Source organism: Pseudomonas sp. GW823-FHT05G12 (assembly GCF_058795575.1).
This window is the reverse complement of the sequence record NZ_CM179501.1, coordinates 228,357-285,341: the sequence shown is the minus strand read 5'-3', so window position 1 is coordinate 285,341 and position 56,985 is coordinate 228,357. Positions and strand designations below refer to the sequence as shown.

The window sequence follows — 56,985 nt, the reverse complement described above, 5'->3', positions numbered from 1 at the left end:
ACCTCGACCGCGCCCGCGACGACAGCACTGCCGACAACGTGGCCGCCGCCTCCATTGCCGTGGCCGAAGCACGCGCCATCAGTACCGAAATTTCCCTCACCGCCGGTACCACCCTGTTCGAACTGGGCGGCAGCCAGGCAACATTGGCCGAACACAACCTCGACCGCCACTGGCGCAACGCTCGCGTGCACACCCTGCACGACCCGGTGCGCTGGAAGTACCACGCCATCGGCAACTACTACCTCAACGATGCCAACCCGCCACGCCGGGGGACCATCTGATGGCCAAGCAGATTCTGCTCAATGCCTTCAACATGAACTGCATCGGGCACATCAACCACGGTCTGTGGACCCACCCACGGGACACTTCAACCCAGTACAAGACCCTGGACTACTGGACCAACCTGGCACGCCTGCTGGAACGCGGTCTGTTCGACGGGCTTTTCATTGCCGACATCGTCGGTACCTACGACATCTACGGCCAGTCACTGGACGTCACCCTCAAGGAGTCGATCCAGCTGCCAGTCAACGACCCGCTGCTGCTGGTGTCCGCCATGGCTGCGGTCACCCGTCACCTGGGTTTTGGCCTTACCGCCAACCTCACCTACGAGGCGCCGTACCTGTTCGCCCGGCGCCTTTCCACACTCGACCACCTGAGCAATGGCCGGGTGGGCTGGAACATTGTCACCGGCTACCTCGACAGCGCTGCCCGGGCCATGGGCCTGGCGCAGCAACCGGAGCATGATCGCCGCTACGACCAGGCCGATGAATACCTGCAGGTGTTGTACAAGCTGCTGGAAGGCAGCTGGGCCGATGACGCAGTGGTCGCCGACCGCGAGCATCGCGTCTATGCTACGCCCGACAAGGTGCGCAAGGTTCAGCACCAGGGCGAGTTCTACAAGGTCGAAGGCTACCACCTGTGCGAGCCCTCACCGCAGCGCACCCCGGTGCTTTTCCAGGCCGGCAGCTCGCCGCGTGGCCTGGCCTTCGCCGGCAACCATGCCGAATGCGTGTTCATCAGTGGCCAGGACAAGGCAGCCACCCGCGCCCAGGTCGACAAGGTTCGCGCGGCCGCCCAGGCCGCCGGCCGCGACCCGCAGGCGGTCAAGGTGTTCATGGGCATCACGGTGATCGTTGCGGCCACCGAGCAACTGGCCCAGGCCAAACATGCCGAGTACCTGCGCCACGCCAGCGCCGAAGCGGGCGTCGCGCACTTCGCCGCGTCCACTGGCATCGACTTCGCCGCCTATGAATTGGACGAACCCATTGCCTTCAACCAGGGCAACGCCATCCAGTCAGCCACGCGCCAGTTGCAGGACAACGCCTGGACCCGCCGGCGCCTGTTGCAACAGCACGCCTTGGGCGGCCGCTACGTAACCCTGGTCGGCGCGCCTGAACAGGTGGCCGAGCAGTTGATCGCGTGGATCGATGAAACCGGCCTGGACGGTTTCAACCTGACCCGCACCGTCACCCCGGAGAGCTTCGAGGACTTCATCGAGCTGGTCATCCCGCAACTTCAGCAGCGTGGCCGCTACAAGACTGCCTACACCGAAGGCACCCTGCGCGAAAAACTGTTCCAGGCCGACCACCCGCACTTACCCGCCGACCACCCTGGCTCGGCTTACCGCTTTACCCCTACCCCGACTGGAGCCCTGCACCATGCTTGAGAAACTGTTCCGGCCCGTCGCGGCCATTGCCATCACCCTCGGCCTGTGCGCCGGTACCCTTGCTGCCGAGCCGTTGAAGATCGGCACCACCTCGGCCTTTGCCATTCCGCTGGAAGCCGCGGTTGAAGAAGCCCACAAGCAAGGCCTGGAAGTGAAGCTGATCGAGTTCAGCGACTGGATTGCGCCCAATGTCAGCCTCAACAGCGGCGACATCGACGCGAACTACTTCCAGCACATCCCTTTCCTGGAAAACGCCAAGGCTGCTGCAGGCTTCAACCTCGTGCCTTACGCCCCGGGCATCATCAACAACGTTGGCCTGTACTCGAAAAAGTACAAAAGCTTTGCCGAGCTGCCTGAAGGCGCCAGCGTGGCCATCGCCAACGACCCGATCAACAGCGGCCGTGGCCTGCTGCTGCTGGCCAAGGCCGGGTTGATCACCCTGAAGCCAGGCGTGGGCTACAAGGCCACCGAGGATGACATCGTCGCCAACCCTAAAAAGCTGAAGATCCTTCAGGTGGAGGCGGTGCAACTGGTACGTGCCTACGACGACGCCGACCTGGTGCAGGGTTACCCGGCCTACATCCGCCTGGCCAACACCTTCGATGCCACCTCGGCGTTGCTGTTCGACGGGCTGGAAAACAAGGAATACGTGATCCAGTTCGTCATTCGCCCGCAAAGCAAGGACGATCCACGCCTGGCCAAGTTCGTCGACATCTACCAGCATTCGCCAGCGGTGCGCGCTGCGTTGAACAAAGCTCACGGCAAGCTCTACCAAGCCGGCTGGGAAGGCTGAAATGAGCCAGGCCAGCGCGCTCAGGGCGCCTACACCCCAAGCACTGCCGCCAATGGCCAGGGAACAGGCCCTGCGCCCCGAGGTCAATGAAGCCCACGTGCGCTTCATCGGCCTGGGCAAGACCTACCCGGGCCAGGCGCAACCGGCGTTGCAAGGCATCGACTTGAACATCCGCCATGGCGAGATCTTCGGCATCATCGGCCGCAGCGGCGCCGGTAAGTCATCACTGCTGCGCACCATCAATCGCCTGGAGCAACCCAGCCAGGGCCGCGTATTGATCGACCAGGTGGATATCGCGCTTTTCGATGAGGACCACCTTGTGGCCCTGCGCCGGCGCATCGGCATGATCTTCCAGCACTTCAACCTGATGTCGGCCAAGACCGTGTGGCAGAACGTCGAATTGCCTTTGAAAGTCGCCGGCGTGCCCAAGGCCGAGCGCCAGCGCAGAGTGCGCGAATTGCTGGAACTGGTCGGCCTGCAGGAAAAACATCACGTGTACCCGGCGCAACTGTCCGGCGGGCAGAAACAGCGCGTGGGCATTGCCCGGGCACTGGTGCACAGCCCCGAGATCCTACTGTGCGACGAGGCCACCTCGGCGCTGGACCCGGAAACCACCGCCTCGATCCTGGAGCTGCTGCGCGATATCAACCAGCGCCTGGGGCTGACCATCGTGCTGATCACCCACGAAATGGCGGTGATTCGCGACATCTGCCACCGGGTAGTGGTGCTGGAACGCGGCGCAGTGGTCGAGCAGGGCGAGGTCTGGCGGGTGTTTGGTTCACCTCGTCACGAGGTTACCCGCACCCTGCTCGCCCCTTTGCAGGCCAAGCTACCCGCCGCACTGCAAGCCAGCCTCCAGGCCCACCCGGCGAGCGGCAACAGCGCCGTAGTGCTGAAACTGACGGTGCTTGGCGAGCCAGAGCTGTCTGCCCTGTTCAACGACCTGGGCGGGCGTGTACGCCTGCTGCAGGGCGGCGTGGAAACCATCGGCGAACATGCCTTGGGGCAACTCATCCTCTCGGTGCAACACTCGCCGCACGACACCCATCAATTGCTGGAACGTGCCCGCCGTTGGGCCGAGGACGTGGAGGTATTGGGCCATGTGGATTGATCGCCTGCTGGAAGGCTTGCTTGATACGCTGCTGATGGTTGGGGTTTCGTCACTGATCGCCCTGCTGGTGGGTGTACCCATGGCGGTGCTGCTGGTGACCAGCGACAAGGGCGGGATCTTCGAGGCGCGGCTGCTGAACCGGGTGCTGGGCGCCTTCGTCAACCTGTTCCGCTCGATTCCGTTTCTGATCCTGATGGTTGCGCTGATTCCTTTCACCCGCCTGGTGGTGGGTACCACTTATGGTGTGTGGGCGGCAGTGGTGCCGCTGACCATTGCCGCCACACCGTTCTTTGCGCGGATTGCCGAGGTCAGCCTGCGTGAGGTCGACCATGGTCTGGTGGAAGCCGCACAGGCCATGGGCTGCCGGCGCTGGCACATCGTCTGGCATGTACTGTTGCCCGAGGCGCTGCCGGGGATCGTCGGGGGCTTCACCATTACCTTGGTGACCTTGATCAACTCGTCGGCGATGGCCGGGGCGATTGGTGCCGGCGGGCTGGGGGATATCGCCTATCGGTATGGCTACCAGCGTTTCGACAGCCAGATCATGCTGACCGTGATCGCCATGCTGGTAGCGTTAGTGGCGTTGATCCAGCTGGGCGGGGACCGCCTGGCGAAGGGTTTGAACAAGCGTTGAAATCTGAGGGCTGCTTTGCAGCCCGGTCTCAATCCCAGCGAAGATCCGCAGCCGGCACTGGCCGCCCGAACCAGTACCCTTGACCCAACTGGCACTCCTCCTGCAGCAGGAAGCTGGCCTGTTCCGCCTGCTCGATGCCCTCGGCATGCACCTGCATACCCATGCTACGGGCCAAGGCGATGATCACCCGCACAATGGCGATGTCGTCTTCATCCACTGGCAACCCAGCCACAAACCCTTGGTCGATTTTCAGCTTCTGCACCGGCAAACGCTTGAGCCGCAGCAGTGACGAATACCCGGTGCCAAAGTCGTCGATGGCCAGGGTCACCCCCAGTTCACGCAAGCGGTGCAGTTGCTCCAGCGCCACCTCAGGGTCTTCCATCACCGCGCTTTCGGTCACTTCCAGCTCCAGCAAGGCCGGGGCGAGGCCGGTGTCGTGCAGCACTTCGGCTACCTGCCGATACAGCTCATGCTGGCCAAACAGGCGACTGGAGATGTTCACCCCCACAAATGCCAGCTGCCGGCCTTGAGCCTGCCACTGCACCATTTGCCGGCAGGCCTGGCGCAGCACCCAGGTATCGATCTCGGCAATCAGGCCGGTGCGTTCGGCAATCGGGATGAACTCGCCCGGCGGTACCAGACCGCGCCTGGGGTGCTGCCAGCGCACCAGCGTCTCGACCCCGACCTGTCGGCCTGATGCCAGGTCGTGTACCGGCTGGAAGTACACCCGCAGTTCATCCTGCTCCAGGGCCCGACGCAATTCAGCGGCGGTCTCGACCCGATGCTGGGCGTGGGCGGTCAGCTCTTCGGTGTACAGCGCATAGCAGGCCCGCCCGTTGCTTTTGGCCTTGTACAACGCCGAGTCGGCATTGCGCAGCAACTGCTCGGCACCCAAGGCATCGCTGGGGTAAAGGCTGATTCCGACGCTGGCGCTGATGAACAGACGATTGCCGTCGAACTGAAACGGCTCACGCATACGCTCGATGATGCACTGCGCCAGCTTGCCCGCCTGGCCGACCTGCTGGCAGTTCTCGACCAGCACGCCGAATTCGTCGCCGCCCAGACGCGCCAGGGTCACACCGTTACCCAACACCTCCCCCAGACGCTCGCCCACCAGCTTCAGCAACTGGTCGCCAATGGTATGGCCCAGGCCGTCGTTTATGCTCTGGAAGTGATCCAGGTCCAGCAGCAACAAGGCGCAACCGCGCTTGTTGGCCTGCGCAGCCGCCAATGCCTGCTCCAGCCGGTCGGTAAACAGCAGGCGGTTGGGCAGGCCGGTCAGCGGGTCGTGGTGGGCGAGGTAGGCAAGCTCTTGTTCCGAATGCTTGATGGCGCTGATGTCACTGAACACCGCCACGTAATGGCTGAGCTCACCCTCGTCATCACGAATGGCGCAAATGGTCTGCCACTGCGGGTAGATTTCCCCGCTTTTGCGCCGGTTCCAGATTTCACCACTCCACTCGCCCTTCTCGGCCAGGGTGGCGAAAACCTCCTGGTAGAAGGCCAGGCCATGGTGGCCCGACTTGAACTTGCTCGGGCGCTGGCCGATAACCTCATCCTGCTGGTAGCCGGTGATGCGCATGAAGGCACGATTGACGTGCACGATCAGGCCTTGGCGGTCGGTCACCAGCACACCTTCGAGGGTACTGTCGAACACTGCGGCAGCCATGCGCAGCCGTTCACGGTCTTCACAACGCAAACGCGCGCCATGGCCGATGAAATTGAGCAGGCGCACGCGCGACACATAGATCAGCAAGGCACTGAGCAGCACCCAGACCACCACGTTGATCTGCCGCCCCACGGTCAGTGCCAAGGGATCGTCAGTCATGCTGTGCAGCATCACCTCCGCCAGCGCAAGCCAGAGGATCGAGAGCACCACATACAGCGCAGCCATGCGCAAGGCGTCGCGAACGGAAACAGACATGTCGGGTGGGAAAGGCCATCAAAAAGGAGTGGGCATTATAAAGGCTGAAACATGTCGTGACCTCCTATCTCAACGGTTGACTGGTTTTATTTCCCCGCCAAGGGATAATCAGCCCTTCCCCCTGCATTTCGAGGGTATTTGCACCTATGTGGTATAACGGCCTGCTCGACCTGTCGGCCTGGCAACTGGTCGGCATCACTCTGTTGATGACCCACGTGACCATTGTCAGCGTCACGGTCTACCTGCATCGCTACTCCGCGCACCGGGCCCTGGAGCTCAACGGCGCGCTCAAGCACTTCTTCCGCTTCTGGCTGTGGCTGACCACGGCGCAGAACACCCGCGAGTGGACCGCCGTCCACCGCAAGCACCACGCCAAGTGCGAAACCCCCGACGACCCGCACAGCCCGGTGTACAAGGGCCTGGGCACAGTGCTGCGCAAAGGTGCCGAGCTGTACCGTGAAGAGGCGCGCAACCCCGAAACCCTGCGCATCTATGGCAAGAACTGCCCGGATGACTGGATCGAGCGCAACCTGTACTCGCGTTACAAACTGGGCGGTATCGCACTGATGGCGGTAATCGACCTGCTGCTGTTCGGCACCCTGGGCATCACCATATGGGCGGTGCAGATGATGTGGATTCCGTTCTGGGCCGCCGGTGTGGTCAACGGCCTGGGCCATGCCCTCGGCTATCGCAACTTCGAATGCCGCGACGCCGCCACCAACCTGGTGCCCTGGGGCATCGTCATCGGCGGTGAAGAACTGCACAACAACCACCACACCTACCCCAACTCGGCCAAGCTCTCGGTCAAACGCTGGGAGTTCGACATGGGCTGGGCGTGGATCCGCCTGTTCTGCCTGCTGCGTCTGGCCAAGGTGCAGCGCGTGGCGCCCATCGCCCACCGGGTGGCCGGCAAGGCCAGCCTGGACATGGACACCGCCATGGCCATCCTCAACAACCGCTTCCAGATCATGGCCCAGTACCGCAAGCTGGTGATCGGCCCGCTGGTGAAACAGGAACTGGCCCGTGTCGACGCCTCGGTGCGTCACCGTTTCCGCCGGGCCAAGCGGCTGCTGTCTCGCGAAACCAGCCTGCTGGAAGACCGCCACCACGTGCGCATCGAGTCCATGCTCGCGCACAGCCAGGCACTGAAAACCATCTACGAAAAGCGCCTGGCCCTGCAGCAGATCTGGGCGCGCACCAGTGCCAACGGCCACGACATGCTGGCAGCCATGAAAGACTGGGTACATGAGGCCGAAACCAGCGGCATCCAGGCACTGCGCGACTTCGCAGCACAACTCAAGACTTACTCGCTGCGCCCGACCGGCGCCTGACCGCCGTTGATCGGCACGCCCCGCAGCGGGGCGTGCCATTCGGAACTTCGCCCCCACCTCTCCACTCGAATCCGGAATATCGCCTGCGTGGCGGGCCGGATGCTGGCCGCACGCTTTCACGTTGAGACCTGCTCCGTGCACATGGCCAAGAACATTCCAACGATTTTCCCCGGCACCCCTCCTCCCGAAGCCGCCCAGACTTTACTGGCGTTGCTCCACGCCCAAGGAGAGGTTGCCCGCCTGAGTGAGCGTGATCAGCTGTTCAGCTCGTTGCTCGACAGCGTCAACGCAGTGCTCTGGGCCTTCGACTGGGAAACCCGTCAGGTGCTGTACGTGAGCCCAGCCTACGAGCGCATCTTTGGCCGCCCGGTCAGCCTGGTGCTGGCTGACTACAACGAATGGCGTGACAGCATCTACCCCGACGACCTCGAGTTCGCCGAACGTAGCCTGGCCCAGGTACTGCTCAAGGGCGCGGTGGAAGACCGCGAGTACCGCATCCTCAATGCCGACGGGCAACTGCGCTGGCTGAGCGACAAGTGCTACATCAACCAGCAGCACGATAGCGACCGGGTAATCATTGTCGGTATCGCCGAAGACATCACCGAGAAGAAGCAGCTTGAAGGCGAACTGCAGCGCCTGGCCACCACCGACGTGCTGACCCAGAGCAGTAACCGCAGGCACTTTTTCGAATGTGCCCAGCAAGCCTTCGACAGTGCACGTGAGGACGGTACACCGCTGGCTTTCCTGCTGTTGGATATCGACGACTTCAAACGCATCAATGACAGCTATGGCCACCAGGAAGGCGACCAGGTGCTGCAACACATCGCCGACAGCGGCAAGGCCGTGCTACGCCGGGGCGACCTGTTCGGACGCATTGGCGGCGAAGAATTTGCGGCAGTGTTTCCGGGCTGCAACGCCCAGGTAGCGGAGCAGATTGCCGAGCGCTTGCAACGGCAGATTCAGCACTTGAGCTTCACCCATGGCCAGCAGACGTACGGGGTGACGGTGAGCCAGGGGCTGACCGGGCTGACCGACGAGGATGTGGCGCTGGACAGCCTGTATGCGCGGGCCGATGCGGCAATGTACCGGGCCAAGCGGCAGGGCAAGAACCAGATAGTCCGCGGCTGATCAGGCGGCACGGGCACTGGCTTTGGCCGGTATTCGAGGGCCTGCGGGAGCGGGCAAGCCCGCGAAGGGCCGCAATGCGGCCCCGAATCTCAGCTGGAAACCTCGGCCCCAGCCACCGGCGGTTCTTCCTGCGGCTTTACTTCCGGGTTCTCTTCTTTGCGCAACCGCCTCAGCTCCGGCAGGCCAAGCTTGAGCAGCCGCGCCGTCTTGCCGCTGGCCACCTTCTCCAGGCCCTGCCCAGCCGGCAGCCGCGACAACTGCCCAGCCAGGTTCATGGCCAGGATCTCCAGCGAGTAAACGCCACCACCCAACTGGTAGATCGCAGCGATCAGCTCGCGCAGTGCCAGCGGCAAACGCCAGCGAGTACGCAACGCCGAGCCGAATGCCGCAGCAAACTCTTCCAGCGATTGCTGCACATTGCGCTCGTCCAGATCCCCCCCGGCCAACCGCCACTCTTGCAGGCAGCGCAACACCGCCAGGTCGCCCAGGCAATGCAGCAAGCCCGCGCAGTAACAACGCCCCTCGTCCAGCTCGAGCATGCGCGCCAAAGTGCGGCCATATTCGGCAGTGTGCAGTGACAGGTCCCAGTAACGGGTCGCGTGCTCCGCCAACAGCGGGTCACTGAGGCGTGCGCTGCGCTTGAGGGTCATGCCCAGGATCAGGTTCATGCTTTGGGTACTGCCAAGCTTGTTCAGGGCCTGCAGCAACGTCTGCACCGGGGCTTCACGGTGCAATGCCGCACTATTGGCGGCGGCGATCAGCACCGCCGTCACTTGCGGGTCGTTACGCACTTCCTCTTCGAGCACCCTGAGGTTCAGGCCCTGGGGGTTCAGCGCTCGATTGATCGCTACCTGCACATCGGCCAGCAGCGGCCCGCCATCGGCGGTAGCGCGACGCTGCTCAAGGTAGGCTGACAGGGTGGCCCCCGCCTGCAACGCCGGTACCGGGCAGGCGATCTCCTCGCCAACGGCCAGCAGCAACTCTTGCAGGCGCTTGCGCAGGTTATCCAGGTTCAGCGGCTTGCTCAGGTACGCCGTGGGGTGCAGGGGCAGCGCTTCGCGCACACTGGCGCTGTCATTGCGGTTACTCATGAGAATGAACGGCACCCCTGGCCCTTTGGCGCGCACCTTGCGCAGCAGGTCGAGGCCGTCGACACCGGCCAGCTCACGGGCGGCGATGATCAGGTCAGGCTTGCTGGACAAGGCACTGAGCGCCTGCGAGCCGTCCGCGCATACCTGCAGGCGGGCGTCACAGCGCACGCTGAGCAGCATCTCGCTGAGCATGTCCCGTACCCAAGGATCGCCTTCGACAATCAGTACGCTTGGTGGGGTGGGGGCTGCAGCGCTCATCGCCAACTACTCCTGAATAACCTGACACACAGTCCGTCGCAGCTTCCAAAGCCAGTCCTCAGATAACCATAGCGCCACGCGGCTTATCTGGGCATAAAAAAACCCGCCTAGGCGGGTTTTTTCTGAAGCGCGTCACATCAGGCGATTTCAGCGAAGCACTCTTCGATGATGGCCAGGCCTTTGTCCAGCAGCGCGTCTTCGGCGGTCAGCGGAACCAGGATACGCAGGACGTTGCCGTAGGTGCCGCAAGACAGCAGGATCAGACCCTTTTCACGAGCCTTGGCGACAACCTGGCCAACAGCAGCAGCGTTCGGGGTGTGAGTGCCCTTCTCGAAGACTTCGACGGCAATCATCGAGCCCAGACCACGGACGTCGCCGATGATCGGGTACTTCTTCTGGATTTCGCGCAGGCCGGCGGTCAGGCGCTCACCCACAGCCTTGCTGCGGTCCAGCAGTTTTTCTTCTTCGAACACTTCGATCACGGCCAGGGCCGCGGCGCAAGCGATCGGCGAACCGGCGTAGGTACCGCCCAGGCCGCCAGGCGCGATGGCGTCCATGTATTCGGCCTTGCCGCACACACCGGCCAGCGGGAAGCCGCCAGCGATGGATTTGGCGAAGGTGGTCAGGTCAGGCGCAACGCCCATCTGTTCCATGGCGAAGAAGGTGCCGGTACGGCCAGCGCCAGTTTGTACTTCGTCGGCGATCAGCAGGATGCCGTGCTGGTCGCACAGGGCGCGCAGGCGTTTCATCAGCTCTTTCGGCGCTGGCAGGAAGCCACCTTCGCCTTGTACTGGCTCGAGGATGATTGCGGCGATGTCGCGCGGCTCGGCGTCGTTCTTGAAGATGCGCTCGACCGAGGCGATGGCGTCATCAACGCTGATACCGTGCAGTTCGCTCGGGAACAGGGCGCGGAAGATGCCGCCTGGCATCAGGCCCATGCCAGCGGAGTACGGCACGACCTTGCCGGTCAGGCCCAGGGTCATCATGGTACGGCCGTGATAACCGCCGGTGAAGGCGATGACGCCAGCGCGGCCAGTGGCAGCACGGGCGATCTTGACGGCGTTTTCAACGGCTTCGGAGCCGGTGGTGACCAGCAGGGTCTTCTTGTCGAAGTCGCCTGGGACCAGCTTGTTGATCTTTTCGCACAGCTCTACGTAGGGCTCGTAAGCCAGCACCTGGAAGCAGGTGTGGCTGACCTTGGTCAGCTGCTCTTGCACGGCTGCAACCACTTTCGGGTGCAGGTGGCCGGTGTTCAGTACTGCGATGCCGCCGGCGAAGTCGATCAGTTCGCGGCCTTCAACGTCGATCACGGTCGAGTTCTTCGCGGTGTCGACGAAGATCGGGTGGATCTGGCCGACGCCACGTGGAACGGCAGCTACACGACGTTGCATCAAGGATTCGTTGGTTTTGCTCATAATGCCCTCATTGCGCCGACAGGAATGGCGCTTTTATTCGGGGGCGGCTGGGAGTGCTCGCGAACAGTATTCGTTGATCGACTGTCGTGAACGCCCTGGCCACCAGGTACTGCAATGTAAAAAAGGCCAGCGAGACGTCGCTCTCGCGCCCCGCTGGCAGAGGTAAAGCCTTTACCGTGCTATCAGACGCTGATGCACAGGTATTTGATTTCGAGGTAGTCCTCGATACCGTACTTGGAACCTTCGCGGCCCAGGCCCGAAGCCTTGATACCACCGAACGGCGCCACTTCGTTGGAGATCAGGCCGGTGTTGATACCCACCATGCCGTACTCCAGGGCTTCGGCGACACGGAACACACGGCTCATGTCACGGGCGTAGAAGTACGAGGCCAAGCCGAACTCGGTGTCGTTGGACATGGCGATGACTTCGGCTTCGTCTTTGAAGCGGAACAGCGGCGCCAGTGGGCCGAACGTCTCTTCCTTGGCGACAGCAGCGGTCTTCGGTACGTCAACCAGGATGGTCGGCTCGAAGAAGTTGCCTTCGATCAGCTTGCCACCGGACAGCACTTTGGCGCCTTTGCTGACGGCGTCCTCGATGTGCTCCTGGACCTTGGCGACAGCCTTGCCGTCGATCAGCGGGCCAGTGGTGGTGCCTTCTTCCAGGCCGTTACCGATCTTCAGCTTGGCAACTGCAGCGGCCAGCTTCTCGGCGAACGCGTCGTAGACGCCGTCCTGCACGTAGATACGGTTGGCGCAGACGCAGGTCTGGCCGTTGTTACGGTACTTGGAGATGATCGCGCCCTCGACCGCCTTGTCCAGGTCGGCGTCGTCGAACACGATGAACGGGGCGTTGCCACCCAGCTCCAGGGAAACCTTCTTGATGTCCTTGGCGCATTCTTCCATCAGCTGGCGACCGATTTCGGTCGAGCCGGTGAAGGACAGCTTGCGTACCAGGGAGTTGCCGGTCAGTTCGCCGCCAACTTCGCCGGCGCTGCCGGTAACCACACTCAGCACGCCAGCCGGGATGCCGGCACGGTGGGCCAGCTCGACCAGCGCCAGAGCGGAGTATGGGGTTTGCGAAGCCGGCTTGAGGACCATGGTGCAGCCAGCGGCCAGGGCCGGGCCGGCTTTACGGGTGATCATGGCGGCCGGGAAGTTCCACGGGGTGATGGCCGCGGTAACGCCGATTGGCTGCTTGATGACAATCAGGCGCTTGTCTGGCTGGTGGCCCGGGATGGTGTCACCGTAGATGCGCTTGGCTTCTTCGGCGAACCACTCGATGAACGAGGCCGCGTAGGCGATTTCGCCCTTGGCTTCGGCCAGCGGCTTGCCCTGTTCGGTGGTCATCAGGCGAGCCAGGTCGTCCTGGTTCTCGATCATCAGTTCGAACCAGCGACGCAGCTTGGCCGAGCGCTCTTTCGCAGTCAGGGCACGCCAGGCCGGCAGGGCCTTGTCGGCAGCTTCGATGGCGCGGCGGGTTTCCGCGGTGCCCATCTTCGGCACGGTACCGATGACTTCGCCGGTGGCCGGGTTGGTCACCTTGATGGTCTGGCCGTTGTCCGCATCCAGCCACTCACCATTGATATAGGCTTGCTGGCGGAACAACTGAGCGTCTTTGAGCTGCATGTCGGCTTCCCGAATTGTTGATTGTTGAAAAGCGCCCAAGGCAGGGCATCGAGCGTTTGAAATCTCAAACGAATGCTAAGCGGCTGCTGGGGTGTTGGACAATAGGCTGTTCGAAAAAAAGAACGAATGGTTGAACAGCCCATCTGAAATCGCCCGCAGAATGGCCGCTGAAGGGTAGACGATGCTGCGGCCGGACGTGGGGCGAAGCAAAAATTCGTTTTACTGCTTGTCACGGCCAATTCCCCCCCGCCCTGATGCTGGGCTGAAACGATGATGCTGTCGTCATCGGCGCCGTAATCGATGGCATTGGCGTGCGCCCGGTTAAGGCCGGTCTCCCCGACCCACCGTTGTTCATTTCCGATCGGTATTGTCGTGTATCCACCCCAAAGGGATCTGCACAGCCAACGCGGTAAAAACAGCTACAGATCAAGGCGATGGACGTCAACGACACAGATGGGTATCATGCGTGCGCGTTGCACTCGTAGCTCAGCTGGATAGAGTACTGCCCTCCGAAGGCAGGGGTCGTGGGTTCGAATCCCGCCGAGTGCGCCATATCAAGAAAGCCCTGGGCCTGAGCCCGGGGCTTTTTCGTTTGTGCGACACGTCACCTTTCTGGTACTCCCGTACCACGGGTCATTGGTGTTAGCGTGGGCGTCTTCCCGTTTCCCGAACGGGTAACCCTGAACAATGATTGGCAAAGGAATGCGCACAACCATGCAGTTGAAAAAATTCACCGCCACCACCCTGCTGCTGGCCGGCATCGGCCTGTTTACCCTGCCTGCTCAAGCCAACCTCACCCAGCAGCAGTCCGCAGCCATCATCAAAGCCTTTGACGGCAGCGACCCAAGCGACTTCAGGCAATTCCTCGGCAAGCTCAAAGACAGCGACCAGGGCAAGGCCGACAACCTCAAGGCAACCGTCGACGCCTACCTGGCCGACAAGCCATTGGCCGCCGGGCAACAAGACGAGATCAACCGCCTGCTCGGCCTGTATACCCGCATCAAGTATGGCAAAGCCGCGACCGAAACCCTGCGTGAACTGGTAGCCATCCCCACCTTCAATGTCGAGGGTACGCCGCAGTACGAAAACCCTGAATTCCTCAAGATCGCCGACAAGATCAAGGCCTTGGCCGACCGCTTCGGCCTGGCCTTCCGCAACATCGACAACCGGGTGTACGAGATCTCGCTGGGCAGCGGGAAGGAAGTGATCGGCATCCATGCCCACGCTGACGTCGTGCCGGTCAACCCGGACAACTGGAAGCTGGCCGACGGTACGCGCCTGGACCCGTTCAAGGTCACCCTGGTGGGTGACCGCATGTACGGCCGCGGCACAGAAGACGACAAGAACGGCATCGTGGTGGCGATGTACGCGCTGAAAGTGGCCAAGGACGAAAACCTGCCGCTCGCCCGGCAGTTCAAGCTGCTGATCGACACTACCGAAGAAACCAGCGGTGATGCCATCCCCTACTACTTTGAGCGCAACCCTACGCCCGATTACAACCTGGCCCTCGACGGCGGCTACCCGGTAGTGATTGCCGAGAAAGGCTACGGCACGGTCATGGCCAGCTTCACCAAGCGCCCGGCTAGCGGCAAGGGTGCCGAGATCGTCAACCTGACCGGTGGCCTGGCCACCAACCAGATCCCGACAACTTCGGTTGCGACCCTGATTTCTGACAACCCGGCACAGTTGGTCAAGCACCTGCAGCAAGCCGGCGCCAGATATGTGAAGCAGCATGGAAGCGACTTCAGCATCGACGCCAAGGCCGACGGCAAGCAAGTCTTGCTCACCGTGACCGGTGTTTCCGCACACTCTTCGGAGCCGGAATCCGGCATCAACCCGGTGGCGCGTATGCTCGATTTCATCAATGGCCTCGGCCAGCAGGTGTCGCTCAAGCACAACCACTTTACCGACGCGGCCCGCTACGCCGCCGAAAACTGGGGCCTGGACTACCTGGGCAACAAGCTCGGCGTGGCCTTCAAGGACCCGTTCATGGGCCCGCTGACCACCTCGCTGACTTTTGTCGGGGTGGATGACAAAGGCTTGAAACTGGCGGTGAATCTGCGCATTCCCAAGGGGAAGCCGATCGCCACGATCAAGGACGAACTGGCCGACAAACTGGGCAAATGGACCCGGCAAAGCAACACCTCGGTGGCGTTCGACTTCAGCCTGGACGAGCCGATGTACCGCAACCCTGAAGGCGAATGGGTCAAGGCTCTGCTCGCTGTGGCCACCGAGAACCTGGGTATGAAGCATGAGTTCGGAACCTCGGCCGGCGCGACTTCGGTGCACGATCTTCCCAACGGTGTGCAATTTGGCCTGGCCATGCCGGACGTGAAGTACACCGGGCACAACGACAACGAGTTCAAGACCGTGGAGCAGTTCATGCTGGACTTGCAGGTGGTGAGCGAAATGGTGGCGCGGATCGGGCAGATGCCGAAGCTTTGATGCGCAGTACCGGCCTCTTCGCGGCTTTAGCCGCGAAAAGGCCGCTACAAGCGATCAGCCATGACGTTTTTCAATCGCCTCCATGCCGTTTCCTGCATTGCCGTGCAGAGCGCCGTACCGGATGCTTTAGTTACTCCGAGACAGTGCTTTTTTCACCCGCAGAGGCCCGTATGAAGACCGTCGAACAAATCCTCAAGACCAAGTCCCAGCACCAGACCGTGTACACCATCGGCCCGGATGACTCGGTGCTCGACGCCCTGAAACTGCTGGCGGAGAAAAACATCGGTGCGCTGCCCGTGGTCGAGGGTGGCCAGGTAGTGGGTATCGTCAGTGAGCGGGACTACGCGCGCAAACTGGTCCTCAAGGGCCGCTCTTCCGCCGCCACGCCGGTACGCGAAATCATGAGCGCACCGGTGGTCACCGTGGAGCCCAAGCAAAAGCTCGATTTCTGCATGAACCTGATGACCGACCGGCACCTGCGTCACCTGCCGGTGGTCGACAACGGCAGATTGCTCGGCCTGCTGTCGATCGGCGACCTGGTCAAGGAAACCATTGACGAACAGGCGAGCCTGATCAAGCAAATGGAGCAGTACATCCGCGGCGAATGAAGCGCCTCAATGGTAGGCGCGCTCCAGCTCGTCCAGCTGATGGTCGAAGCTACGCAAGCGCGCCGACCAGGTGTACACCAGCACTTCCAGATCACGGTTGAGCACTGCCGTATTGCCGTGGCCGCTGTGCGTGGGCTCGCCGAGGTCCAGCTGGTAGCGTTCGCGGGCCATCGCCTGGGCCACGCTGGACAGGTCGCGAGCGTTGGCCAGCCAGTGGTGATGGCGGTCATGGATTTCGCGGTCGAGCACCCGGCACTGGCGCTTCAGCGCATCCAGGCTCTGCTCCAGCGGAGTGCCCCTGAGCTCGCCCATGACCTCTTCGAAGGTGCGCCCCGAATGCCAATAGCTGCCCCAGAAATAACGATCGAAAACCGTCTCGACGCGGCGTAGCGCAACCTTGGTGTTCCAGATGGTCAGCAACGTTCGCCCCTGCACCACTTCGCGCTTGTTCAGGCGCAGCTGCTGCCAGGCGATCCATGTCAGCGCCACCAGTGCAACCGCTACCGTGACTGCGGCAGCGGCGTACAGGAAATGCACGGCCTGGTTCATCTGTTGCGTCTGCCTGATGCCATAGAAGTAACTGGCCGTCAGGGTGCCCAGGATCGTCACGGAACACCAGAAACCTGGTGCGTAGGGATCTTTCATCGCGCTATCCCCTTATTGTTTTCCTGAGCATAGCAACGGCCGATCACTCGTCAGGTGCCGCTCGGCGCTTTATTTTCGGGGGCGGCGCAACGCTTCGTTGAGTTGATCGAAGGGCACGGCCCAATCGGAATCTTCAATGATGCTGTCCTTGAGAAATGCCCGCTGAGAGTCGTTCCAGAACGGCGCATCCACCAGCTTGATTTCGTTCTTCAGCGGGGAATGGCTGGTGATGAACTGATCGATACTCGTGGGATCGTCTGGTAAGCCCAGCTGCTTGAACAGTTCGGCAAAGGGATGGATCGGCGCTTCCATGGTTCCTCCTTAGCGCCAGGCAAGCCGTCCACGACGCCCGCCTGGCATTGGTTTGAAAACATCAGCACAGCTCGCGCACTTCGGCGTGCGGCACCAGTTTCATGTACTGCTCCATGCTCATGTGAATCAGGTGATCGTGGTCACCCGCCTCCAGGTAGACATCGCCTTGGCGGGTAAGACTCGGGTCGAGCAGCATTTTTATCTGGTACGCATCGCCAAGGGCCGGCACGGCACCGCGTTCGCAGTCATTGAACAGGCTCGGCAGACCGCTTTCACGGGTCAGATGCCAGGCCCCGGACATACGCACCTTGGTCATGTCCAGGTGCCGGTTGGCCGGTAGCACGGCCATGATGTAGTTGCCATGACGGTCATCGAGCATCACCGACTTGGCGACCCGCTCGGCGGGCACGCCGGCCGTTCGGGCCGACTCCAGGCTGGTGGCCGAATGTGGGTGGGGAATGATGTCGTAGTCGCAGTTGGCCTTGTCCAGGCGGGCCTGCAGGGTCTTTGCCATACGCATGATGCACCTCCGGTTTCGCCCCCCAATTCTCAATTTTAGGCCGGGTACGGGTGGTCGGGGCTAAACTTGTGAAATACGCGCAAATGAGGTGACGACAGGTGATCGCCCGCTGCTGGCGCTGGCTGTTGCTGCTGTTGTTGCTTGGCATCACGCCAGGTGGCCAGGCAGCGCCCGGCGCGGTGTGGGTGCTGAACATCGACGACGCCATCGGCCCGGCCAGCGCCGACTACCTGGTGCGCAGCCTCAGCCAGGCCCAGGCGCAAGGCGCGCAACTGGTAGTTATCCGCATGGATACCCCGGGCGGGCTGGACAGCGCCATGCGCCAGATGATCAAGGCAATTCTCGCCAGCCCTGTACCGGTCGCCAGCTACGTTGCCCCCAGCGGCGCCCGCGCCGCCAGCGCCGGCACCTATATTCTCTACGCCAGCCATGTCGCGGCTATGGCGCCCGGAACCAATCTGGGAGCTGCCACGCCGGTGCGGATCGGCGGTGCGCCTGGCACGCCCAGTGACGACAAAGCCAAAAGCGGCGACGATGAAACCCTCGCACGCAAACAGGTCAACGACGCCGCCGCCTACATCCGTGGCCTGGCGCAGATGCGCGGCCGCAACGCCGACTGGGCGGAGAAGGCCGTGCGCGAGGCCGTCAGCCTGTCCGCCAGCGAGGCCTTGCGGCTGAACGTGATCGATCAGGTGGCCGATGACCTGCCTGACCTGCTGCGCAAGCTCGACGGCAAAACGCTCCAGGTGGCCGGCCAGCCACGCCAGTTGCAGACCGCAGGTGCCAGCGTGGTCGAGCACCTGCCGGACTGGCGCACCAGGGTTCTGGCGGTCATCACCAACCCCAGCGTAGCGCTGATCCTGATCATGATCGGCGTTTACGGCCTGTTGTTCGAATTCATGAACCCAGGTTCTGCGGTGGGCGGTGTGGTCGGTGGTATCTGCCTGCTGCTGGCGCTGTATGCGCTGCAGCTGTTGCCGGTGAGTTTCGCCGGGGTGGCGCTGATCCTGCTTGGCATCACCTTCATGATCGCCGAAGCCTTCTTGCCCAGTTTCGGCGTGGTCGGCTTCGGCGGCATCGTTGCCTTTGTGGTCGGCGCATTGATCCTGATCGACACCGACGCCCCCGGTTTCGGCATCCCCCTGGCCTTGATCGGCACCTTGGCGCTGCTCTCGGCACTCCTGATCGGTGGCGTGCTGGGCATGGCTCTCAAGGCCCGGCAACGGGCGCTGGTCAGTGGCGACGCCGGCCTGGTCGGCAGCCTGGTCACCGTCACCCAGGTGATGGCAAGCGACCCCTTCTGTGGTGTCGTGCTGGCTCAGGGCGAGCAATGGCAGGTGCAGTGCGCAACGCCGCTGCAAACTGGCCAGAACGTACGGGTGACCGCGCGCCATGGCGTGATGCTGGAAGTGAGCGCCGCCGCCCCAGCGACGCAAGGAGAATGAGCATGTTCATGCAAGTCGGTTTCGGCGCCGTTCTGATCGTGCTGGCCATGCTGGTGCTGTCGGCGTTTCGCATCCTGCGCGAATACGAGCGAGGCGTGGTGTTCCAGCTGGGGCGCTTCTGGCAGGTCAAAGGGCCGGGGCTGATCCTGTTGATCCCGGTGATCCAGCAGATGGTACGGGTCGACCTGCGTACAGTGGTACTGGATGTACCGCCGCAGGATGTGATCACCCGCGACAACGTTTCGGTCAAGGTCAACGCAGTGTTGTACTTTCGCGTGCTCGACCCGCAGAAAGCGATCATTCAGGTCGAGGATTTTCTGGTGGCGACCAGCCAGCTGGCCCAGACGACCCTGCGCGCGGTGCTGGGCAAGCACGAACTGGATGAGCTGTTGGCAGAACGCGAGCAACTGAACATGGACATCCGCCAGGTGCTGGACGCGCAGACGGATGCCTGGGGCATCAAGGTGGCCAACGTCGAGATCAAGCACGTTGACCTGAACGAGTCAATGGTACGCGCCATCGCCCGCCAGGCCGAGGCCGAGCGCGAACGTCGGGCCAAGGTGATTCATGCCGAGGGTGAACTGCAGGCGTCGGAGAAACTGATGCAAGCCGCGCAAATGCTGAGCAAGGAACCGGGGGCGATGCAGTTGCGCTATATGCAGACGCTGGGGACGATTGCCGGGGACAAGAGCTCGACCATCGTCTTCCCGCTGCCGATAGATCTGCTGAAGGGGTTGGTAGACAAGGAGAAATAGTGATGGGCCATTCGCGGGCTTGCCCGCGAATGGCCTGTATGCGGTCTGTCAGACCGGCGCGCGGCGCAAGGTCGCCAGGAATGTGGCTGCACCAATGAACAACCCGGCAAAGGTGCGGTTCAAACGCTTCTGCTGTTTCGGCGTGCGCAGCATGCGCAACACATGCGAAGCCAACCCGGTGTATCCCGCCATCACCAGCAGGTCGACCGTGACCATGGTCACGGTGATCGCCACATATTGCGGCAGCAGCGGCGCATGGGGATTGAGGAACTGCGGCAGCACCGCCAGCATGAACACCAGCGCCTTGGGGTTGCTGATGTTGACCAGGAAACCACGGAACACCAGGCTCAGCGGCTTGCCGATCGGGCGCACGCCTGATTCATCGCTCATGTCCATCGGCAGGGCACGCCACTGCTTGTAGGCCAGGTACACAAGGTAGCCGACGCCAAACCACTTGATGACCTGGAACGCCGTGGCCGAGGCAGCCAGGACGGCACCGACGCCGGCGGCGATGATGGCGATCTGCATGATCAGGCCCAGCTGCAGGCCCAGAGCGTTCCAGTAACCACGCCAGAAGCCGTATTGCAGGCCGCTGGACATCGAGGCAATCGCCCCGGCACCGGGTGAAAGGCTGATCACCCAGCAGGCGGCAAAAAAGCCTAACCATACTTCCATCGACATCACACACCTCGCTCGAACATTTGTTGCAAAACGTTAAGCTAAGGTTTTGGCGAAAAAATAACCAGTGATTTCTGATGGATTTGTGTGGCCTGACCTGGCCTCTTCGCGGGCACGCCCGCTCCCACACCTACAATGCATTTTCAGACGCTGTGGAATACCTGTGGGAGCGGGCGTGCCCGCGAAGGGGCCAGAACAGGCTCAGTCCGCTTCGGCAGCGGTTTCTTTGTGCAGGGCCTGTACCTCGGCCCCGCGCCAGCGCCGCACGGACTTCTGGAAGAACTGACTATTGGGCACCTGCACCAGCGCTCCGCCCGCTTCGGGCACTTCCAGCAGGGTGGTGAACAGCAGGTTGATAGCGATCACCCGGCCTTTCACGCCTGGCTTGTCGAGGGTGTCGACCAGCTCGACCACATCGCCGATGCGAAACGGCCCGACCGTGAAGATCAACACCGCGCACAACAGGTTGGACAGCACGCTCCACATGGCGAAGAAAGCCACCGCCGCTACCGCTACGAAGCCGGAAAGTGCTGTCCACAACACGGTCGCCGAAACACCCATGCGCTCCAGCACGAACAGCAGCGCGCTGCCCATGATCAGCCAGCGCAGGCCGCCGCGCACGGGCACCAGCAGCTCCGGCGGTAACGGGTAACGCTGGCCCAGGCGGCTCAACCCGCGAGCGACGATACGTTGCAGGATGAACGCCGCTGCCAGGATCAAGAGGATCTGCAAACCCAGCCAGAAGGTGTCCATCCATTGCCCTGGCAGCAGCGAACGCAGTTCCTCCATCAGGACAACGCCTCGAGTTCGGCCTGCATGCTTTCTAGGGTTTCCAGCGCTTCCATCCAGGCCTCTTCCAGCTCGCCTTCGCGTTGCTTGAGCTTGGTCTGGCGGGCCAGCAGGTCGCGCAACTCATCCTTGCGCGCCGTATCGTAAAGGCCACCATCACCCAGCGCGGTCTCGATCTCGGCCAATTGCGCGTGCACCTGGTTGAGCTCGGTTTCCAGCTTGTCGGCAGCCTTCTTGTGCGGTGCCAACTGCTGACGCAAGGCTGCGGCAGCCTGGCGCTGGGCTTTCTTGTCGGTCTTGTCCGGGTTGGCCGGTGCAGTACTGGCCGGCGCACTGCGCTGGCGGTACTCGACCAGCCAGCGGCTGTAGTCCTCCAGGTCACCGTCGAAGGTGTCGACCTTGCCGTCGGCTACCAACAGGAAGTCGTCCGTGGTGCTCTTGAGCAAATGACGGTCGTGGGACACCACCACCACTGCACCGGCAAACTCCTGCAAGGCCATGGTCAGCGCCAGACGCATTTCCAGATCGAGGTGGTTGGTCGGTTCGTCGAGCAGCAGCAGGTTTGGCCGCTCCCAGGCAATCAGCGCGAGTGCCAGGCGGGCCTTTTCGCCACCGGAGAAGTTAACCACCGGCTCGTCGCAGCGGGCACCATGGAAATCGAAGCCGCCAAGGAAGTCGCGCAGCGTCTGCTCACGCTCGGTAGGGGCGATGCGCTGCAGGTGCAGCAGCGGGCTGGCCTTGTCGTCCAGCGAGTCCAGCTGGTGCTGGGCAAAGTAGCCTACAGCCAGGTTCTCGCCACGAACCAGGCGGCCCGACAACGGCTCCAGCTCACCTGCAAGGTTCTTGATCAGGGTCGACTTGCCGGCGCCGTTGGGCCCGAGCAGACCAATACGAGCACCCGGGGTCAGCTGCAGCTTGACCTTGTCGAGGATGGCCTTGTCGCCATAACCCAGGCGACCTTCGGAAAGGCTCAGCAACGGGCTGGAAATTTTCTGCGATTCACGGAAGACAAAGTCGAACGGTGAATCGACATGCGCCGCCGACAGCTCTTCCATGCGCTCCAGGGCCTTGATCCGGCTTTGCGCCTGACGGGCCTTGGTGGCTTGCGCCTTGAAGCGGGCAATGTACTTTTCCATGTGCGCGCGCTGCGCCTGCTGCTTCTCGTAGGCCTGCTGCTGCTGCGCCAGGCGCTCGGCACGGGTGCGCTCAAAGGCGGTGTAGCCGCCTTTGTACAAGTTGAGCTTGCGCTGCTCGACGTGCAGCACATGGTCGACCACGGCATCGAGGAAGTCACGGTCGTGGGAGATCAGCAACAATGTGCCGGGGTAGCCCTTGAGCCAGTCTTCCAGCCACAGGATCGCGTCGAGGTCGAGGTGGTTGGTGGGCTCGTCGAGCAGCAACAGGTCGGACGGGCACATCAGTGCCTGGGCCAGGTTCAGGCGCATCCGCCAGCCACCAGAGAAATCGCCGACACGGCGGTCCATCTGTTCGTTGGTGAAGCCCAGCCCAGCCAGCAACTTGCGCGCACGGGCGTCGGCGGTATAGCCGTCGGCACTTTCCAGCTCACTGTGCAGACGCGCCAGGGCGGTGCCGTCATGGGCCTGCTCGGCCGCGGCCAGTTCGGCCTGGACCTTGCGCAGGCGCACGTCGCCATCAAGCACATAGTCCACAGCCAGGCGGTCGAGGGTGTCGACCTCTTGGCGCATGTGGGCGATGCGCCAGTCGCCGGGCAGTTGGCAGTCACCGGCATCGGGCGACAGCTCACCGCGCAGCAAGGCGAACAGGCTGGATTTTCCGGCACCGTTGGCGCCGATCAGGCCGGCCTTGTGACCGGCGTGCAGGGTCATCTCGGCGCCTTCTAGCAAGCGCTGCGGACCACGCTGTAAAGTGAGGTTGGATAGTCTGATCATGATGGTCGCGGAGTCTACCAGCTTCCTCGGCCCATAGCGCGAGTGGAACCATGCACACCGACCTGTGGAATTACGCCCTGGCCCTGTATGCCAGGCCCGGCGTGGAAGCCGCCTGCCTTGAACTGCAGGCACTGGGTGGCGATGTCTGCCTGCTGCTGTGCGCGACCTGGCTGCAAGCACGTGGTGTGGCCGTACTAGGCGAACGTGCGCAAGCACTGCAAGAACTTGCCGAGCCTTGGCAGCGTGACGTGGTCGCCCCGCTGCGCAGCCTGCGCCAGCAATGGCGAACCCCAGCATCGGGTGATGCACAACTGGCCGCATTGCGTGAACAGGTGAAGGGGTTGGAGTTACAGGCAGAAAAAGCCTTGCTGGAGCGCTTGCAGGAACGCTCACAACAGTGGCCCGTGGGCTCCCATGAGCCCGCGGACGACTGGCTGGCCCGGCTGGCACCGGACCAGGCTCTGCATCACGACGCGCTAGTTCAGTTGCGCGTCGCAGCGGCTGCGCTTCAGGACGCCGAAGGTGCCTGAGACGGCGTGCTCACAGGTGCCGACGGTGCTGCAGCAGCCGGGCTCACCGAGTTGGTTGCGGCGGCCGGTGTAGCGGGTTTGGCTTCAGCAGGTTTGGCGGCGGGTTTGGCGGCCGTGCGTGCTGGTGCCTTGGCGGCAGCTGGTTTTGCGGCCGGCTTGGCAGCAGGGGCTTTGGCAGCTGGCTTGGCCGCAGGTTTGGCTGCCGCAGTCGCCTTGGCAGCCGGTTTGGCGGCAGCAGTCGCCCTGGCAGCCGGTTTGGCCGCAGGCTTGGCGGCAGCGGTCGCCTTGGCAGCTGGTTTGTCCGCAGGCTTGGCGGCAGCGGTCGCCTTGGCAGCCGGTTTGGCCGCAGGCTTGGCGGCAGCGGTCGCCTTGGCAGCTGGTTTGGCCGCAGGCTTGGCGGCAGCGGTCGCCTTGGCAGCCGGTTTGGCCGCAGGCTTGGCGGCAGCAGTCGTCTTGGCAGCTGGTTTGGCCGCAGGCTTGGCGGCAGCGGTCGCCCTGGCAGCTGGTTTGGCCGCAGGCTTGGCGGCAGCGGTCGCCCTGGCAGCTGGTTTGGCCGCAGGCTTGGCAGCAGCGGTTGCCTTGGCAGCCGGTTTGGCCGCACGTTGATCAAGGGCCTTGCCTGCAGCTTCGCGTACTTTACCTACACCCTGAGCCAGCTTGAGGCTGTCCTGAGCATCGCGTTTGAGTTGCTGAATGTAAGAGCGCGTCTGGGTTTGACGTTCCTTGAGAGACTCGAGCAGTTCTTCAAGTTCACCGATGGCTTTTTGCGCCTTGCTTTGCGCCTTGGCTTTACCTGCCTTGGCCGCGTCTTGCAGTTTCAGGCGACCGTTGTGCAGTTTTTCCTGCGCCTTGCCACGCTGCTTTTCCAACTTCGCCAGCAGTTTTTCCGCATCAGCCAGCGCTTGCGAGCAGGCCTCTTCCAAGTGTTCGAGCAAGCTGCCCGAAAGTTGCTGGAGCAGGTGTAACGGCGTACTTACTGGCTTCTTTTTGGCCGACATGGTTTACCTCCTGGCTGACGAGATTGCGGCTCATACTATGCTTCTGCTGCTACCGCCGCTAGGGCATGTTGACCGTAATGTTTACGCCGCGTTGCATGCCTGGGCAAAGTTGTTATCTTGCAGCTGCGTGAAAGTGTAGTTGCTGAATTAATCATTGCTGGTATTTGGGAGTCAGGCGTTGCCTCGATATCTTGTTTTGGGTTTATGCCTGATGGCACCCCTCGCCTTGGCCGACAACGACGACCACGATTTGGCCTACAGCCTGGGTGCCAGCCTGGGTGAACGCCTGCGCCAGGAGATGCCAGGCTTGCAGCTGGATGCACTGGTCGAAGGCCTGAAACAGTCCTATCAGGGGCAACCCCTGAAACTCGACAAGGCACGCATGCAGGCAGTGCTGCAGCAGCATGAAGCCCAGGAAGGTGACGCCGCTGCGCAAAAGCTGCAGGCCGCCGAAACGCGTTTCATGGCTAATGAACGTGGGCGTTATGGGGTGCACGAACTAACGGAAGGTGTGCTGTACAGCGAATTGCAGGCAGGCACGGGTGCACAGCCAAAAGCGGGCGGCAAAGTGCAAGTGCGCTATGTGGGCAGATTGCCGGACGGCTCAATATTCGACCAGAACCAGACCCCCCAATGGTTCAACCTGGATTCGGTTATCGAAGGCTGGCAGGTCGCCTTGCCGAAAATGCACACCGGCGCCAAATGGCGCCTGGTAATTCCTTCAGCGCAAGCCTATGGCGCCGAGGGGGCGGGAGACCTGATCGCACCCTACACCCCCTTGGTATTCGAGATCGAACTGCTGGCGGTTGGCGACTGACGCCAACCTCAGGCCTGCACTGCACCCTCTTCCTTGTGTGCGTTGTGCAGCACTTCGATCAGGCAGTCTTCAAGCTCGAAGCGCTCATGCAACAACCCGCCCAATTTGGCCAGCTTCTCGGCAAAGCGTTCGGTGTCCTTGCACTCCCCCTTGGTGCAATGGTCATTGAAGGCCAGTGCGATCTGAGTACTGTCGTTGATCCGTGGGTTGATCTCTTCGGCCAGTTTCAGCGCCTTCTTGTCTCCGAACGCCTTGGCCTCGCTGACCAGTTGCTCGCAGACTTCGAAGTGCCACGCCGAAACGTAGTCGACCAGAAGGGCGCAAAAGTCCCCGTTGGTGTCCTTGTCGGCGAAGGCTGGCCTCACATCGCGCAGGGCGCGAAAAGCCTGCACCAGTTCCTGGCGCTCCTCCAGCCAACGGTCGATCAGCTTGTGAACCCCACCCCAGCGTTCCTGGGCGTTCTGACAACTATCGAGCATGGCGATCTCTTCCCTTCTGGGTAGATGCCGCTGCACCTCGCACCACGACCGCGCAGCACAAAGGTGACATCAGCAGGACGGCATCGAGCAGTTGTTTTTCCGGTATGCGTGCTGGGAGATTATTCCCGCGCGTGCTGCCCTTCAAGGTACGCAGCACACAAAGTTCATACAAGTGTTTAATACCCTGTTACATCACCATTGGTCGCGCTAATGGCACAACCTTGCGCCAGGTCATGTTCTTGCCAGGGTGCGGAAACGATACGCCAGCAGGCAACTCAAGGGCAGCACCGCCAACAGCAGGAAGGCCAACAGGCTCCATTCCGGCAGTGTCAGATCGAGAAAACTCCAGGCAAGCGAACGGCAATCCGGGCCCCCCAGCAGCAGTTGCCGTGCCGCCTCACTCCAGGACTGCTCGAACACTCGCCCGATCGGCACCGGGCATACCTCATTGACCCCCTCAGCCCCCTGCAACCAGACATGCCGTGCTGCCAGCAAAGCGCCGGCCAGCGAGCAGCCCAGGGCCAGCCGAGCATAACGAAGGATGCCCCGAGTGCCCGGCGCCTGCAGCACGGCTGCGAAACACAGGAGCGCGTACCCGCCAAGCAGCAACCGTTGGCTGAGGCACAATGGGCACGGCATCAGCCCCACTGTGTTTTCCAGACGGAAAGACGCAACCAGTACTGCCAGTGCGACCAGGCAGGCAGGAAGAAAAAAGGTGCGCAAACGGGCCGGCAGCATGGGCGGTGAAGGTCCCGGGGAAAAAGTAGTGGCTTGAAACGGTAGAGGAAAGACACGCTTTGTTTCAAGGCACGACAGCAACGACAAGTCACTGAATCGCGTAGGAAATTTCCAGATATGCCGTAGGAGGCGACGGAAGAAATAGACTTCAGATCAAACTGACAGCGAAAGATAAATTACCTGCCCCCAATGCCCGCACCTTTGCGCGGGCCTTGGGGTAGGTCAGGCGCGCACGCCTTCTGGCAAAGGCAGCGCCAGCAGGCGCTCGTCCAGCAGGCCAAGGCCCTCCTGGAACAGCTGGTTGCTGCGCTCGGTCTCGCCCAGCCCCGCGAGCAGGCGGGCCAGCTCAGCACAGGCCTCGGGGTTGCGCTCCATGCGCAGGCTGCTTTCCAGGTAGTCACGCGCCTTGCCCCACAAGCGGTTTTGCATGCTCAGACGGCCCAGAGTCAGCAGCAGGCTGGCGTCTTGCGGATGAGCCTTGAGCCAACCTTCAGCGGTTTGCAGCTGACGCACCGGGTCATCACCACGCACCAGGCCGTAAAGGCGGGCCAGATGGCTTTCGTAGTCGCGCTTGAGGGCCGTGCGCAGTACTTGTTCGGCCTCGTTCTGGGCACCTACCTGGCGCAGTTGCTCGGCGTACGCCAGCACCAGTTGTGGCTCTTGGCGCTGGGCTGCGGTCAGCTGCTGCCAGGCGCGCTCCAAGGATTGACGTGCACTGAGCGCATCTTCGCCACGGGTGGTCGCCAGGCTCAGGTTCTGACCCCAGGCACGTTGCTCCAGAGCAGCCAGCTCGGCGGCAGGCAGCACTTTACCCTTGCGCAGGTCGGGCAGCAGGCGGATCAGTGCAGACCAGTCGCCGCGCTCCACGTACAGGCGTTGCAGCAAGCGCAGCACCTGGCCGTTGTGCGGGTGGCGTTCCTGCATGGCCAGCAGGGTTTCCAGGGCCCCATCGTTTTCGCCACGGTCCATTTGCAACTGGGCATGGGTCAGGGCAATGGCCAGCTCCGCTTGCGGCTGGCGCTCCAGAGCACGCTCCAGCAGGTTGTCGCTGTCTTCGGTACGGCCTTGCTCGTTGGCAGCACGCGCGGCACCAAGGTAGTACAGCAACGGTTGGCGCTCCGCCTCGGCGGCACGGTGCAAGTGCCGTTGGGCACTGGCCCAGCGGCCTTCGGCAAGATCGAGCTGGCCCTGTTCGATCGCCAGGCGGATACGTCGGCTGCGGTTACGCCGTGACCACGGGTTGACCACACCACTGGAAGTCAGCACCAGGCCGACCAGATAGCGCAGCAACCACAGCAGCAGGACGACCGCCAAAATACCCGCCAAGGCTGCCCACAGCCCCGACTGATAACGGAAGCCACCATAGGAAATCAGTACATAGCCGCTGTGCTTGGCAACCGCGATGCCCAGTGCCGCAGCAACCACGATCGCAAGCACCGCCAACAGGTAGACACGCTTCATGGCTTGCCCCCTTCAGCCTCGGCCGGCAGGTGACGGCGCTGAATATAGGCCTGCACTGCCGCCAGGCTTTCACTAAGGTCAGGGGTAACCACCGACACCGGCTGATCGGCCAAGGCATTGAGGCTGTCGAGCATGGCCTTGCTTTGCGGATTGTCTGCGTTGAAGTTGGCCAGCAGTACGCTGCGGGCGTCGTCCAGCGCCTGCGTGTAAACCTTGGCATCGCCATTGAGCGCTGCCCACTGGGCCTGCTCGATAGTCAGGCTCAGGGCCAGGCGCAGCTGGTTCAGTTGCTGCCCGGCCAGCAACGGACGCACGTTTTCATCGGCATTGAAGTCGATCTGGAAGTACTTGGATATTTCTGCCCACCACTGCGACAGCCTGCTGGCACCATCACCGTCGGCGGTCAGGGCGCCAAGCGCATCGGCGTTACTGTCAAACTCGGGGGACTGGGCGCTCAACTGCTGTACCAGCTCACGCTGCGCAGCCAGCTTCAAGAACAGGCCTGTGCGGTCCGGTTGCTGAGTGCTGTTGAGCGTGGCCAGGCTGCGTGCCAGTTGCTCGCGGGCGGCGAAGGCACCCGGGTCGCTCTGCTCGCGCAGGATCTCGTCGGCGCCTTCGACCAGGGCTTTGGCACTGGTGATGTCCTGCAACGCGGAAAGGCGCAGGGTAGCCAAGCGCAGGAGGTGCTCGGCTTCGGCCAGGCGCCACTCTTTGCGGCTTTCTCCCAGCACGGTTTCCAGGCGCTGACTGAGCCGCTGCTGGTCGCCCTGCAGTTGGGCTACCAAACGCCGGCGGTCTTCCAGCTCGCTGGCGGCTGGCAGACTGGCCAGTTGCGCACTGATCTGCTGTTCACGTTGCTGCAACGCCTCGGCGCGCTGGGTCAGCGCCTCGATGTGCTGGCCCTGGTTGAACTCACTGCCCTGCAGTTGACGCACCTGCCAGACACCCCAGCCACCTACCGCCACCCCGGCCGCACCCAGCAGCAAGGCCAACGCTGCCAGGCCACTGCCGGAGCGCTTGGCAGGTGGGGTGGTAACGGGTTCCGCAGGCGCCTGTGCCGACGGTTGATCGTTATTGGACAAGACAGTCTCGCTCACGTATCCATCCTTTGCATGGGGGCGCACCGCATTCAGCTTAGCGCCTTAAGAGGCAGGTGCAGCGCTACGCTGCACGGCTGCCAGCAAGGCCGTGGCACTGGCGCCACGGCAATCCACAACCTGTTGGGCCCCGGCGGCCTTGGCCTGCTCGGCGACCCGCGGGCTGGGCACGAACAGCGGCAACTGGGCCAGCCGCAGCCAATCGGCACCGGCCATCTGCTGCAAATGTTCAAAACCCTGCCCACTGCTGACCACCAGGCCATTGAGGCGTTCCGCTTCAATGCGGCGCATCAGCGTACCCGCCGGGTAGGCCGGCAGGCAGCGACGATACAGTTCCAGATATTCGACACTAGCACCTTGCTCTGCAAGACGCTCTGCCAGCAGTTCGCGACCTCCGACGCCGCGAACGATCAAGACACGCGGTGCCGGCTCGGTAAGTGCCTGGCGCAGGGCCGGCAATGCCAGCAAGGCTTCGCTGTCATCGCCACGCGGCGGAAAGCTTACCTCCAGCCCTGCACCCTGCAGCACCCCAGCGGTTGCCTCACCTACGGTGAACCAGCCTCGCTGCGGAGGCTGGATGCTGGTCTCGGCCAGATGCTCAAGCAACAGCCGGGCGGCCGGCTTGCTGACCACAATGATCGCCTGGAAGTCATGCAAGCCCTCCAGCGACAGTCGCTGTGGGGCTTGCACGGTAATAGGTTCAATTTCCAGCAGGGGCAGGCAACTGCTGCCCACTCCCGCTGCCGCCAGGCTTTGCGCCAGCGCCGCGCAGTCCTCGGCAGGCCGGGTCAGCAACAGGCGCCATTGGCTCACGGGTGACCGGCCTCGCCGTAGACTTCCTTGAGAATGGCCTCGGCGCCCTGCCCCAGCAGGTCTTCGGCCACCTGCACGCCCAGGGCCTCGGCAGCAGCACGGGGTGCACGGGCATCGGCCACCAGCAAGGTCCCGCCGCTAGGCTGGCCGACCAGGCCACGCAGCCACAACTGGTCACCTTCAAGTACCGCGTAGCAGGCGATCGGCACTTGGCAGCCACCATTCAGGCGTTTGTTCAGCGCGCGCTCGGCGATCACCCTGTCAGCGGTGTCGACATGGTGCAGTGGCGCCAGCAGTTCATGAATCTCAACGTCGGCACTGCGGCACTCGATGCCCACCGCACCCTGACCACCTGCCGGCAGGCTGTCATCGACGCTGATGGTGGAGGTGATGCGGTCTTCGAAGCCCAGACGGATCAGGCCCGCGGCGGCGAGGATGATGGCGTCGTACTCGCCGGCATCCAGCTTCGCCAGGCGGGTGTTGACGTTGCCGCGCAGAAAACGGATTTGCAGGTCCGGGCGGCGCGCCAGCAACTGGGCCTGACGGCGCAGGCTTGAGGTGCCGACGATACTGCCGGCGGGCAGCGCTTCGAGGCTGTCAAAGGTATTGGAAACGAAGGCATCACGCGGGTCTTCACGCTCGCAGATGCAGTAAAGGCCCAGGCCCTCTGGGAAGTCCATGGGCACGTCCTTCATCGAATGCACGGCGATGTCGGCTTCGTTGTCCAGCAGCGCGGTTTCCAGTTCCTTGACGAACAGCCCCTTACCGCCGATTTTTGCCAGCGGCGCGTCGAGCAACTTGTCACCGCGACTGACCATGGGTACCAGGGTCACCTGCAGGCCGGTGTGGGCCTGCTCGAGGCGGGCCTTGACGTATTCGGCCTGCCACAGGGCCAAAGCACTTTTACGGGTGGCAATGCGGATTTCGCGAGTGGACATGAAACGCCCCGATCCAGAGAAATACCGTCGATCATAACAGCATCGCCGGTATCGCTTGCAGATACGGATCAACAGGTCATACGCAGTCAGGTGCAGGTGCGGGCCGAGTCCAAGGGCCTCAGAGGGTCTGCATCATCTTGCGCACACCGGCCACATGGCGACGGCTGACGGTCAAGGCATCGCCGTCCAGGCCTTTCAGATACAGCTGAAAGTGACCCAGGGGGGTGCGCTGCAAGCGTTCGATGCGCTCGCGGGCGACCAACGCATTGCGGTGGATGCGCACGAAGCGTTCGCCAAATTCGTCTTCCAGGGCTTTGAGTGGCTCGTCAAGCAGCACTTCACCGGCTTCGTGACGCAAGGTCACATACTTGTGGTCGGCAATGAAATAGATCACCTGGGGTAACGGGATCAGTTCGATGCCTTTGCGCGTGCGGGCGCTGATATGGCTGCGTGGGCCGCCGCCTTCATTGGCCGGCCGGGTAAGCGCCGCCAATTGGGCGCGGTTGGGTTTTTCGGCCTTGCGCAAGGCATCGCGCAAGGCGTGGGCCTGGAAGGGCTTGGTCACATGGCTGAGGGTACTGTCCTTGAATGCCTCTGCACCGTATTCATCATCCCCGGAGCAAAACACCACCGCGGGCGGCGCCTCGCGTTCGCACAGGCGAGCGGCAACCTGCAGGCCATCCAGGCCTGGCATGCCGATGTCCAGCAGGACCACATCGGGCTTGAGGCTTTCAATCAGCGCCAAGGCCTCATCGCCGTTGGTGGCGCTGGGCTCCAGCACAGTGTAACCCTCCAGTTCGCCGAGCAGCCGGGTGAGGCGTTCACGGCCTTGGGGTTCGTCATCAACGATCAGGACATTCATAATTGCGCTGGATTCCTGAATGAGTCTCGCACAGGTATAGCGTAGACAGGTGTGGTTCGAGCGACACTGCGGTCACGCTCTAGACCGGTGCGATGGCCAAAGATTCACTCGGCCCGGCAGATTCACTGCCAGTCCTTTGTCCAACTGTAGACGGTCCGTGGAACACTGCCGTTCATTCCTTGAAATCCTTCTCTGCGATTTTCCGGGCATTTCTCTCGACCGGCGCCCTGCGGCAGCCAGCCCAACCCTGCTATCATCGACGCCACTTTTTCGTTCACGCCTGCAATGAGTGAATCCATGAGCACCGAGAAGACCAATCAGTCCTGGGGCGGCCGCTTCAGTGAGCCCGTCGACGCCTTCGTCGCCCGTTTCACCGCCTCGGTAGATTTCGACAAGCGCCTGTACCGTCACGACATCATGGGTTCGATTGCCCATGCCACCATGCTGGCGCAGGTCGGCGTGCTCAGTGATACCGAGCGCGACACCATCATCGATGGCCTGAAAACCATCCAGGGCGAGATTGAAGCCGGCAACTTCGACTGGCGTGTCGACCTCGAAGACGTGCACATGAACATCGAAGCACGCCTGACCGACCGCATCGGCATCACCGGCAAGAAGCTGCACACCGGGCGTAGCCGCAACGACCAGGTGGCCACCGACATCCGCCTTTGGCTGCGCGACGAAATCGACCTGATCCTGGCCGAAATCACCCGCCTGCAGCAGGGCCTGCTGGAGCAGGCAGAGCGTGAAGCCGAAACCATCATGCCTGGTTTCACCCACCTGCAGACGGCGCAGCCGGTCACCTTTGGCCACCACCTGCTGGCGTGGTTCGAAATGCTCAGCCGCGACTATGAGCGCCTGGTCGACTGCCGCAAGCGCACCAACCGCATGCCACTGGGCAGCGCCGCGCTGGCCGGCACCACCTACCCGATCGACCGTGAACTGACCTGCAAGCTGCTGGGCTTTGAAGCCGTGGCCGGCAACTCGCTGGATGGCGTGTCGGACCGTGATTTCGCCATCGAATTCTGCGCCGCTGCCAGCGTGGCGATGATGCACCTTTCGCGCTTCTCCGAAGAGCTGGTGCTGTGGACCAGCGCGCAGTTCCAGTTCATCGACCTTCCGGACCGCTTCTGCACTGGCAGCTCGATCATGCCGCAGAAAAAGAACCCGGACGTGCCAGAGCTGGTACGTGGCAAGAGCGGCCGCGTGTTCGGCGCCCTGACCGGCCTGCTGACCCTGATGAAAGGCCAACCGCTGGCCTACAACAAGGACAACCAGGAAGACAAGGAACCGCTGTTCGACGCCGCCGATACCCTGCGCGACTCGCTGCGGGCCTTCGCTGACATGATTCCGGCGATCAAGCCCAAGCACGCCATCATGCGTGAAGCGGCCCTGCGCGGTTTCTCCACCGCTACCGACCTGGCTGACTATCTGGTTCGCCGTGGCCTGCCGTTCCGTGACTGCCACGAGATCGTTGGCCACGCGGTGAAGTATGGTGTGGACACTGGCAAGGACCTGGCCGAGATGAGCCTGGACGAACTGCGCCAGTTCAGCGACCAGATCGAGCAGGACGTGTTTGCCGTGTTGACTCTGGAAGGCTCGGTGAATGCGCGTGACCACATTGGTGGTACGGCGCCGGCGCAGGTGCGTGCTGCCGTAGTGCGTGGCAAGGCCCTGTTGGCGTCTCGCTAACCCCCCAAGGCGAGGGCTTCGCCCTCGTTCGCGGGCACGCCCGCTCCCACAGGTATTGCACAAGTTTCAAAAACGGTGCAGACCTGTGGGAGCGGGCATGCCCGCGAAGGGCTCAACACCAGACTCAGCGCTTGCCGCTGCGGATCATCTCCATGAAGGCTGGCATCGACGCTTCCTTGTCCGCCAAGATCCGCGGCATGTGCGGGTTCTCCCCCATCAGTTGCAGCAACGCCTTGGCCTGCGGGAAGTCCGCCAGGAAGTCGATGTCCAGCACCTTCTTGCCCACCGCGTTGGCCAGGTCGACCGAGAAGCAGAACATCAGGTCTGCCAGCGTCAACTGCTCGCCCGCAACATAGGGGGCAAAGCGCCCGTTGCGCTTGAGCGTGGCAAACCCGGCCAGCAGGTCCGCACGCGCTTTCTCTTTGATCAGCGGGTCGACCGACATGCCAAAGAACGACTCGGCATAACAGGTACGCGCAGGCAGCTCGATGTACAACTCGATTTCCTTGAGCAGCTCCCGCACCTTGGCTTGGCCGAACGGGTCGGCTGGCAGCAGCGCCTTGCCGCCTTGGGTCTGCTCGATATAGTCGAGGATCACACTGGTTTCGCTGAGGAAGCCATGCTCGGTTTCAAGCACCGGCACCTTGCCCCGCGGGCTCACTTCCAGCGCCTTTGGCGCCTGGCCGCCATAGAAGGTGACTTCTTCGAAAGGCAGGCCTTTTTCGAGCAGGGCCAGCTTGACCATGTTGTAGTAGTTGCTGACCGAGAATCCATAAAGCTTGAGCATGACGAAACAGCCTCCAGGCCGTAAGGGGTTGGCGTGGCCTTTATAGACTGAACACCTGCCCCTGACCAGCGTCATGCACCCCGTCAATGCCCGGGCATTGCCGCCATAGGCATGGCACACTGTTGCATCCCATCCTAGGAGTACCGCGATGAGCGAGCCCACCGACATCGACAATGACGACGACGAAGCCTTCGCCGAGGCAACGCTGACCCAAGCCATCGAAAACCAGATCGAAAGCGGCGAGCCGCCTGCAGCAAAGGCCACTTTCAACAAGCTGACGCTGGTCGGCTATGAGCGTGAAGACATTCTGAACCTGATGGCCCATGTGCTGGCCTTCGAGATCGACAACATGCTGGTAGAGGACCGTGCGTTCAACGGCGAGTGGTATGAGAACGCTCTGCGGGCACTGCCGGAGCTGCCGCCTGAGATGGATCAAGGCGACGACGAATAACCCGGCTACACTCGAAGATCAGGCACCGTAGAAAGTGCCGCAATCCTTGTCTGGAAGTCAGGAGTCGCCATGCCTTTTACCCCCGATTTGATCGACGAAATGGAAGTACTCGCGCTGTTCAAACACGACAGCAGCCAGGAAGGCATCAAGATAACCAGCACCGCATCCCCTGCCCTGATCGCGGCTGCGCAACGCCTGCATGAGAAGGGGCTGACCGATCAGCCGGATGGCGGCTACCTGACCAGCCTGGGTCATGACGCCGTTGAAAGTGTCCAACTGCTGCAGAACATTCTCAAGGCGCCACAGCCAGCCTGAGCATCAGGCTTGCGCAAGATCTGAGACCTTGCGCGGTCCCTGTGGGACCGCGCAGGCTCCAGTCAGTTGGCCGCAGCACTGCGCTTTTCCGCCAGCCACGAGCGGCCGTAAAGGAACACGATGGCCAGCAAGGCCACCGCTTGCGCCGACAGCGAGTAGGCATCGGCATGAATCCCCAGCCAGTCGAACTCAAAGAACGCCACTGGCCGTGTGCCCAGCACACCGGCCTCTTGCAGCGCCTTCACGCCATGCCCGGCGAATACTACCGACAGCGCGCACAGCAGCGCGGCGTTGATGCTGAAGAACAGCGATAGCGGCAGCTTGGCCGAACCCCGCAGAATCACCCAGGCCAGGCCCACCAGCAGCACCAGTGCCGTCGCGCCACCCGCCAGCACCGCCTGATGCCCGGCGGGGCCTGCCTGCAGCCACAGGGTCTCGTAGAACAGGATCACTTCGAACAATTCGCGGTACACCGAGAAGAATGCCAGCACAGCAAAGCCGAAACGCCCGCCACCGCTGACCAGGCTGCTCTTGATGTAGTCCTTCCAGGCGGCAGCGTGGCGGCGGTCATGCATCCACACGCCAAGCCACAGCACCATTACCGCGGCGAACAACGCCGTGCAGCCTTCCAGCAGCTCGCGCTGAGCGCCCCCCACATCGATCACATAGGCCGCCAGCGCCCAGGTGGCGAAGCCGGCAACCAGCGCCAGGCCCCAGCCGATGTTGACGCTACGTACTGCCGACTGCTGCCCGGTATTGCGCAGGAAGGCCAGGATCGCCGCCAGCACCAGAATCGCCTCGAGGCCTTCACGCAGCAGGATCAGCAAACCGGAGATATAGCTCAGCGTCCAGCTCAGGCCATCGCTGCCCAGCAGCTTGGCCGCCTGCTCGAGCTTGGTTTTGGCGTCGGCCAGACGCTGTTCGGCCTGCTCCACGGGCAGGCCGTCCTGCAGGGACTGACGGTAGGCCATCAGTGATTTTTCGGTGTCCTTGCGCGCCTGAGTGTCGATGTTGTCCAGCGAGTTTTCCACCAGCTCGAAACCTTCCAGGTAGGCCGCCACCGACAGGTCATAGGCCTGATCGTGGTCGCCTGCGCGGTAGGCCGCCAGGCTCTTGTCCAGAGTGCTGGCAGTGTATTCGAGCAATTGCGCCGGCCCGCGCTTTACCTGCGGCGGCTGGGCACGCTGGGCGCGGAATGCCTCGACAGCCGCAGTGCCTTCGTTGACGGCGACTTCGGCCGGCGTTTGGCGAGCCAGGTCGGCGAGGTTCCAGGTCTTGTCACCCTTGCCCGCTTCCGGCTTGGCGGTGAAGCTGGCGATATACGCGGCCACATCCCAGCGTTGGCGGTCGTCCAGCTGGTCGGCAAACGACGGCATTTCGGTGCCGTCTATACCCAGGGCCAGGGTGTTGTAGAGGTCGAACAGGCTTAACTGGTCCAGGCGCGAGACATCGCGCAGGTTGGCGGGTGCAGGCTCCAGGCCCACGCCAGCCGGGCCATCGCCGGCGCCGGTGTCGCCGTGGCAGATCGAGCAGTTCTGTGCGTACAGCGCAGCGCCGCGGGCGGGGTCCGGGGTAATCACCGGGGCCTGGCTGACCTCGTAGGCCACCGCCAGTCGCGCACCCAGCTGCCGGGCCTGCTTGGCGACCGCGGTACCTTCCTGACGCTGGTCGATGGCCTGGCGCAGCGCCTGGACGCCCTGTTCCAAAGCCGCTTGTTCAGTATTTGCGGGCAGGCCTTTGACCAGGTCAGCCAATACCGCGCTGAACTCCTGTTGCTCGCGGTATTCGCCCTCGTCGATCACCTTGCCGTCCTGCACGGTCGGCGGGTAGTCGGCGCCAATGTAGTCCAGCAGGTGCTGAGCTTTGGCAGCCTCGGCGGGGGACTCGGCCAGCGCCAAGGTGCTGCACAGCGCCAGCAACGGGCCGAGCAATGCAGCCGGCAGCCAGGCAAGCAGGCGGGAACGGGTTTTCATGGCCAGTCTCGAAGGAAATGCGAAAGAGAACATTGTTCACTTCCACTTTGCTTCACTCAAGGGTGCTGGGCAGATTTCATGAAAAATCTTGCTACAAATCAGATGAAGTGGAGGGCATAGAGGACCAGCCCTCAAGGATCGCATCAGCGCTTGGCGGTGCCCTTCCAACCACCACCCAACGCCAGGAACACGGCAATTTGCCCCTGCGCCACTTGACTATTGGCTGCAGCCAACTGCGCACGCATATCGGTATAGGTCCGCGTGGCCTGCAAATCCGCCAGGAACGACTCACGCCCTGCCTGGTAATACCGGTGCGTCTGGTCCGCGGCTTCCTTCGCCGACTTCTCCGCCTCGGCCAGCGCATCGCGCCGATCGAGCAAGGCGCTGTACTGTGCCAGCCGGGTCTGGGTCTCGCGAATGGCGTTCAGCACCACGCCATCGAAGTGCGCCAGGGCCGCCTGGGTCGAGGCCTCGGCCATGCGAATGCGGGCACGGGTGCCGTTGGTGGGGATGCTCCAGCTGATCTGCGGGCCAAAGCCCCAGCGGTTGGTCGAAGGCTCGCCAAGGTTCTCCAGGATGCCGATGGTGCCAACCTGGGCGCCAATGCTGATATCCGGGTACAACGCGCCGGTAGCCACGCCAATATAGGCGGTGGCGGCAGCCAGCTGGCGTTCGGCCTGGCGCACGTCGGGGCGGCGCTTGAGCAAGGCCGCACCATCGCCCACAGGAACCAGCTGGTTCAGGTGCGGCAACTCGGCACAATCGGCGGTACCGGCAGGCAACTGGTCGACCGGCTTGGCCAGCAGCGCGGCCAGGGTGTACATGCCCGTCTCGCGTTCGGCCTTGAAGCGTGGCAGTTCGGCACGCAAGGATTTGAACTGGGTCTGCGAGCGGGTGACCTGGGTTTCATCGCCACGCCCAGCATCGCGCAGGCGCTGGTTGAGTTTCACGCTTTGCTCCTGCAAATCGAGGGACTCGCGGGCAATGTGGTATTCCTCGTTGGCCGAGCACACCTGGGTATATGCCTTGACCACGTCCGCCACAAGCGTGATGCGGGCCGTGTCGGCAGCGGCCTGCACCGCGTCGGCATTTGCCTTGGCAGCCTCGGTACCACGCTTGAAGGTGCCCCACAGGTCGAACTGGTACGAGGCACTGATGATGGCCTCTCCGATGTTGGCTACCGGCACCTTCTCTGGCTGCAGGAAGGCTTCGCCCGACTCCTGCAACCGCTGAGCGCCTAGTTTGACGCCACCGTTGAAGCCGCCTTGCGATTCAGCCACCTCCACCTGAGCGCGAGCTTTGGCGATGTTGGCTGCCGCCACGCGCAGTTCGGTGTTGGCACTCAGCGCCTGACGCACCAGCTCGTTCAGCCGCTGATCCTGATACAGCTGCCACCAGTCCTCGGGGACCGGCGCCGACACGACGCTGTCGGCATCCTGGCGCAGCGGGCCGTTCAGGTCATTGCGTTGCACGGCCGCATCCCCAGGCACCTCATAGTCGGGCCCCACCATCATGCAGGCCCCCAGCGACAGGCACAGGCCAGCCAGGATCAGCTGTTTCATGGGCGCTGGCCCTCGATGATCGACACCGTCGCAGTACGCCCGGCGATCATGCGGAAGTCTTGCGGCACTTCGTCAAAGGCGATGCGCACCGGAATGCGCTGGGCCAGGCGTACCCAGCTGAACGCCGGGTTGACGTTGGGCAGCAAGTTGGCGCCACTGCTGCGGTCGCGGTCTTCGATGCCAGCGGCGAAGCTCTGCACATGGCCACGCAGGCGGGTGTTGTCGCCCATCACGCGGATATCCACGGCGTCACCAATATGGATACCCCCCAGCTTGGTTTCCTCGAAGTAGCCGTCGACGTGGTAGGAGGCACTGTCGACCACCGACAGCACCGGGCGGCCAGCGGTGACGAACTCGTGGTTACGCGGCGCGCGGTCGTTGAGGTAGCCGTCTACCGGGCTGCGCACCACCGAGCGGTCAAGGTTGAGCTGGGCAGTATCTACCGCCACTTGCGCCTCGCTGACGGCCGAACGGGCACGGGCCTCGCGGGACTGGCTTTCTTCCAGTTGCTCGGCGGCCACCAGATTGCCCAGCTTGCGGTTGCGCTGCGCTTCGCGGGAAGCCTGGGCCAGGGTCTCCTGGCGCTCGCCAAGGGTTGCCTTGGCTTGACGCAGGGCCAGGGTGAAGCGGTCCTGGTCGATGGTGAACAGCACGTCGCCACGTTTGACGGTCTGGTTGTCGCGCACCTCGACCTTCTGGATCAATCCCGACACATCGGGGGCGATCTGGATCACGTCAGCGCGGATATGGCCGTCTCGGGTCCAGGGGGCAAACATGTAGTAGACCACCATCTGCCACACGAGCACGGCGGCGAAGGTCACTACCAGCAAGGTCAGGACCACACGGCCCAAGGTCAGCAAAGGTTTTTTCATGGCAGCATCAGGTTTCGACAAAAGTGGTCCACCGCGCCGAGCAGCACGGCATACAGGGCAACGTTGAATAACGCCCGGTGCCAGACCAGGCGGTAGAAATGCAGGCGCACCAGCACCGCGTGCACCCCCAGGAACAGCAGGTAGGTGCCAAACATCATCACCAGCAGCGTGGGCAGAAACACCCCGCTGATATCCAGTTCACCAATCACAGGGGTGCTCCGTCGAGGCCGGGGGGCAGTTGCGGTTGTTCAGCTGGCTCGAGCATCACCTCCACACCCGGCAACAGCGCCAGGCGCAGGCCACTCAGGGCATGCAGCAGGTGGGTGCGGGCATCGCCGCGCTCGTACAGCTCATCCAGGTTCAGCGCCAGGCGAGCGCGTTCCATGTTGCGCAGCAGTGCGGCCGGGGCATGCAGGCGTTCGCCAGCACGCAGGCAGGCGGCGTAGTGCGCACCGACTTCCTCGACCACAGTGTTCAGGCGCTCGCGAGCCTGCTGGCCGGCGCGCGGCATGTACGCCAGCAGGTCGAGCAGGTTCAACCCCACGCGCAGGTCGCGCAGTGCCACACCACTGTCCTGGCCGGTTTGCGACAGACGTGGCAGGTGCTGCATCAGGCGGTCGAGCATCTGTACGCCAACCTGGCGGTGTTCGGCCAAGGTCGCAGGCTCGGTCATTTCGACGATGTCGCGCCAGGCGAAGCGGGTCATGCGCTTGGCCGCCAGTTCCACGCCGAACGGGCGCATCACCAGGGTCCAGATAAAGGCGAACAGAAGGCCCGCGGGGCCGGCAAGGTTGGAGTTGAGGAAGGTAAAGAAGTCGGCGTCGTAGGCACCCTGGATGCTGATGAAGGTCGACGTGTTGACGATGGTCAGCAAGGTGCCCAGGTAGAAGCGCGGCTGTACGGTCAGGGTGCCTATGCAGATGAACGGCACGGCAAAGGCCAGCACCAGCATCGGGAAGTCGTGCAGGTTGGGCAGTACCAAAAACAGGTACAGACTGGAGAAGATGACCGACATCAGCGTCCAGAAAAAGAACCGGTAGATCTGCGGTGCCGGGTCGTCCATGGCGGCGAAGAAGCTGCACGCAACTGCCGCGAGGATTACCGCACTGGCGCCGTCGTTCCAGCCCAGGCCGATCCACAGGCCGCAGGCGACCACGATCGCCAGGACCGTGGAGGCTACCGAGTAGAGCATCAGGCCACGATCGAAAAACGCTGTCAGGCGGCCCAGCCGCCAGTGGCGATACACCGCACGCCAAGGCTTGGCATCATCGGTACGCAGGGCGTGCTGCAGGGTGCAGCAGTCCTGCCACAGGTCGGCCCATTCGGTCAGGCGGTACAGGGCGTTGGACAACAGCAGCTCGGCGCGCTGGTCGAGGGCGGCTGTAGCGGGCTGCAAGCGGCCGATCTGCTCATGCAACGTGGCCCAGTGCGCTACCGAAGCGCTGTCGGCGGTGCCTTTGAGCCATTCACGAGCGGCTTCCAGCACGGGTTGAAGCTGGGCGAACTGGGCCGGGGCGCGGCCTTCCAGGGCAACCAGTGCATCGTCGAGGGCGTCGATCACCGGCAGCAGATGGATCATCCGCCCGCGCAATTCGCGGGCGTTCTTCAGGGTATGCGGGCCGACACCTTCGTGGGCGAGCTGACCGATCATCAGCTCCAGCGAGTTGAAGGTGGTGACCATCCCCCCGCGCATACCGCCGACCTTGTCAGCGCTGGCATCGCGAGCCAGGTAGGTGTCGCTGTAGCGAATCGCCTCGGTGAACCAGTTTCCGGTGGCACCGACTACCACCGGCGCCAGCCGGCGTGGCCAGAAGATAGCCCCGACGACTGCCGCGCAGACAATTCCCAAACAGATTTCCTGCGCGCGAGAAGAAGCCACATCGAACACTGCCAGCGGATTATCCACCACGGCCAAGGCAATCATCGGCAGGGTATAACCGGCCAGCATCAGCACGTAGTTGTTGGCCGTGCGCAGGTTCAGCGAAAGGAACAGCAAGGTGCCGGTCCACAGGGCAACGGCGATGCTCAGCAGCAACGGTGACTGCACCAGCGGCGGCACCAGGAAGATTGCCCCGCCAGCGCCGAGCAACGTGCCTACGGCACGGTACAACGCCTTGGAGCTGGTCGGGCCGACGAAGGGGCTGGAGACGATGTATACCGTCGCCATGGCCCAGTAGGGGCGCGGCAGTTGCATGAGCAACGCAATGTACAGGGCAATCATGGACGCGCCGAAGGTGCGCACGCCGTAGAACCAGTCACGGGCCGGAGGGACGGAGCTGAAGAAGCCGTTCATGCCACCCCGCCTGCACTGCCCAGGCCGGCAGCCTCGAAGGCACGAAGCACACGCAAGGCAGCTTCCAGGTCGGCCTGATCGATACCGCCGAGCACATCGCGGCGCAAGCGCACCAGTTCGGCTTCGATGGCTTCGGCCAGGGCACGGCCTTCGGCAGTCAGGCTCAGTGCCTTGGCGCGGCGATCCAGTGGATCCTCGCTGCGGCACACCAGGCCAGCTTTGCACAATTGGTCAAGCAGGCGTACCAACGACGGGCTTTCCAGGCCGGCGGCCTGGGCCACAGCTACCTGGTGCACGCCGTCGCCCAGGCGCACGATCATCAGCAGCGGTGCAGCACAGGCCTCGGAAATGCCGTAGCCGGTCAAGGCGGTATGACAGATGCGCCGCCAGTGGCGGGCAGCGACTACCAGGCCACTGCTGACTTGCAGGCGCAGGAAATCAAGAGACATGAAGAGAACCAAATATATTCATAGTTTGCTAACTATCAATATACGCCCCGACATCCCCCTGTCGTCAACAGGGGGCGACGGATAGCCTGGGTTAAATGTTGTTCATTTTTCAGTCAGCACTGAAGAGAAATACTCAGGGATGGATCTGGTCTTCCAGCTTCATGGTCAAGGCCAATGTGCTGCCCATCTGCACCGCCCGGTCCCGCCACTCCTGATACCGCACCGCATCACGGCTGCTGAAATGTACCGCCAGCTCCTCTGCCGCTTGTACCACCCCCGCCGCTGCCGCCAGCTCAAGCCAGTACAGCGCTGCCTTGAGGTTGGCCTCTACGTGCAGCCCATGCATCAACCGATAGCCCACTTCAAAACGACAACGCGCTTCGCCCTGTTCGGCGCCACGCAAGAACCACTGATAGGCTTGCACCAGGTCAACCTGCCACTCCAGGTCACCGTCGCACACCTCCTCCTCATACAGGTCACCCAGTGCGGCGGCGGCATGCAGCATGCCGCGGTCGAAGGCCTGCCGGTAACACTCCGCCGCCTGCACATAGGAAGGGTCGATGCCTTTGCCGAAGTAGTGCTGCTGGCCAAGGTTGAACCAGGCAGCAGCATTGCCCTGCAGGGCTGCCATGCGCAACAGGTGCCCGGCCAGCACGGTATCGGCCCGCCAGTACTTGCCGTTGAGCCAGATCCAGCCGAGGTCGTTCAATGCGGACACGCTGCCTTGCAATGCCTGGCGACGCAGGTCGACATACACCGCCTGCAGGTCGTTGGCCTCATCCAGGCGGTTGACCAGCAGCGACCGCTGGCTGGGCAAGCCCACACCGGAAAACAGCCGCTGTCGCCTTCCTGCAGGAGCAGGAGGGGCGATGACCCGCTCGGGCAGAAGGCGGGCAAGTAGCGAATGGATATTGCTGGCAACAGACATGTTCATCCTCATTGAACGACGCACAACCCCAACCTTCGGCTGTGATGAGGCGTGATTCTGCGTGATGTCACGTCAAAACCTGTCGCGAACGATTCGGCACGAGGCAACCAAATGCGACTTCCTTGATCTGAGCAGGCTGTGGCCAATTGCCATGCCCCACGCATGCCGCCATCCTATTGCGGCAAGCCTAGACAAGGACGTTATCTTTTGCCGTTCGCCACCACTCGCGCCACCCTCAGCCGACAGTGGGCGCTGCTGCGCCAGTTGCCCAGCCGTTCCCCAGGCATAACCAGCGCCGAGCTGGTCTGGCGCCTGCGTGACGTGGGGTTCACGGTCAGCAAACGCACTGTCGAGCGTGACCTCAACGAGCTTTCGCTGATATTCCCGCTGGAACGCAATGACAAGAGCATTCCGTTCGGTTGGCACTGGTCGGCCAGTGCCGTCGGCGAATTGCGCGGTAATTTCGACTTGCTGACACATCTGCGAGGGGATGCGTTGCAGCCATCGCAGGGTGAGGGCGTGGAGCTGGTGGCACGAGTCAGCGATGCACTGGCGCGGCAGTTGCGGGATGCGCCATTGAGCAGCGACATGCAACTGACGGCGCTGGAGCATGGGCATCGGTTACGCGGCACGGTAAGTGACGGTTGGCCACTACGCTGGTGGCTATTGAGCCATGGGGACAGGGTGGTGGTAGAGCAGCCTGCCGGCTTGCGGGAAGAGATTGGCAGGATTCTGAGCAATGCGGCAGCTCAGTACCAGAATTTGTAGCCTGTACCGGGTCTTTCGCGGCGGTTCGGCGCCTCGCGCCTCTTTCGAGGACGGTCCCGCAGGCGCGGATTCTAGCGTCAATCTGCCGCGAAGAGGCCGGTACTGGCTTACCTGCTAGCGCTGCATCCCCCATCGCCGCACAGTCAACCGCTCCAGCGTATTGAACACCAGTCCTTCCACCAGCAGACCGATCAGGATCACCACCGCCAACCCGGCAAAGACCTTGTCGGTATACAGTTCGTTGCGGTTCTGGAAGATGTACCAACCCAACCCGCCTTTGCCACTGCTGGCACCAAACACCAATTCAGCGGCTATAAGGGTACGCCAGGCAAACGCCCAGCCGATCTTCAACCCCGACAGGATCGACGGCAGGGCTGCGGGCACGAGGATGTGCAATACCAGCCGCAGGCCCTTCAGACCATAGTTGCGGCCCGCCATGCGCAGCGTCTCCGACACACCGAGGAAGCCGGCATAGGTATTCAGCGCCAACGCCCATAGCACCGAATGCACCAGCACGAAGATCAGGCTGTTGTCACCCAGCCCGAACCACAGCAAGGCCAGCGGCAGCAGGGCAATGGCCGGCAACGGGTTGAACATCGAGGTCAGCGTGCCCAGTAAGTCTCGGCCCAATTGGGTCGACACCGCCAGGCTGGTCAGGCCAAAGGCCAGGACGATACCCAGCACATAGCCTTTGAGCAGTATTACCAGCGAAACACCGACCTTGGCGGGCAGTTCGCCACTGATCATGCCGTCCCATAGCGCCGTGGCGGTTTGCAGAAAGCTTGGCAGCAGCAGGTCATTGTCCTGGTAGCGGGCAACGGCTTCCCATAGCACAGCGATCACCAGCAATATGACCGCCTTTCTCAACCAGCCTTGCTGCCACAGGCGTTGGGCCAAGGGGAGTTGTCGTTCTACAGGCACACTGAGCAGGGGCTCCAGCTGCACCTCGTATTCCTGGCGTACAGGTGTAGTGGTCATGGCTGAGGCTCCTGTCAGTAGGCGATACGAATATCGTTGAACCCAAGGTTGTCAGGCTGTTCCGGGATATCGGCTTCATCGAACAGCAAACGGTGGATACGCCGGGCACTGGCCTGGAAGTCGCTGCCACCCAGGCTGCCCAGGTCGTATTGATGGCTATGCACCTCGGCGCGCACCCGCCCCGGGTGCGGCGACAACAGCAGGATACGGTTGCCAACCACCAGTGCTTCTTCGATGGAGTGGGTGACGAACAACAGGGTGAACCGCACTTCCTCCCACAGCAGCAACAGCTCTTCCTGCATCTTGCGCCGGGTCAGCGCATCCAGGGCGGCGAACGGCTCATCCATCAACAGGATCTTGGGCTGGGTGGCCAAGGCCCGGGCAATTGCCACACGTGCCTTCATACCACCGGACAACGTGTGTGGATAAGCATCGGCAAAGGCGGCCAGACCGACCTTCTCCAGATAATGCAGTGCCCGTTCCTCCGCCTCCGCACGCTTGAGTTGGCCAGACACCAGCAGCGGAAAGATGACGTTCTGCTTCACCGTTTTCCACGGCGGCAACTGGTCGAACTCCTGGAACACCACGATGCGGTCGGGGCCTGGGCCACGAACTGTCTGGCCCTGCAGCAGAATCTGGCCCTCTTGCGGCTGAATAAAACCGGCAACGGCTTTGAGCAGGGTGGACTTGCCACAGCCGGAGGGGCCGAGCAGTACAAAACGATCAGCGCGGTCGACTTCGAAGCTGACCTGATGGGTGGCCCGCACCACGCGTTGCGCGGTACGGTATTCGAGGCTGAGGTTATCCACCTTGAGCAAAGGCGGCGTTGCAACACGGCTCAGGTTGCTGGCCGTGTGGCCTGGCAATGGGGCGGTCATGATCGGTCAGCTCCCCTGCAGCGGGCGTTCATCCTGGAAGAAGTAGTCCTTCCACGATTGCGGCTTGTGCTTGATGGCGCCTACCCGATAGAGAAAATCGGCCAGCTTGTAGGTGTTCTTGGGCGTGACGGTGAATTCGTACTGCGGGTTGTCGATCAGCTTGATCAGCGCGTCGCGGTCGATCTTGGCCTTGGTTACGCGGATATAGGTGTCGGCGGCAGCGGCCTTGTCTTTCTGGGCGAAGTCTGCGGCTTCGGCCAGGGCATCGACGAAGGCCTTGTAGGTCTTGGGGTTGTCCTTGCGGAACTTCTCGGTAGCAAACAGCAAGGTCGGCGAGTTGGGGCCGAGCAGGTCGTAGCTGTTGAGCACCACGTGCACGTCCTTGTTGGCCAGCACCTGGTCCTGGAACGGCGGGTTGGAGAAGTGCCCATTCAGCTCGGTGCCGCCCGCCAACAGTGCGGCGGTGGCGTCCGGGTGCGGCACGGCCAAGGTGTATTTGTCGAGGCGGTTGTATTCCTTGTCGCCCCACTGCTGGGCAGCGGCGTACTGCAGGAAGCGCGACTGCACCGAAACACCCACCGCCGGAACGGCGATACGGTCTTTGTCGGAGATGTCGGCGATGGTCTTCACGTTGGGGTTGCTGCTGACCAGGTAGTACGGGAAGTTGCCCAGCGAAGCCACGGCCTTCACGTTCTGCCGGCCCTTGGTGCGGTCCCAGACGGTCAACAGCGGTCCGACACCAGCGCCGGCGATGTCCACCGAACCGGACAACAATGCATCGTTGACGGCCGAGCCACCCGACAGCTGCGCCCAATCGACTTCGATGTCGATGCCCTGCTCCTTGCCGTGTTTCTCAATCAGGTGCTGGTCACGCACCACGTTCAGCAGCAGGTAGACGATGCCGAACTGTTCGGCAATACGGATCTTGCCTTCGGCCTGGGCCACGGCGGGGGCGGCTAGGCTGCCGACGACCAGGCTTGCGCCCAGGCCGATGCTTGCCGCCAGGCGGCTGATGGATTTGCGCATGATGGTTTCCTCAGTCGTCAGAACGGGGCATCGCCCTGGATGGTGGTGCGGTACAGCTTGCGCCGCAGGTGCGCGGGGCAGCCGGTGGCCAAGTGGATCAGCGAGCGGTTGTCCCAGAACACCAGGTCATGGGGCTGCCACTGGTGGCGATAAATGTTCTGCTCCAGCACGCTAAGGGCATACAGCTGCTGCAGCACGTCGCGGCTTTCATCATCAGGCAGGCCGACGATACGGGTGGTGAAGCCTTCACTGACAAACAGCGCCTTGCGGCCGTTTTCCGGGTGGGTGCGGACTACCGGGTGAATGACCTCCTTTACCTGCGCCAGTTGCTCGGCAGTCAGGGCCGGGCGCCAGTTGCCTTCGAATTTGGTTTCAGCGTAACGGGCGGTATAGGAGTGAGCGGCACTGCGGCCCTCGACCACTTTGCGCAGGGTGTCAGGTACAGCGTCCCAGGCTTTATGCATGTCGGCGAACAGGGTGTCACCGCCTTCACTGGGCAGTTCCTGGGCATGCAGCATGGAACCGAGGCTTGGCAGCTCTTTGTACGACAGGTCCGAGTGCCAGAATTTGCCGGCATCACCCAGGCCGATGTTCTGGCCATTTTCGATGATGTTGGAAACGATCAGGATCTCGGGGTGGCCAGTCAGCAGGAACTGCTTGAGCACATGGATCTGTAACTCACCGAAGCGGCGGCTGAAGGCGATCTGCTGTTCCGGGTTGATACGCTGGTCGCGGAACACCAGCACATGGTGGTCGAGGTGGGCGCGATGGATACGGGTGAAATCCTCGGCGCTGACCGGTTTGGCCAGGTCCAGGCCTATGATCTCGGCGCCGACGGCACCCGAGAAGGGGCGAACTTCAAAAACTTGCGGCTGGGCGCTGTCGATGGACGACAAGGCGTTCAAGGCGGCTGACATTTTTCACTCCCACGCAATGCGCGACCTCAATGGCGCGCAACGATCAGAAACGCACGGGGATTTCCCGTGTGGGTTCAAGTCGTGCGGCGCATCGATTGGTCGACGGGTACGCAGTGAAAGCGACTATAAAGTCATAAAGCCAATAATTTAAATACCATTAAGGAATAACAATATCACTGTCGCGGGGGCGCCCTGCAGTCAGATCAGCCCGCCCTGCTCTTCTTCGTCAATCAGGTTATTGAGGCTGCTGAGCGCCTTGCGCGCTGTGGAACGGTTGAGCAGCTTGGCCTGCGCGCCGGCGGGCAGGTCGGTGATCTTGAACACGCCCTTGGCGGTCAGCACGTCGATCAGGTCCTCGAGCACGCGGATCATGTCCAGGTCGCTTTGTTTCAGCTGGTTGAGGCTGTTCTCCACGACGTCATCGGCAAACCATTCCTGGATATCGGCATGGTCTGAAGGGAGCATTTCGGTGAACTGATCAAACGCGGCTGCTTCCACCCGCAGCAACTGGCCGGCGGCGTTGCGTTGCACGTAGAACATGGCGATGTCCCTCGTCACGTTGTTTCCTTGTTGGTAGACAGCAGCATAGGCAAAGATCGCCGGGCGCGCAGGCCCGGCGCCAGAGTATGCGCTGTTGGCGGGTGGCAGGAAAGAGCCGGGGCCGCTGTGCGGCCCCGGTGGTCTGTCAGCTGTCCTTGTTGTGGATGATGATGGTCGGATCGGCACCGCTGATCAACGAGTTGATCGTCTGGTTGGACCAGTTGACGCCTTCCAGCTTGATGGTCACGTCGGCGTTGGCGATACCACCTTCGGCATTGAGCTTGCCTTCGCTGCTGACTTGCAACGTGGTCGTACCCTCCACCGTGGTGAGCTTCAGGTAGTTGTCGATGGTGCTGCCCTTCTCACCCTGCAGCAGGTCCTTCAGATCGATACGGTCACCCTCGGCCTTGTTGAAGTCCTTGATCACGTCGTTACCGACGTCGCCAGCCTTCCATACGAAGGTGTCGGCACCGCTGCCACCGATCAGGATATCGTCGCCCTGGCCACCGATCAGGGTGTCATTGCCAGTACCGCCCAGCAGGATGTCGTTACCTTTGCCACCATTCAGCGTGTCGCTACCACCTTGGCCGAAGAGGATGTCATTGCCATTGCCGCCCGACAGGATGTCGTTGCCGTCTTTGGCACCGGAGATATCGAACTCGGTGTAGTGCTCGGTGATGTACTGGTGAACATTGCTGGTAGTGACAGCACTGACTTCAACACCGCTCTTCTGTGCAACGTACGTCTGCAGGGCCTGGTAGCCCTCGCTGACGACACCGTTGAGGGTGATCAGGTCACCGAAGATGATGTCGTTGCCGTTACCACTATCGATGGTGTCGGCACCTGGCACCGTTGCTTCGGAGTGACCGAGAATCGCCTTGGCCAAATCGGACGGGTCGATATTGGTCTGTGGCTTGCCGGCACTGTCGTAAGGTTTCAGATCGTTCAGCGTGACATCGCTGTTCAGGCCGATAGCCTGGACTTTGCTCAAGCCATTGGTGCCGCCCAATACTGCGAAACTTTCAGTAGAACCTGCGGCCGAGTAGACGTAGTTCCAGTAATCCGCGTAGCCGGTACCGTCCAGGCTGGAGAGTTCATAGGTACCATCACCCTGTGCGTGAAGGGTGCCGACCGTCTTGGTGGAGTCGAGCACCAACTCACCTCGGCGGTTCTCGGTATAAGTCAGCACTTTGACCACACCACTGCTGCTGATCTCGACCTTGTGAGTCGCGTCGGCCCAGGCGCTGAACGTGTCACCCATCTTGTAATTGTTGACGTTGACTACATCGTCCAGGCTCTTGCCATTCTTCCACAGGCTAGGGTTGGTGGACTCATTGCTCTGATAGTAGGTTGGCTTACCGTCGGTAATGAAGTAAGTCAGGTTCTCCGCACCTTTGTTGCTGGTGGCCATGGTGCTGTTGAAGAAGTTGGACGTGGTCTTGAACGCGTCTTCATAGTTGGTACCGCCACCGTAGTAGCCGCCCACCATCGAGTTCAATACCGCCTGCAACTTGCTCAAAGCATCCGGGTCGGCAAGGTTCACTGCCACGTTCTTGTTTACCTGGGTATCGAAGTCGACCAGGAAGATGTTTACGGTACCCGAGGTGTCCGAGCCCAGGCTGGCCTTGAGCGTGTTGAACACCGAGGCCAACTGCGTCTTGGCGTCGGCAATCGACTTGTCGCTCATACTGCCCGAGCTATCGACCATGAAGGCGATGTTGTAGTTCTTGCCCTGAACCACGTTCAGCCCGGATACGTCAGCGACGAAGATGTCGTTGCCTTCACTACCGGTCAGCGTGTCATTGCCCGAGGTACCCACACTGGCCTTGTAGGTCGCGCCGTACACCGTCACCGGGATATTGCCGGTGGTGATGGCCGAGCCACCCAGGCTTTCGGTGGCAGTCGAGGTAACCGTGATGTCGAACGAGCCTTTGTAATAGGCCGGCGGGGTCAGCGTCAGGCTGCTGAGTTTCCAGCCTGTCACATCTACCGGGGCAGTACCTACCGTGACCGTGTGGCCTGCACCATCGCTCAACACGGTACCTTTCGGGATACCGCTGAGTGTCACGTTCAGGCTTTCGGAGCCGTCAGTGTCGGTCAGGGCGGTGGAAATACCGACCAGTTTCACCGAGCCACCCTCAGGCCCTTCGTTGAGCTTGTAGCCGTCGTAGTAGCTCTGACCATTCACGGTGTGCAGGTCGGACACACCCAGGCCTGCGTTCGCCATCTCGGTAACGTTCTGGTACATCTTGACGTTCGAGCTGCTCAGGTCGGTAACGGCACCGGAGCCTACCTGGATGTTCAGGTCATAGCTGCCTGGGCCGGACTGGTTGGCATGGTAGACCTCGATCGGGTAGTAGCCGCTGGTATTCGGGGTAAAGGTACCCGAAACCCCGCCACCGGCTCCCCAGGTGGCTGTGACTACAGTCTTGCCACCGATGGTGACCACGAAGCTGTCGTCGGCCGAACCACTGAAGGTATAGACCTTGCCGGCTTCCAGGTAGATCAGGCCCGACGTTTTCGAACCGGTGCCAGCGGTGACGCTGCCATCGGACTGCACGTTGGTAGTGGTGCTGCTGGAGTTCGCGCTGCCGGAGTTGGCAAAGACCGTCTTCAGATCCTCGCCGGTAATGCCGTTGCCGCCAGTACCCAGGCCTTTGAGGCTGGTCCAGACTTCCTTGGTCAGCCCTTTGGACTCGATATCGGCACTGCCGAAGCTCAGGGTCGGTTTATCGGCAACCGGGCTGATATCGACCTTCATGGTCACTTCGCTGCCCAGGTTGGTGCCATCGTTCGGCTTGAACTTGAACTGGGCGTAGTCAGCCTTCTGGTTACCCACGCCATTACCACCGTAGTTGTCCGTACCCGACTGGTTGAGGGCCGGAACGAACTTCAGGTTCTTGGCAGTGATATCAGCCTGGCTGACCACCTGGCCAACGGCCACATTTACCCATGCAGTACCGTTGAAGAACTGCAAGTTGCCGGCGGCTGGGAGCGAGGTAATGGTCACGGACAGGTTAGTGTTGCCATCGGCATCAGTGACTTTGAAATCACTCCAGGCAAACACGTAATCGGTGTCCTCCACGCCAAATACCGCGCCGCCAGGCGAAACCGGCAGGTGGTCATTGTCGAGAATGGTGGTCGTCACGCTCGATTTGCTGCTATCGACCTGCAGGTTCTCGAAGTTACCACCCGTGGCGGTTTCGATCTTCACGACGAAGTTCTCGGTACCTTCGACCAGTTTGTCGTTGAGGGTAGCGATGTTGAACGTCGTGCCTGTGCTGTTGGCCGGAATCTTCACGGTCGCGATACCGGTGAAGTCCTCACCGTTGTTGGCGGTACCGCTGTAGCTAAGGGTGATAGTGACTTCGGACTTGGACGCGTTGCTCAGCGTCAGGGTGTACTGGCCGGTTTCACCCTCGGTCAGAGAAGTCGTGCCGGAAATACCGACGGTGGTGACGTCGCCCTTGTTGCCGGTGCCTGGAGTTCCCGAACCTGGTTCATCGGTCACGGCGGTGCTGACCGGGGTCTTGTCCAGTGTCAGCTGTTCGAACTTGCCAACGCCCGCGCCGCCAACGGTAGCGATCGACTTCACGACAGGATCGTTGGTGCCGACGTAGACGTTGTCCGGAGCAGTGACGGTAGCTGTACCCACGGTGCTATTAGCCGGCACGGTGATGACGGTTTTGCCGTCGCTCAGCGTGAAGGTCAATGCACTGTGGTTGTTGATTGGCAGGCCGTCTTTGTTGGTCAGCGTGATGGTGTAGGTGATCTCGCCGCCTTCGGTGACCGAAGGGGTCGCGGTCAGCTTGGCCACCACTTCGTCGGTGGTGTCGGTGACATCCACCTTCGCAGCACCGCCCAACTCCAGGTTTTCGAAGGTACGACCGTCTACATCCACCGCCGAGTTGATGCCCAGGCTGATCTGGCCCGCGTCGTTGTAGACGTCATCGCCTTGCGCAGCGTGGGTGTACGGCGCGCTAGTCTCGCCAGCCTTGATGGTGACCTGAGCGTTGTTGCTCAGGGTCACGACCAGGTCGTGGGCCAGCGGCTGGTTGACGTGCACGGTGAACGTCGGTTTGACGTTCTCGGCCACCGAGGTCTGGTCGGCGGTGATGGTGACCTTGACCAGGTCGCCTTCGTTGCTGCCGCCCGGGTTGCCTGGGGTGCCAGGCTCGTCGGTCACGGTAGTGCTGACCGGGGTCTTGTCCAGCGTCAGTTGCTCGAACTTGCCGACATCCGCGCCTCCAACGGTTGCGATCGACATCACGACAGGGTCGTTGGTACCGACGTAGACGTTGTCCGGGGCAGTCACGGTGGCAGTGCCCACGGTGCCGTTGGCAGGCACGGTGATGACGGTTTTGCCGTCGCTCAGCGTGAAGGTCAATGCACTGTGGTTGTTGATCGGCAGACCGTCTTTGTTGGTCAGGGTGATGGTGTAAGTGATCTCGCCGCCTTCGGTGACCGAAGGGGTCGCGGTCAGCTTCGCCACTACTTCGTCGGTGGTGTCGGTCACTTGAACCGAAGCGTTGCCGCCCAGTTGCAGGTTCTCGAAGGTCGCACCAGTGGCGTCCACTGCCGAATTAATGCCCAGGCTGATCTGGCCCGCATCGTTGTAGACGTCATCGCCTTGCGCAGCGTGGGTGTACGGCGCGCTAGTCTCGCCAGCCTTGATGGTGACCTGGGCATTGTTGCTCAGGGTCACGACCAGGTCGTGAGCCAGCGGCTGGTTGACGTGCACAGTGAAGGTCGGTTTGACGTTCTCAGCCACCGAGGTCTGGTCGGCGGTGATGGTGACCTTGACCAGATCGCCTTCGTTGCTGCCGCCCGGGTTGCCTGGGGTGCCAGGCTCGTCGGTCACAGTAGTGCTGACCGGGGTCTTGTCCAGCGTCAGTTGCTCGAACTTGCCGACATCCGCACCGCCAACGGTAGCGATCGATTTGATCACAGGGTCGTTGCTACCGACGTAGACGTTGTCCGGAGCAGTGACTGTAGCAGTACCCACGGTGCCATTAGCCGGCACGGTGATGACGGTTTTGCCGTCGCTCAGCGTGAAGGTCAATGCACTGTGGTTGTTGATCGGCAGACCGTCTTTGTTGGTCAGCGTGATGGTGTAAGTGATCTCGCCGCCTTCGGTCACCGAAGGGGTCGCGGTCAGCTTGGCCACCACTTCGTCGGTGGTGTCGGTGACATCCACCTTCGCGGCACCGCCCAACTCTAGGTTCTCGAAGGTCGCACCAGTGGCGTCTACCGCCGAGTTGATGCCCAGGCTGATCTGGCCAGCGTCGTTGTAGACGTCATCGCCCTGCGCAGCGTGGGTGTACGGCGCGCTAGTCTCGCCAGCCTTGATGGTGACCTGGGCATTGTTGCTCAGGGTCACGACCAGGTCGTGAGCCAAGGCGGTGTTGATATGTACGGTGAACGTCGGTTTGACGTTCTCGGCCACCGAAGTCTGGTCAGCAGTAATAGTGACCTTGACCAAGTCGCCTTCGCTGCCTGGGGTACCCGGCTCGTCGGTGACCGACGTGCTGACCGGCGTCTTGTCCAGCGTCAGTTGCTCGAACTTGCCAACGTCCGCACCTTCAACGGTAGCGATCGACATCACGACAGGGTCGTTGCTGCCGACGTAGACGTTGTCCGGAGCAGTGACGGTAGCAGTACCCACGGTGCCGTTGGCCGGCACGGTGATGACGGTTTTGCCGTCGCTCAGCGTGAAGGTCAATGCACTGTGGTTGTTGATTGGCAGACCGTCTTTGTTGGTCAGCGTGATGGTGTAAGTGATCTCGCCGCCTTCGGTCACCGAAGGGGTCGCAGTCAGCTTGGCCACCACTTCGTCGAGGGTGTCGGTCACTTGGACCGAAGCCGCACCGCCCAGCTCGAGGTTCTCGAAGGTCGCACCAGTGGCGTCCACTGCCGAGTTGATGCCCAGGCTGATCTGGCCCGCATCCTGATAGACGTCATCGCCTTGCGCGTCGTGGGTGTACGGTGCGCTGGTCTCGCCGGCCTTGATGGTGACCTGAGCGTTGTTGCTCAGGGTCACGACCAGGTCGTGAGCCAGCGGCTGGTTGACGTGCACGGTGAAGGTCGGTTTGACGTTCTCGGCCACCGAAGTCTGGTCGGCGGTGATGGTGACCTTGACCAGGTCGCCTTCGTTGCCTGGGGTACCCGGCTCGTCGGTGACCGACGTGCTGACCGGCGTCTTGTCCAGCGTCAGTTGCTCGAACTTGCCGACATCAGCGCCTTCAACGGTTGCGATCGATTTGATCACAGGGTCGTTGCTACCGACGTAGACGTTGTCCGGAGCAGTGACGGTAGCAGTACCCACGGTGCCGTTGGCCGGCACGGTGATGACGGTTTTGCCGTCGCTCAGCGTGAAGGTCAATGCACTGTGGTTGTTGATCGGCAGGCCGTCTTTGTTGGTCAGCGTGATGGTGTAGGTGATCTCACCGCCTTCGGTCACCGACGGGGTCGCGGTCAACTTGGCCACTACTTCGTCGGTGGTGTCGGTCACTTGAACGGTAGCCGCACCGCCCAGTTGCAGGTTCTCGAAGGTCGCACCAGTGGCGTCTACCGCCGAGTTGATGCCCAGGCTGATCTGGCCAGCATCGTTGTAAACGTCATCGCCCTGCGCAGCGTGGGTGTACGGCGCGCTGGTTTCGCCGGCCTTGATGGTGACCTGAGCGTTGTTGCTCAGGGTCACGACCAGGTCGTGAGCCAGCGGCTGGTTGACGTGCACGGTGAACGTCGGTTTGACGTTCTCGGCCACCGAGGTCTGGTCGGCCGTGATGGTGACTTTGACCAAGTCGCCTTCGTTGCCCGGCGTACCTGGCTCGTCGGTAACCGACGTGCTGACCGGCGTCTTGTCCAGCGTCAGTTGCTCGAACTTGCCGACGTCCGCGCCGCCAACGGTTGCGATCGACATCACAACCGGGTCGTTGGTACCGACGTAGACGTTGTCCGGAGCAGTGACGGTAGCAGTACCCACGGTGCCGTTGGCCGGCACGGTGATGACGGTTTTGCCGTCGCTCAGCGTGAAGGTCAATGCACTGTGGTTGTTGATCGGCAGGCCGTCTTTGTTGGTCAGCGTGATGGTGTAGGTGATCTCACCGCCTTCGGTCACCGACGGGGTCGCGGTCAACTTGGCCACTACTTCGTCGGTGGTGTCGGTCACTTGAACGGTAGCCGCACCGCCCAGTTGCAGGTTCTCGAAGGTCGCACCAGTGGCGTCTACCGCCGAGTTGATGCCCAGGCTGATCTGGCCAGCATCGTTGTAAACGTCATCGCCCTGCGCAGCGTGGGTGTACGGCGCGCTGGTTTCGCCGGCCTTGATGGTGACCTGAGCGTTGTTGCTCAGGGTCACGACCAGGTCGTGAGCCAGCGGCTGGTTGACGTGCACGGTGAACGTCGGTTTGACGTTCTCGGCCACCGAGGTCTGGTCGGCGGTGATGGTGACCTTGACCAGGTCGCCTTCGTTGCCTGGGGTACCCGGCTCGTCGGTGACCGACGTGCTGACCGGGGTCTTGTCCAGCGTCAGTTGCTCGAACTTGCCGACGTCCGCGCCGCCAACGGTTGCGATCGACATCACAACCGGGTCGTTGGTACCGACGTAGACGTTGTCCGGGGCAGCCACGGTGGCAGTGCCCACGGTACCGTTGGCCGGCACGGTGATGACGGTTTTGCCGTCGCTCAGCGTGAAGGTCAATGCACTGTGGTTGTTGATTGGCAGACCGTCTTTGTTGGTCAGCGTGATGGTGTAAGTGATCTCACCGCCTTCGGTCACCGAAGGGGTGGCGGTCAGCTTCGCCACTACTTCGTCGGTGGTGTCGGTCACTTGAACCGAAGCGTTGCCGCCCAGTTGCAGGTTCTCGAAGGTCGCACCAGTGGCGTCTACCGCCGAGTTGATGCCCAGGCTGATCTGGCCCGCATCGTTGTAGACGTCATCGCCCTGCGCAGCGTGGGTGTACGGCGCGCTGGTCTCGCCGGCCTTGATGGTGACCTGGGCGTTGTTGCTCAGGGTCACGACCAGGTCGTGGGCCAGCGGCTGGTTGACGTGCACAGTGAAGGTCGGTTTGACGTTCTCGGCCACCGAGGTCTGGTCGGCGGTGATGGTGACCTTGACCAGGTCGCCTTCGTTGCCTGGGGTACCCGGCTCGTCGGTGATCGACGTGCTGACCGGGGTCTTGTCCAGCGTCAGTTGCTCGAACTTGCCGACATCCGCGCCTTCAACGGTAGCGATCGACATCACAACCGGGTCGTTGGTACCGACGTAGACGTTGTCCGGGGCAGTGACGGTAGCAGTACCCACGGTGCCGTTGGCCGGCACAGTGATGACGGTTTTGCCGTCGCTCAGGGTGAAGGTCAATGCACTGTGGTTGTTGATCGGCAGGCCGTCTTTGTTGGTCAGCGTGATGGTGTAGGTAATCTCGCCGCCTTCGGTCACCGACGGGGTCGCGGTCAACTTGGCCACCACTTCGTCGGGGGTGTCGGTCACTTGAACCGAAGCGTTGCCGCCCAGTTGCAGGTTCTCGAAGGTCGCACCAGTGGCGTCCACTGCCGAATTAATGCCCAGGCTGATCTGGCCAGCGTCGTTGTAGACGTCATCGCCCTGCGCAGCGTGGGTGTACGGCGCGCTAGTCTCGCCAGCCTTGATGGTGACCTGGGCATTGTTGCTCAGGGTCACGACCAGGTCGTGAGCCAGCGGCTGGTTGACGTGCACGGTGAACGTCGGTTTGACGTTCTC

The 56,985-nt window shown here is 62.2% G+C and carries 49 protein-coding genes and 1 tRNA gene (2 of these 50 running past the window's edge); 18 read left to right on the top strand and 32 right to left on the bottom strand.

Annotated features, from left to right (window positions below):
• The 5 genes in view from AC3RCM_RS01225 to AC3RCM_RS01205 are tightly spaced (at most 1 nt apart) and all read left to right on the top strand, a layout consistent with a single transcriptional unit that may run on beyond the window.
• Positions 1-281, top strand: partial view of an SfnB family sulfur acquisition oxidoreductase gene (locus AC3RCM_RS01225; protein ID WP_064491765.1) — the final stretch only. Its footprint begins 901 nt before the window's first position; the window shows 281 of its 1,182 coding nt (coding positions 902-1,182); its start codon lies beyond the left edge, outside the window; the stop codon is at positions 279-281.
• Complete coding sequence (locus tag AC3RCM_RS01220; RefSeq protein WP_064491764.1) at positions 281-1,666, top strand: LLM class flavin-dependent oxidoreductase; 1,386 nt, start codon at positions 281-283, stop codon at positions 1,664-1,666. The genes AC3RCM_RS01225 and AC3RCM_RS01220 overlap by 1 nt, the downstream gene beginning before the upstream one ends.
• The gene (locus AC3RCM_RS01215) at positions 1,659-2,459 is read left to right on the top strand and encodes a MetQ/NlpA family ABC transporter substrate-binding protein (protein ID WP_064491763.1); all 801 of its coding nucleotides are present in this window, start codon (positions 1,659-1,661) and stop codon (positions 2,457-2,459) included. The genes AC3RCM_RS01220 and AC3RCM_RS01215 overlap by 8 nt, the downstream gene beginning before the upstream one ends.
• A gap of 1 nt (position 2,460) precedes the next feature.
• The gene (locus tag AC3RCM_RS01210) at positions 2,461-3,570 is read left to right on the top strand and encodes a methionine ABC transporter ATP-binding protein (RefSeq protein ID WP_064491762.1); all 1,110 of its coding nucleotides are present in this window, start codon (positions 2,461-2,463) and stop codon (positions 3,568-3,570) included.
• A complete protein-coding gene (locus AC3RCM_RS01205) occupies positions 3,560-4,204 on the top strand; it encodes a methionine ABC transporter permease (protein ID WP_010951601.1) in 645 nt (214 codons plus the stop codon). Before AC3RCM_RS01210 ends, AC3RCM_RS01205 begins: the two co-directional genes overlap by 11 nt.
• Positions 4,205-4,232: 28 nt before the next feature.
• Here the strand turns inward: AC3RCM_RS01205 and dibA are convergent, their stop codons facing one another.
• Positions 4,233-6,128 (bottom strand): phosphodiesterase DibA, encoded by a 1,896-nt coding sequence (gene dibA / locus AC3RCM_RS01200; protein ID WP_064491761.1) that lies wholly within the window; start codon positions 6,126-6,128, stop codon positions 4,233-4,235.
• A 146-nt stretch (positions 6,129-6,274) separates the two neighbouring features.
• Here dibA and desA point away from each other — a divergent pair, with 146 nt between their 5' ends.
• Together desA and AC3RCM_RS01190 are read left to right on the top strand one after the other, a co-directional pair.
• The gene (gene desA, locus AC3RCM_RS01195) at positions 6,275-7,459 is read left to right on the top strand and encodes a delta-9 fatty acid desaturase DesA (protein ID WP_014589316.1); all 1,185 of its coding nucleotides are present in this window, start codon (positions 6,275-6,277) and stop codon (positions 7,457-7,459) included.
• 99 nt (positions 7,460-7,558) lie between these two features.
• Positions 7,559-8,587 carry a GGDEF domain-containing protein gene (locus AC3RCM_RS01190; RefSeq protein WP_064491760.1) on the top strand — a complete coding sequence of 343 codons (1,029 nt, stop codon included), beginning with the start codon at positions 7,559-7,561 and terminating at the stop codon, positions 8,585-8,587.
• Between the two features lie 89 nt (positions 8,588-8,676).
• Here the strand turns inward: AC3RCM_RS01190 and AC3RCM_RS01185 are convergent, their stop codons facing one another.
• The 3 genes from AC3RCM_RS01185 to gabD all read right to left on the bottom strand — a co-directional run bounded on the left by AC3RCM_RS01185 (position 8,677) and on the right by gabD (position 12,976).
• Positions 8,677-9,936: a response regulator gene (locus tag AC3RCM_RS01185; protein ID WP_020192581.1), complete on the bottom strand. Its 1,260-nt coding sequence runs from the start codon at positions 9,934-9,936 to the stop codon at positions 8,677-8,679.
• Positions 9,937-10,073: 137 nt separating this feature from the next.
• Positions 10,074-11,351, bottom strand: a complete 1,278-nt coding sequence (gene gabT / locus AC3RCM_RS01180; RefSeq protein ID WP_003255866.1) for a 4-aminobutyrate--2-oxoglutarate transaminase — start codon at positions 11,349-11,351, stop codon at positions 10,074-10,076.
• Positions 11,352-11,533: 182 nt separating this feature from the next.
• Positions 11,534-12,976 (bottom strand): NADP-dependent succinate-semialdehyde dehydrogenase, encoded by a 1,443-nt coding sequence (gene gabD / locus AC3RCM_RS01175; protein WP_010951596.1) that lies wholly within the window; start codon positions 12,974-12,976, stop codon positions 11,534-11,536.
• Positions 12,977-13,451: 475 nt separating this feature from the next.
• Between gabD and AC3RCM_RS01170 the strand changes: the two genes are divergently transcribed.
• The 3 genes from AC3RCM_RS01170 (at position 13,452) to AC3RCM_RS01160 (ending at position 16,029) form a co-directional block, all read left to right on the top strand.
• A tRNA-Arg gene (locus AC3RCM_RS01170) sits at positions 13,452-13,528 on the top strand.
• Between the two features lie 162 nt (positions 13,529-13,690).
• Entirely contained in the window at positions 13,691-15,421 is a 1,731-nt protein-coding gene (locus AC3RCM_RS01165) for a dipeptidase (RefSeq protein ID WP_064491759.1), read from the top strand.
• 170 nt (positions 15,422-15,591) lie between these two features.
• On the top strand, positions 15,592-16,029 hold the full coding sequence (locus AC3RCM_RS01160) for a CBS domain-containing protein (protein ID WP_010951586.1): 438 nt from the start codon (positions 15,592-15,594) through the stop codon (positions 16,027-16,029).
• 6 nt (positions 16,030-16,035) lie between these two features.
• On the opposite strand, the gene AC3RCM_RS01155 is transcribed toward AC3RCM_RS01160, so the two are convergent.
• The 3 genes from AC3RCM_RS01155 to AC3RCM_RS01145 form a co-directional block, all read right to left on the bottom strand.
• A complete protein-coding gene (locus AC3RCM_RS01155) occupies positions 16,036-16,674 on the bottom strand; it encodes a hypothetical protein (protein ID WP_003255871.1) in 639 nt (212 codons plus the stop codon).
• 69 nt (positions 16,675-16,743) lie between these two features.
• A complete protein-coding gene (locus AC3RCM_RS01150) occupies positions 16,744-16,986 on the bottom strand; it encodes a DUF2789 domain-containing protein (protein WP_020190423.1) in 243 nt (80 codons plus the stop codon).
• A gap of 61 nt (positions 16,987-17,047) precedes the next feature.
• Positions 17,048-17,506, bottom strand: coding sequence for an aminoacyl-tRNA deacylase (locus AC3RCM_RS01145; protein ID WP_003255874.1), 459 nt, complete (start codon positions 17,504-17,506; stop codon positions 17,048-17,050).
• 98 nt (positions 17,507-17,604) lie between these two features.
• On the opposite strand from AC3RCM_RS01145, the gene AC3RCM_RS01140 reads away from it, so the two are divergent.
• Positions 17,605-18,951: an NfeD family protein gene (locus tag AC3RCM_RS01140; protein WP_064491758.1), complete on the top strand. Its 1,347-nt coding sequence runs from the start codon at positions 17,605-17,607 to the stop codon at positions 18,949-18,951.
• 2 nt (positions 18,952-18,953) lie between these two features.
• Complete coding sequence (locus AC3RCM_RS01135; protein ID WP_064491757.1) at positions 18,954-19,706, top strand: slipin family protein; 753 nt, start codon at positions 18,954-18,956, stop codon at positions 19,704-19,706.
• 48 nt (positions 19,707-19,754) lie between these two features.
• Here the strand turns inward: AC3RCM_RS01135 and AC3RCM_RS01130 are convergent, their stop codons facing one another.
• From AC3RCM_RS01130 to AC3RCM_RS01120, 3 genes are all read right to left on the bottom strand, one after another.
• Positions 19,755-20,387, bottom strand: a complete 633-nt coding sequence (locus AC3RCM_RS01130; RefSeq protein ID WP_010951582.1) for a LysE family transporter — start codon at positions 20,385-20,387, stop codon at positions 19,755-19,757.
• A 198-nt stretch (positions 20,388-20,585) separates the two neighbouring features.
• On the bottom strand, positions 20,586-21,173 hold the full coding sequence (locus AC3RCM_RS01125) for a mechanosensitive ion channel family protein (RefSeq protein ID WP_010951581.1): 588 nt from the start codon (positions 21,171-21,173) through the stop codon (positions 20,586-20,588).
• Positions 21,173-23,083, bottom strand: a complete 1,911-nt coding sequence (locus AC3RCM_RS01120) for an ATP-binding cassette domain-containing protein (protein ID WP_064491756.1) — start codon at positions 23,081-23,083, stop codon at positions 21,173-21,175. The genes AC3RCM_RS01125 and AC3RCM_RS01120 overlap by 1 nt, the downstream gene beginning before the upstream one ends.
• Before the next feature lie 50 nt (positions 23,084-23,133).
• On the opposite strand from AC3RCM_RS01120, the gene AC3RCM_RS01115 reads away from it, so the two are divergent.
• Entirely contained in the window at positions 23,134-23,613 is a 480-nt protein-coding gene (locus AC3RCM_RS01115) for a TIGR02444 family protein (RefSeq protein ID WP_064491755.1), read from the top strand.
• Here the strand turns inward: AC3RCM_RS01115 and AC3RCM_RS01110 are convergent.
• Entirely contained in the window at positions 23,592-24,611 is a 1,020-nt protein-coding gene (locus AC3RCM_RS01110; protein ID WP_104886830.1) for an AlgP family protein, read from the bottom strand. The two genes, AC3RCM_RS01115 and AC3RCM_RS01110, sit on opposite strands and share 22 nt — an antisense overlap.
• A gap of 178 nt (positions 24,612-24,789) precedes the next feature.
• Between AC3RCM_RS01110 and AC3RCM_RS01105 the strand changes: the two genes are divergently transcribed.
• Positions 24,790-25,428: an FKBP-type peptidyl-prolyl cis-trans isomerase gene (locus AC3RCM_RS01105; RefSeq protein ID WP_049588040.1), complete on the top strand. Its 639-nt coding sequence runs from the start codon at positions 24,790-24,792 to the stop codon at positions 25,426-25,428.
• 8 nt (positions 25,429-25,436) lie between these two features.
• On the opposite strand, the gene AC3RCM_RS01100 is transcribed toward AC3RCM_RS01105, so the two are convergent.
• From AC3RCM_RS01100 to AC3RCM_RS01070, 7 genes are all read right to left on the bottom strand, one after another.
• Positions 25,437-25,907, bottom strand: a complete 471-nt coding sequence (locus tag AC3RCM_RS01100; protein WP_003255887.1) for an Rsd/AlgQ family anti-sigma factor — start codon at positions 25,905-25,907, stop codon at positions 25,437-25,439.
• Between the two features lie 231 nt (positions 25,908-26,138).
• Complete coding sequence (locus AC3RCM_RS01095) at positions 26,139-26,645, bottom strand: disulfide bond formation protein B (RefSeq protein WP_010951575.1); 507 nt, start codon at positions 26,643-26,645, stop codon at positions 26,139-26,141.
• A gap of 222 nt (positions 26,646-26,867) precedes the next feature.
• Positions 26,868-28,106 (bottom strand): heme biosynthesis protein HemY, encoded by a 1,239-nt coding sequence (locus AC3RCM_RS01090; protein ID WP_492629304.1) that lies wholly within the window; start codon positions 28,104-28,106, stop codon positions 26,868-26,870.
• A complete protein-coding gene (locus AC3RCM_RS01085; RefSeq protein ID WP_003255892.1) occupies positions 28,103-29,203 on the bottom strand; it encodes a uroporphyrinogen-III C-methyltransferase in 1,101 nt (366 codons plus the stop codon). Before AC3RCM_RS01085 ends, AC3RCM_RS01090 begins: the two co-directional genes overlap by 4 nt.
• Before the next feature lie 45 nt (positions 29,204-29,248).
• On the bottom strand, positions 29,249-30,016 hold the full coding sequence (locus AC3RCM_RS01080) for a uroporphyrinogen-III synthase (RefSeq protein WP_003255894.1): 768 nt from the start codon (positions 30,014-30,016) through the stop codon (positions 29,249-29,251).
• Positions 30,013-30,954 (bottom strand): hydroxymethylbilane synthase, encoded by a 942-nt coding sequence (gene hemC, locus AC3RCM_RS01075; protein WP_064491752.1) that lies wholly within the window; start codon positions 30,952-30,954, stop codon positions 30,013-30,015. Before hemC ends, AC3RCM_RS01080 begins: the two co-directional genes overlap by 4 nt.
• Before the next feature lie 118 nt (positions 30,955-31,072).
• Positions 31,073-31,816, bottom strand: coding sequence for a LytR/AlgR family response regulator transcription factor (locus AC3RCM_RS01070; RefSeq protein ID WP_010951571.1), 744 nt, complete (start codon positions 31,814-31,816; stop codon positions 31,073-31,075).
• A 297-nt stretch (positions 31,817-32,113) separates the two neighbouring features.
• Here AC3RCM_RS01070 and argH point away from each other — a divergent pair, with 297 nt between their 5' ends.
• Entirely contained in the window at positions 32,114-33,508 is a 1,395-nt protein-coding gene (gene argH / locus AC3RCM_RS01065) for an argininosuccinate lyase (protein ID WP_104886831.1), read from the top strand.
• A gap of 124 nt (positions 33,509-33,632) precedes the next feature.
• Here the strand turns inward: argH and AC3RCM_RS01060 are convergent, their stop codons facing one another.
• Entirely contained in the window at positions 33,633-34,295 is a 663-nt protein-coding gene (locus AC3RCM_RS01060; RefSeq protein ID WP_064491750.1) for a glutathione S-transferase, read from the bottom strand.
• A 148-nt stretch (positions 34,296-34,443) separates the two neighbouring features.
• On the opposite strand from AC3RCM_RS01060, the gene AC3RCM_RS01055 reads away from it, so the two are divergent.
• Complete coding sequence (locus tag AC3RCM_RS01055; RefSeq protein WP_010951568.1) at positions 34,444-34,746, top strand: hypothetical protein; 303 nt, start codon at positions 34,444-34,446, stop codon at positions 34,744-34,746.
• Between the two features lie 69 nt (positions 34,747-34,815).
• On the top strand, positions 34,816-35,061 hold the full coding sequence (locus AC3RCM_RS01050) for a TIGR02647 family protein (protein ID WP_003255900.1): 246 nt from the start codon (positions 34,816-34,818) through the stop codon (positions 35,059-35,061).
• Positions 35,062-35,123: 62 nt separating this feature from the next.
• On the opposite strand, the gene AC3RCM_RS01045 is transcribed toward AC3RCM_RS01050, so the two are convergent.
• The 7 genes from AC3RCM_RS01045 to AC3RCM_RS01015 form a co-directional block, all read right to left on the bottom strand.
• Positions 35,124-37,067 (bottom strand): FTR1 family protein, encoded by a 1,944-nt coding sequence (locus AC3RCM_RS01045; protein WP_492629303.1) that lies wholly within the window; start codon positions 37,065-37,067, stop codon positions 35,124-35,126.
• Between the two features lie 110 nt (positions 37,068-37,177).
• A complete protein-coding gene (locus tag AC3RCM_RS01040; protein ID WP_121782717.1) occupies positions 37,178-38,596 on the bottom strand; it encodes an efflux transporter outer membrane subunit in 1,419 nt (472 codons plus the stop codon).
• The gene (locus AC3RCM_RS01035; protein WP_010951565.1) at positions 38,593-39,468 is read right to left on the bottom strand and encodes an efflux RND transporter periplasmic adaptor subunit; all 876 of its coding nucleotides are present in this window, start codon (positions 39,466-39,468) and stop codon (positions 38,593-38,595) included. The genes AC3RCM_RS01040 and AC3RCM_RS01035 overlap by 4 nt, the downstream gene beginning before the upstream one ends.
• Positions 39,465-39,677: a DUF1656 domain-containing protein gene (locus AC3RCM_RS01030; RefSeq protein ID WP_003255905.1), complete on the bottom strand. Its 213-nt coding sequence runs from the start codon at positions 39,675-39,677 to the stop codon at positions 39,465-39,467. The genes AC3RCM_RS01035 and AC3RCM_RS01030 overlap by 4 nt, the downstream gene beginning before the upstream one ends.
• Positions 39,674-41,761: an FUSC family protein gene (locus AC3RCM_RS01025; protein WP_190869790.1), complete on the bottom strand. Its 2,088-nt coding sequence runs from the start codon at positions 41,759-41,761 to the stop codon at positions 39,674-39,676. Before AC3RCM_RS01025 ends, AC3RCM_RS01030 begins: the two co-directional genes overlap by 4 nt.
• Positions 41,758-42,210 (bottom strand): MarR family winged helix-turn-helix transcriptional regulator, encoded by a 453-nt coding sequence (locus AC3RCM_RS01020; RefSeq protein WP_003255908.1) that lies wholly within the window; start codon positions 42,208-42,210, stop codon positions 41,758-41,760. Before AC3RCM_RS01020 ends, AC3RCM_RS01025 begins: the two co-directional genes overlap by 4 nt.
• A gap of 133 nt (positions 42,211-42,343) precedes the next feature.
• On the bottom strand, positions 42,344-43,138 hold the full coding sequence (locus AC3RCM_RS01015; RefSeq protein ID WP_014589291.1) for a tetratricopeptide repeat protein: 795 nt from the start codon (positions 43,136-43,138) through the stop codon (positions 42,344-42,346).
• A 207-nt stretch (positions 43,139-43,345) separates the two neighbouring features.
• On the opposite strand from AC3RCM_RS01015, the gene AC3RCM_RS01010 reads away from it, so the two are divergent.
• Positions 43,346-43,906: a WYL domain-containing protein gene (locus tag AC3RCM_RS01010; RefSeq protein WP_064491746.1), complete on the top strand. Its 561-nt coding sequence runs from the start codon at positions 43,346-43,348 to the stop codon at positions 43,904-43,906.
• A gap of 114 nt (positions 43,907-44,020) precedes the next feature.
• Here AC3RCM_RS01010 and AC3RCM_RS01005 read toward each other — a convergent pair whose 3' ends face one another.
• From AC3RCM_RS01005 to AC3RCM_RS00980, 6 genes are all read right to left on the bottom strand, one after another.
• Positions 44,021-44,884, bottom strand: a complete 864-nt coding sequence (locus tag AC3RCM_RS01005) for an ABC transporter permease (RefSeq protein ID WP_011953178.1) — start codon at positions 44,882-44,884, stop codon at positions 44,021-44,023.
• A gap of 14 nt (positions 44,885-44,898) precedes the next feature.
• Entirely contained in the window at positions 44,899-45,762 is an 864-nt protein-coding gene (locus AC3RCM_RS01000; protein WP_104886833.1) for an ABC transporter ATP-binding protein, read from the bottom strand.
• Between the two features lie 6 nt (positions 45,763-45,768).
• Positions 45,769-46,788: an ABC transporter substrate-binding protein gene (locus tag AC3RCM_RS00995; protein WP_010951558.1), complete on the bottom strand. Its 1,020-nt coding sequence runs from the start codon at positions 46,786-46,788 to the stop codon at positions 45,769-45,771.
• Between the two features lie 17 nt (positions 46,789-46,805).
• Positions 46,806-47,705, bottom strand: a complete 900-nt coding sequence (locus AC3RCM_RS00990) for a TauD/TfdA dioxygenase family protein (RefSeq protein ID WP_064491745.1) — start codon at positions 47,703-47,705, stop codon at positions 46,806-46,808.
• A 198-nt stretch (positions 47,706-47,903) separates the two neighbouring features.
• On the bottom strand, positions 47,904-48,245 hold the full coding sequence (locus tag AC3RCM_RS00985; protein WP_003255921.1) for a hypothetical protein: 342 nt from the start codon (positions 48,243-48,245) through the stop codon (positions 47,904-47,906).
• Between the two features lie 145 nt (positions 48,246-48,390).
• Positions 48,391-56,985, bottom strand: the end of a protein-coding gene (locus AC3RCM_RS00980) for an immunoglobulin-like domain-containing protein (protein WP_492629302.1). It continues 16,338 nt past the right edge of the window; 8,595 of the gene's 24,933 nt are visible here — the last part of the coding sequence; its start codon lies beyond the right edge, outside the window — the gene reads right to left on this strand; it ends in the stop codon at positions 48,391-48,393.

Coding starts and splice junctions, on each gene's coding strand:
- AC3RCM_RS01220 (WP_064491764.1), top strand. CDS start 281: ATGGCCAAGCAGATTCTGCTCAATGCCTTCAACATGAACTGCATCGGG.
- AC3RCM_RS01215 (WP_064491763.1), top strand. CDS start 1,659: ATGCTTGAGAAACTGTTCCGGCCCGTCGCGGCCATTGCCATCACCCTC.
- AC3RCM_RS01210 (WP_064491762.1), top strand. CDS start 2,461: ATGAGCCAGGCCAGCGCGCTCAGGGCGCCTACACCCCAAGCACTGCCG.
- AC3RCM_RS01205 (WP_010951601.1), top strand. CDS start 3,560: ATGTGGATTGATCGCCTGCTGGAAGGCTTGCTTGATACGCTGCTGATG.
- dibA (WP_064491761.1), bottom strand. CDS start 6,128: ATGTCTGTTTCCGTTCGCGACGCCTTGCGCATGGCTGCGCTGTATGTG.
- desA (WP_014589316.1), top strand. CDS start 6,275: ATGTGGTATAACGGCCTGCTCGACCTGTCGGCCTGGCAACTGGTCGGC.
- AC3RCM_RS01190 (WP_064491760.1), top strand. CDS start 7,559: ATGCTGGCCGCACGCTTTCACGTTGAGACCTGCTCCGTGCACATGGCC.
- AC3RCM_RS01185 (WP_020192581.1), bottom strand. CDS start 9,936: ATGAGCGCTGCAGCCCCCACCCCACCAAGCGTACTGATTGTCGAAGGC.
- gabT (WP_003255866.1), bottom strand. CDS start 11,351: ATGAGCAAAACCAACGAATCCTTGATGCAACGTCGTGTAGCTGCCGTT.
- gabD (WP_010951596.1), bottom strand. CDS start 12,976: ATGCAGCTCAAAGACGCTCAGTTGTTCCGCCAGCAAGCCTATATCAAT.
- AC3RCM_RS01165 (WP_064491759.1), top strand. CDS start 13,691: ATGCAGTTGAAAAAATTCACCGCCACCACCCTGCTGCTGGCCGGCATC.
- AC3RCM_RS01160 (WP_010951586.1), top strand. CDS start 15,592: ATGAAGACCGTCGAACAAATCCTCAAGACCAAGTCCCAGCACCAGACC.
- AC3RCM_RS01155 (WP_003255871.1), bottom strand. CDS start 16,674: ATGAAAGATCCCTACGCACCAGGTTTCTGGTGTTCCGTGACGATCCTG.
- AC3RCM_RS01150 (WP_020190423.1), bottom strand. CDS start 16,986: ATGGAAGCGCCGATCCATCCCTTTGCCGAACTGTTCAAGCAGCTGGGC.
- AC3RCM_RS01145 (WP_003255874.1), bottom strand. CDS start 17,506: ATGCGTATGGCAAAGACCCTGCAGGCCCGCCTGGACAAGGCCAACTGC.
- AC3RCM_RS01135 (WP_064491757.1), top strand. CDS start 18,954: ATGTTCATGCAAGTCGGTTTCGGCGCCGTTCTGATCGTGCTGGCCATG.
- AC3RCM_RS01130 (WP_010951582.1), bottom strand. CDS start 20,387: ATGTCGATGGAAGTATGGTTAGGCTTTTTTGCCGCCTGCTGGGTGATC.
- AC3RCM_RS01125 (WP_010951581.1), bottom strand. CDS start 21,173: ATGGAGGAACTGCGTTCGCTGCTGCCAGGGCAATGGATGGACACCTTC.
- AC3RCM_RS01120 (WP_064491756.1), bottom strand. CDS start 23,083: ATGATCAGACTATCCAACCTCACTTTACAGCGTGGTCCGCAGCGCTTG.
- AC3RCM_RS01115 (WP_064491755.1), top strand. CDS start 23,134: ATGCACACCGACCTGTGGAATTACGCCCTGGCCCTGTATGCCAGGCCC.
- AC3RCM_RS01110 (WP_104886830.1), bottom strand. CDS start 24,611: ATGTCGGCCAAAAAGAAGCCAGTAAGTACGCCGTTACACCTGCTCCAG.
- AC3RCM_RS01100 (WP_003255887.1), bottom strand. CDS start 25,907: ATGCTCGATAGTTGTCAGAACGCCCAGGAACGCTGGGGTGGGGTTCAC.
- AC3RCM_RS01095 (WP_010951575.1), bottom strand. CDS start 26,645: ATGCTGCCGGCCCGTTTGCGCACCTTTTTTCTTCCTGCCTGCCTGGTC.
- AC3RCM_RS01090 (WP_492629304.1), bottom strand. CDS start 28,106: ATGAAGCGTGTCTACCTGTTGGCGGTGCTTGCGATCGTGGTTGCTGCG.
- hemC (WP_064491752.1), bottom strand. CDS start 30,954: ATGTCCACTCGCGAAATCCGCATTGCCACCCGTAAAAGTGCTTTGGCC.
- AC3RCM_RS01070 (WP_010951571.1), bottom strand. CDS start 31,816: ATGAATGTCCTGATCGTTGATGACGAACCCCAAGGCCGTGAACGCCTC.
- argH (WP_104886831.1), top strand. CDS start 32,114: ATGAGCACCGAGAAGACCAATCAGTCCTGGGGCGGCCGCTTCAGTGAG.
- AC3RCM_RS01060 (WP_064491750.1), bottom strand. CDS start 34,295: ATGCTCAAGCTTTATGGATTCTCGGTCAGCAACTACTACAACATGGTC.
- AC3RCM_RS01055 (WP_010951568.1), top strand. CDS start 34,444: ATGAGCGAGCCCACCGACATCGACAATGACGACGACGAAGCCTTCGCC.
- AC3RCM_RS01050 (WP_003255900.1), top strand. CDS start 34,816: ATGCCTTTTACCCCCGATTTGATCGACGAAATGGAAGTACTCGCGCTG.
- AC3RCM_RS01045 (WP_492629303.1), bottom strand. CDS start 37,067: ATGTTCTCTTTCGCATTTCCTTCGAGACTGGCCATGAAAACCCGTTCC.
- AC3RCM_RS01040 (WP_121782717.1), bottom strand. CDS start 38,596: ATGAAACAGCTGATCCTGGCTGGCCTGTGCCTGTCGCTGGGGGCCTGC.
- AC3RCM_RS01035 (WP_010951565.1), bottom strand. CDS start 39,468: ATGAAAAAACCTTTGCTGACCTTGGGCCGTGTGGTCCTGACCTTGCTG.
- AC3RCM_RS01025 (WP_190869790.1), bottom strand. CDS start 41,761: ATGAACGGCTTCTTCAGCTCCGTCCCTCCGGCCCGTGACTGGTTCTAC.
- AC3RCM_RS01020 (WP_003255908.1), bottom strand. CDS start 42,210: ATGTCTCTTGATTTCCTGCGCCTGCAAGTCAGCAGTGGCCTGGTAGTC.
- AC3RCM_RS01015 (WP_014589291.1), bottom strand. CDS start 43,138: ATGTCTGTTGCCAGCAATATCCATTCGCTACTTGCCCGCCTTCTGCCC.
- AC3RCM_RS01005 (WP_011953178.1), bottom strand. CDS start 44,884: ATGACCACTACACCTGTACGCCAGGAATACGAGGTGCAGCTGGAGCCC.
- AC3RCM_RS01000 (WP_104886833.1), bottom strand. CDS start 45,762: ATGACCGCCCCATTGCCAGGCCACACGGCCAGCAACCTGAGCCGTGTT.
- AC3RCM_RS00995 (WP_010951558.1), bottom strand. CDS start 46,788: ATGCGCAAATCCATCAGCCGCCTGGCGGCAAGCATCGGCCTGGGCGCA.
- AC3RCM_RS00990 (WP_064491745.1), bottom strand. CDS start 47,705: ATGTCAGCCGCCTTGAACGCCTTGTCGTCCATCGACAGCGCCCAGCCG.
- AC3RCM_RS00985 (WP_003255921.1), bottom strand. CDS start 48,245: ATGTTCTACGTGCAACGCAACGCCGCCGGCCAGTTGCTGCGGGTGGAA.